This is a genomic window from Glutamicibacter sp. (assembly GCF_032154645.1).
GTDB lineage: Bacteria > Actinomycetota > Actinomycetes > Actinomycetales > Micrococcaceae > Glutamicibacter.
Window position 1 is genome coordinate 1 of the sequence record NZ_JALDXV010000005.1, and the last position, 56,446, is coordinate 56,446.

A 56,446-nucleotide genomic window follows, 5' to 3' on the forward strand; every position below is an offset into this window, starting at 1 on the left:
CCAGAAAACCTGCCGGCCAAGATCCAGCACTACATCAACGGTGAATTCGTCGACTCCATCGGCGGCGAAACCTTCGAGGTGCTCGACCCGGTAACCAACACCGCGTACACCACCGCAGCCGCAGGCCAGAAGGCAGACATCGACGCCGCCGTCGCCGCCGCCACCGAGGCCTTCAAGAACGGCCCTTGGCCCAAGATGAAGCCGCGCGAACGCGCCAACGTGCTGTACAAGATCGCCGACGCCGTTCTCGCCCAGCAGGACCGCCTGGCCGAAATGGAAACCTTCGACACCGGCCTGCCGATCACCCAGGCCAAGGGCCAGGCGCAGCGCGCCGCAGAGAACTTCCGCTTCTTCGCAGATTTGATCGTCGCCCAGCATGACACCGCGTTGAAGGTTCCGGGCACCCAGCTGAACTACGTGAACCGCAAGCCCATCGGCGTGGCAGGCCTGATCACCCCATGGAACACCCCGTTCATGCTCGAATCCTGGAAGCTCGCTCCTTCCATCGCCTCGGGCTGCACCGTGGTGCTCAAGCCGGCCGAGTTCACCCCGCTCTCCGCTTCGCTGTGGGCCACCATCTTTGAAGAGGCAGGCCTGCCCAAGGGCGTCTTCAACCTGGTCAACGGCATGGGCGAAGAAGCCGGCGACGCACTGGTCAAGCACCCGGGCGTTCCGCTGATCTCCTTCACCGGCGAATCCTCCACCGGCCAGCTGATCTTCCGCAACTGCGCGGAGAACCTCAAGGGCATGTCCATGGAGCTGGGCGGCAAGTCCCCCGCCATCGTGTTCGAGGATGCAGACTTCGACGCAGCCATCGACTCCACCCTGTTCGGCGTCTTCTCGCTGAACGGCGAGCGCTGCACCGCAGGCTCGCGCATCCTGGTCCAGCGCGGCATCTACGAGAAGTTCACGCAGGCCTACGCAGCCCGCGCAAAGAACATCAAGGTCGGTGATCCGCACGATCCAGCCACCCAGGTCGGCGCGCTCGTCCACCCAGAGCACTACGACAAGGTCATGAGCTACGTGGAGATCGGCAAGTCCGAAGGCCGTCTGCTGGCCGGCGGCGGCCGCCCGGAGAACCTGCCCGAGGGCCAGGAGAACGGCTCCTACGTCGCACCGACCGTGTTCGCCGACGTGGCACCGGATGCCCGCATCTTCCAAGAAGAGATCTTCGGCCCAGTCGTCGCCATCACCCCATTCGACACCGATGAGGAAGCATTGGAGCTGGCCAACAACACCAAGTACGGACTGGCAGCCTACGTATGGACCAACGATTTGAAGCGCGCCCACAACTTCGCGCAGAACGTCGAGGCCGGCATGGTGTGGCTCAACTCCCACAACGTGCGCGACCTGCGTTCACCGTTCGGCGGCGTCAAGGCTTCGGGTCTGGGCCACGAGGGCGGCTACCGCTCGATCGACTTCTACACCGACCAGCAGGCGGTGCACATCACCCTGGGCGATGTGCACACCCCGAAGTTCGGCGCCTAACCACTAATTTTCTGCTTTGCAAAGGAGCAATGTCATGAGCAACGAAATCCCTAAGCCATCGGTTCCAGCACCGGACATCCTGCGCTGCGCCTACGCCGAACTGGTAGTCACCGACCTGGAGCGCTCGCGCAAATTCTACGTGGACGTCCTGGGCCTGCATGTGTCCTACGAAGATAAGAACCAGATCTACCTGCGTTCCTTCGAAGAGTTCATCCACCACAACCTGGTGCTGACCAAGGGGCCGGTGGCGGCGCTGAAGGCCATGGCTTTCCGAGTGCGCTCTACCGAGGAAGTCGACAAGGCGGAGGCCTACTACAAGGAACTGGGCTGCCGCACCGAGCGCCGCAAGGAAGGCTTTGTCCGCGGCATCGGCGATTCGGTCCGCGTCGAAGATCCGCTGGGCTTCCCCTACGAGTTCTTCTTCGAGACCACCCACGTCGAGCGCCTGCACATGCGCTACGACCTGTACTCGGCCGGCGAGCTGGTTCGTCTAGACCACTTCAACCAGGTCACACCGGATGTACCGCGCGGCCGCAAGTACCTCGAAGACCTGGGCTTCCACGTTACCGAGGACATACAGGACGATGAAGGCACCACGTATGCAGCATGGATGCACCGCAAGGGCACCGTCCATGACACCGCGCTGACCGGCGGCAACGGCCCTCGCCTGCACCACGTCGCCTTCTCTACCCACGAGAAGCACAACATCATCCAGATCTGCGACAAGATGGGCGCGCTGCGCATCTCGGACCGCATCGAGCGCGGCCCGGGCCGCCACGGTGTGTCCAACGCGTTCTACCTGTACATCTTGGATCCGGACGACCACCGCATCGAGATCTACACCCAGGACTACTACACCGGTGATCCGGACAACCCGACCATCACCTGGAACGTGCACGACAACCAGCGCCGCGACTGGTGGGGCAACCCGGTTGTGCCCTCCTGGTACACCGAGGCATCCTTCGTGCTGGATCTGGACGGCAATGTCAAGGAAGTCATCGAGCGCACCGACGACTCGGAGCTTGAGGTCACCATTGGCGCCGACGGCTTCTCCTACACCCGTGCAGGCGACGAAGACGGTTCGTACCATGGCCAGGCTTCCAAGGGCTTCAAGCTGGGCAACCAGCTCTAAACCTTAGGGTCTCCAGCTAGGTCAAAAGCCCGGTGCGGCGGCGAAGTTTTTATCTCAACTTCACTTGCGGCACCGGGCTTAAGCGTCTGCAGAGTCGCTTGCTAGACGCTAGCGCTCAACGTATATTTCGCCAGCGGAATCCAGCAAAGAGCGCGGATATGCTCACGATTGCAAGCACCGCCAGATAGTATCCCGGGGCAACATCTTGCCCGGTACTCTGGATCAGGAATGAACAAATCATTGGGGTGAATCCTCCAAAGATCGCTACCGAGGCGTTGTAGCTGAAAGAAAGACCCGTTGCACGCGTGGCATCGCTGAATGCATCAGCCATGACTGACGGCAATGCCCCGTAGTACAGAGCCTTAAGCAACCCCAGAATCACCATGACGGTGGCGAGCACCGTAAAGGTTTTTGCAGCTGTCATCCAGAGGAACAGCGGTATGGTCACTAGCATGATTCCTAGCGCAGTAGGGATCATGATGCGAAGTCGACCGACGCGATCAGCCAAATGACCCACCAACGGTGTCGCGAAAGTAAGAATTACCCCGGTAATGATCAATGAAGTAAATGAAACTGCCGGGTCCATTCCCAATTGCTTGATGCCAAACGTCGGCATGTACTGAAGCACGAAATTCAAAGCAGTCGAAATAGCCAATGCGCCGCCAGCAATGAAAATCGATAATTTTTCGCGCGCAAATACTTCCCGCACCGGTTCTTTCCTAGTCCGTTGTGCCTCCTTCTGAACTGCGGACTCGGCGATCGGCATCTCTTCTACGTTTCTGCGGAGCCACCAACCGGCAGGCCCTACCAGGAGCCCAATAAAGAATGGAATACGCCAGCCAAAGTCATTCATTTGATCCGTAGTCAAGATGCTCGTCAAAGTAACCACCGTCAATGCAGCAAGCAACGAACCAAGTCCTTGACTGGCAAACTGAAAACTGCCCAGGAAACCCTTGCGTTGCTTGCCTTGAGCAAGCAAATAAGAAGTTGCAGCGCCGAACTCTCCGCCCGCAGAGAATCCTTGAACCAACCGTCCCAGTACCAGCCCAATGGGTGCCAAAAGTCCGATGGTGTCATAGGTAGGCAGCAGGGCAATGATCGCCGTGCCGAGCAGCATTAGCCGAATTGTGAGCACGAGGCCCTTTTTTAGTCCTTTACGATCTGCGTAGGATCCTAGGATCAATCCGCCCAGAGGACGGATCAGATAAGAAACGCCGAAGACCGCAAAAGCCTGGATAACCTCGATGGCTTGATTATCTGACGGGAAAAAGTTGTGGCCGATGTAGATTGCCAACAATGCATAAATCCCGATGTCATACCATTCCATGGCATTTCCGACGGTCGCTGCTGCGACGCCTCGGAACAGGGACTGCTTTTTGGCGCCAGATCCTTCCAGCGCATCTTGAGAATTTCCAGACAAAATTGTCGTGTGTTTCCGGGTCATGATCTGTCCTAGCGCTCAGATTTGGCGTACGTTGGCATGCTGGGAAGCTCCATGCAGGTTCCTAAGTCGTAGAAGAGTCCGCACATCATTTTTAGCCCTTCACGCAGCACCGGCTCTAAGGCATGCTCATCCGGCGCATGCTGTTTACATCCTGGATAAGAGTGGGGAATCCACAGCGTCGGCAGGTCCAAGGTTTGTTCGAAAACCTGATTAGGAAGTGACCCACCAATATTGGGCAGGACGACCGGGGAGTACCCAATAGTGTCGGTGATTGACGTGCTAGCCCACTGAACCCATGGATTATCCGGTTCGATGCGGCTAGCCGGGAAATATTGCCCCATGCGAAGCTGCACCATTGAGTAGCCTGCGTCATCCAAGGCTCCCCGTATTGCCGACTCGAACTTCTGTGGGTCTGTGCCGACGACGAATCTCAGCTGCAGATTGGCACGTGCCGTGCCAGGAATTGCATTGATGGGCTCGTCGATATTTGCAGCCTGCAGCGCCAGGACTTCCAATGAGTTCCACCCATAGAGTCGCTCTGCTGTGCTCAGCGAAGGATCCCCCCAAGATGGATCAATTATCGGGTCATTTACGTCGCCACCGACTTCAACCCGGGAAAGTGCCTGAAGCACGGACGATGGCAGCTTCTCCGGCAGTAGCTCCGGCACGCGAATCCGCCCGTCACCATCAACTAAGACACCGATGGCAGCAGCTAACGTGGTTGCAGGATTGCGCAGTACACCGCCCCAGTTTCCCGAGTGAAATCCACCGTTCCGCAACGGGACTGACAATTCAAAACTTGCTCCACCACGTGCGCCGAGGAAGATCGTCGGCACTTCGGCTCGTTGACGTGGACCATCTGAAGCGATGAAGACATCTGCCTGCAAAGATGCACGATGGGCTTTGGCGTATTCATCAAGCTGCGGCGAGCCGATTTCCTCACCTGCCTCGAAAAGGAAAGTGATGTTGAAACCCAATGACCGGCGCTGCTGCAAAACAAACTCAAGTGCCAGCAAATTAACCAAGTGCTGCCCCTTGTTATCGGCCGCCCCACGCCCGTACCAATGATCCCCCTGGGCCGTGAGCTCAAACGGCTGAAGTCCTAAGCTCCACTGTTCATCTTGACCGTCAACAACATCAGCATGGCCATAGCACAAGACCGTGGGTAAGTCATCATGCTCTATTCGTCGAGCCCGCAGAAATGAATTCCCGCTGCCATTCCAATTCAGGTCTAGATCGACGGTGAATCCAAGACTTTCGAGGCGATCGCGAAGGGTACTACCGAGGTATGAGTCCAGCGCAATGCTGCCCTCGGCAGTGCCACTGACAGTCGGATGCGCTACCAGTGTTGCTAGCTGCTCGAACAATCGTCCCGAAGTCGCGCATTCGTCTGCTTTTTCAAGTAGTTCATGCTTAGACATGGAAATTCTCCTCAAGATGTTTCGTGTACTCTAAATCACATTAGGAGTAGTTTTTATCCTGATCTAGTGCCGTTTTGTCGACGAGCTTTTACTTTGAGGAAAACCTCGGAACGGAGAAGTACGACGTGCAAACCTTACCCACGGCCCTGAAGTACTTTCATGAAGTGGCCACCACAGGTTCCATAACAGAGGCCGCGCGCGCGGAGCATGTAACGGCGTCTGCCATCAGCAGGCAGATTACTGCCCTCGAACGGCAAATCGGAAGTGCGGTCTTTCTCCGACATGCCCGTGGCATGGAGTTGACCGATGCGGGGGTGCTTCTCTTGGCTCATACCCGTCGAACCATCGCAGAAGGCGAACAATTGGCGCAGGATCTTTCAGCACTCGCTCTGGGCCCGGGGCAGACTATTGAGGTTGCCAGTTCAGAAGGCCTCGCGGCCTATGCGACATCTCGAGCGGTCGCCCTTTTCTGCGCTCAATACCCGCAGACCTCGGTACATCTACGGGTCCTCCCCTCTGCTGAGGCCGCGGTTCGAGTCGTTGAAGGCACTGCCGATCTAGCAACGGTATTCGCACTTGGACCACAACGGGATGTAAATGTGGAATTCTCCACGCCGGCACCCGCCTACGCTGTAGTTTCCGTAGATCACCCGTTGGCAACTCGACCGCGGGTGAGTCTAGACGAGGTGTGCGACTATCCATTGTGCATGCCGGCCAGGGGAATCACTCAGCGCGAACTCTTCGATATCGCCACGGCAATGGCGGGACTGAAACCTCGCATCGCATTATCCACCGACCATGTGAATCCAGCAGTCGAGTTCGCGCGTTCGGGGGTTGGCGTGACGTTGCTGAGCAAGCATTCACGCCGCCGGGATGTTGATGAGTCTCTGGTGTATTTATCGATTGAGCATCCAGTACTTTCCGAACGGACTGCTCAAGTCCTCACCATGCCGCGTCGGCGACGATCGGCACTCGTCAGCGCACTGATCGAGCTCATCATTGCACAGCTGGGCTCGGAGCAAGAGTAATCAACGCGGCAAACGTGCTCGCTGCCGATTCAGAAGTTCAGACTGACGCAATCAGTTCGTCATGCAGTTAGGCCACGCCCCTGGCTACTGGCGAACCACCCGAAGCCCAACTCCTGAATTCACCGCAGGAGAAGTAGTTCATAATTCTGCCGTGCCTTACGCCCGGCACCATGAACTACGACCCGACCCTCGCGGAGCATCGGGTAGCGTAGAAACTGGTTCGCAGCCACAGGAGGCACCATGAACACAGCATTGATTGATCTGGCAAAATCCATCGCCACCGCGGCTCACGAAGGGCAGGTGGACAAGCTCGGGGCCGCCTATATCGGACACCCGGCCCGCGTCGCCGCCCATGCCGAACGGTTAGGTGGCAGCGAACAGGCCATCGCGGCCGCCTGGTTGCACGATGTCATCGAGGACACACCTCTCACCTCGGCAGACCTGTTGGCCCGAGGCATCAGCTCCGACGTGGTGAATGCCGTCCTGCTGCTCAGCAAGACTTCAGGACAAGGCATGGAAGAATACTGCTCAGGCATCCGGGGCAATCCATTGGCCCTGCTGGTCAAGGAAGCCGACCTGGCAGACAATACAGACCCTGCACGCACCGCACTACTTGATCAATCCACCCGCGAACGCCTTGCCGAGAAGTATGCGGCCACCCGTCGGTTGCTCAATCTCAGCTAGGCGCGCACTTCCTAGTAGCTCCTAGTCAACCCTTGACATTGTCACCGGTTGGACAAGACTGGGGATATGGATGCTGCAGAACATGGAAAGTACGAGAATCGTGCCCATGCGGGTGCGGTTTTGGGAATGAATCTCGCCCTAGCGCTTCCGGCTGCCGACTATATAGTTCTCGGCCTGCTGCGAGGCGGCGTCCCCATCGCCGCAGGCGTCGCCCAAAGTCTGGGCTCAAAACTCGGCGTCCTAGCGGTGAAGAAACTTGGAGTGCCGAGCAATCAAGAATTGGCTTTCGGCGCGATTGCGAGGTACCGCGGTGAACTGAGCACCTATTTCAACCCGGATATCCACCGCCGCGCCATCCGCTATTTTGGCGCCGGCGAACTTGAGCGAGTCGAGCTAAACACCGGCGCGAAGCTTAAGGAACTGGCAAAGGTCTATGACGTCTATACCTCCGATCTGCAAGGCAGGGACGTGATCATCTGCGACGACGGGATCGCTACCGGGGCCACGATGTTCGCCGCGTTGGAACTGGTATCGAAGCACGAACCCGCGAGCATCACGGTGGCGCTACCGGTGGGTCCAGCAAATCTGGTTCCGAGCCTCAAGCAACAGTGCGACGAAGTATTCCTGCTCTGGCAGCCGCAGAACTTCACCTCTGTGGGTGCGCACTATGTTCATTTCGAACAGGTAAGCCAGGTGGAACTCAATAGGTACCTGCAGGATGCCGCCTAGGCATTCGATGGTATTTCGGTGTAATGCAGCAGAATAAAATTGTCCTATGACTGCAACGCTTGTCGCCAAGGATCTTTCTGGCGGGCACACCCACCGCACACTGTTCGCCGACTTGAATTTCACCGCGGCCCCCGGCGACGTCTACGGGGTGGTGGGGGCCAACGGAGCGGGAAAGACCACGTTGCTGCGTCTGCTGGCTAGTGCCGATCGGCCCTTGGCCGGTACGGTGTCCACCGCGCCGAATTCGGCGTTTATCGGGTGGATGCCTCAGGAACACGAACGCATCGAGGGCGAAAGCATCGGCGCCTATATCTCCCGCCGCACCGGCTGCACGGCCGCCACCTCCGCCATGGAAGCCACCGCAGAGGCACTGGCCTCCGGTGGGTCGGAGGCCGAGGACGCCTACGCCGTGGCTTTTGACCACTGGATGGCCTCAGGGGCCGTGGATCTTGAGGAACGCATCCCTGAGACTCTTGCAGAGTTGGGATTCACCCTGCCCGAAGAGACCCTGATGTCGCAGCTCAGCGGCGGCCAGGTAGCCAGGGTGGCGCTGGCAAGCTTGCTGCTGTCCCGCTTCGATGTGGTCCTGCTCGACGAACCGACCAATGATCTGGACCTTGACGGCCTCGAAAGGCTTGAACGTTTCGTCTCTTCGCTGCGTGCACCGGTCATCATGGTGTCTCATGACCGCGAGTTTTTGGCGCGCTGCACCACCGGAATCATCGAGCTCGACCTGGCGCAGAATCAGGTGGCAGTCTACGAGGGCGGCTACGATTCCTACCTGCAAGAGCGCACGGTCAACCGACGCCACGCCCGCGAGGCCTATGAACAGTTCAAGGACAAGAAGGAAGATCTGGAAGCCCGCGCGCGCACCCAGCGCGAATGGTCGTCGCAGGGCGTGCGGAATGCCATGCGCAAGGCGCCAGACAGCGACAAGCTCAAACGCCGCGCGAACAGCGAGTCGGCGCAGAAACAGGCTGCCAAGGTGCGGCAGATGGAATCGCGTATTGCCCGCCTCGACGAGGTGGCCGAACCTCGCAAGGAATGGGTGCTGCAGTTCTCGATTGCCGCGGCGCCGCGCGGTTCATCGGTGATGTGCACGCTCAACGATGCGGCGGTCACCCGCGGTGACTTCACCTTCGGCCCGGTCTCGGTGCAGGTGAACGCGGGCGACCGCATCGGCATCGTCGGGCCGAACGGGGCCGGCAAGTCGACGCTGCTGAATCTCTTGCTGGGATCCTTGGCCCCGGATTCGGGAAGCAGCGCCCTGGGCGCCTCGGTGCAGATCGGCCTGATCGACCAGCCGCGTACCCAGCTTCCGGCGCAGCTGGAGTTGGGCAGCGCCTTTGAGCTGGCGGTGCCCGAATATTCATCGGCCGAGGCCCGCACCCTGCTCGCCAAGTTCGGCTTGAAGGCCGCCCAGACCGGCTCACTGGTGGCGGATCTCTCCCCCGGCGAACGAACCCGCGCCTCCATGGCGCTGCTTCAGGCGCGCGGGGTGAACCTGCTGGTGCTCGATGAACCGACAAACCACCTCGACCTGCCGGCCATCGAACAATTGGAACAGGCGCTCGACGCCTATGAGGGTGCGCTGCTGCTGGTAACCCACGACCGCAGGATGCTGGACAACGTCAGGCTGGATGCCCGGTGGAATGTCCAGTCGGGACAGGTCAGCGTGCAGTACTCCTAGTCGCCCGCAGACTGTGTACGCTGCAGGGTGCCGATGACTTCGCCTTGGGAATCCTTGAGGGTCATGACGTCCTGGGCCACGGTTGCCGTGGCTGCACCGCTCAACCAAGTATCAACGCCTTCGCAGTACATTTTGGTGCTTGCCATGGCGCCGAAGTCAATGCCGGTATCGCTGTCCTTCCACTGGCCGCTCAGGCGGTTGCAGCCGTCGTTGCCGGTCAGCGTTCCGTCATCCCCGAGGTCCAGCCAGGGCTGTCCCTGCTCGTGGCTACCCCATGCGCCGCCCGGGTCCACAGGGGCGGGAGCGCTGGTTTGATCGGCAGGTTCGTCGGATGGTCCGCAGGCGCTCAGGCTCAATGCCGCCGCAGACAGCACCAGCAACGCGAAAAGTCGTTTCATGGCACCAGCCTAGGGCAGCATCTGGGCTGCGACCAGAGCTTTCAGCCGTTACTCGACTGCTGTCGCCGGCTGGGGTGCGGACAGTTCCTTGCCGTGTCCGTGGCGCCAATCGACGACGGCGATCCACAGCGTTGCCAGCACGAGCAGGATGATTGCAACGAAGGACAGCGACATGGCCGTGGCATAGCCGGCCAGGTGGTTGATTCCGAAGAACACCGCGGTAATGACGGCGATGCCCACCGCCGTGCCCACGCGCTGGGAGGTCTGCATCAGTCCTCCGGCGCTGCCCGAGTTCTGCACCGGCACCTCCATCAGGGTCAGTGCCTGGTTCGGGGAGATGATGAAGCCCTGGGCCATGCCGATGAATGCCAGCGTCAGCAGCAGCCACCAGATGCTCAGCACTCCCCGGTCTTCCAGTTCAACCACCGCAATGGTGCCCAGCAGCCCGAACAGTGCGCTGAGCGTACCTCCGATGACCAGGCGTCGACCTGCGCTCATCACGTACTTACCTGCAATGTTTGCGCTGAAGGCCGAGCACAGGGCGGCAGGCAGCGCTATCAGCCCCGCTTCCAGGGCCGTGAAGCCGTTGACTTCCTGCACATAGACGGCCACCAGCACCCATACGCTGGAGACGCCCATGAAGTACAGCCCCGCAATCACCGTTCCATTGGTGAAGCTTGGAATCTTGAACAGCGACAGTTCGACCATCGGTGAGGAACCGCGTTCCTTGTAGTGCTTTTCCCACAACACCCAGCACACCAGGCAGATCAGGGCGACGGCCAGCAACGACCAGAGCCAGGGTTGTTCCCTGCCCTGTACGAAGGGTAGGAGGAATGCGAAAATGCCGACCGCCAGCAGTATGGTGCCCACCGGATCCAGGTCTACCTTGCCTGCAGGTTTGGTGAACAGCGGCTTGGGCAGCCAGAAGAATGCCATGAGCACCGCGATCAGACCGATAGGCACATTGATCAGGAATGTCGCGCGCCACCCCGCATCCGGCCCAAGCCAGTTGATCAGCAGCCCGCCCATCACCGGCCCGATGGCCACCGAAAAGCCGACGATGGTTCCCAGAAAACCGTAGGCTCGCCCGCGGGCTGCCCCGCGGAAGTGCTGCTGGATCAGGCCCATCACCTGGGGGTTGAGCAGACCGGAGCCGATGCCCATGACGAATCGGGCGATGTTCAGTGTCAACGGACCCCCGGCAAAACCTGCCAGCACGGAGGCGCCGGTGAAGATCACGACGCCGGCGATGAACATCAGGCCGCGTCCGAATAGGTCGCCCGAACGACCTGCTGCCACCAGCACCACGCCGAAGGTCAAAGCGTAGCCGGCCAGCACCCACTGCATATCCGCCTCGCTGGCGTGCAGCGAGGATTGGATGGAAGGAAGCACCACATTCACGATGCTCACCGAAACCAGCGACATGAACATGACCGCCAGCAGCACGCCCAGGAGCTTGTTACGGGCCGCACCCGAAAGTTCTTCGTTTCTCTCAACGGTGGATGGCTGAGCGGTTGCCGAAGGAAGGGATTGCTCAGGTGGCGGCGGCTTGGATGACATGGACAACCTTAGAACGGCGGGTGACTAGGAGTTGCCCGGTCGTCGGCAGGGCGCCACCGGGCGTACTTCGTACAGCAACAACCGAGTGCAGGATATTCCCGCACGCGCCTTTCACCGCTATCAGTCACTGAGCGGTCGCTGGTCGAGCATCGCCTGGATCGAAATGATGCGCAGCTCGATGAGTTCTTCGAACAGCTCGTCGTTGCTCTGCACCGGGAGCGAGAGTGCCTCTCGCGCCAGCGGCGCATCGATCTGCGGATAGCGGTCGAGCCATTGTTCCGGCACAGCACGCGAGACATAGGTGCGCCCAATGGTTGGGTTGCGGTCGAAATAGTAGTCGACCTGCAGCACAAATCCGAATGCCTCGCGTTCCAACGAACGGCTCAGCGCCAGCGCCTGCTCCAGGCTCAGGCCGAGGGCGGTGTAGAAGGCAAGAAGGCGCTCCATCAGTTCGGTGCGCAGCGGCCCGCTGTCGACGTCGACCTGGTCCTCTACCGGCACCAGTGCTGCCAGTGGATAGGCGCGATACATTCTGCGGGACTCATGGTAGATCTCCCGCACCGATGACTTCCAGTTGGCAGGATCGAGGTCTAGGAAGGGGCTTTGTTCGACGAAGAGCGCAACCACCATGCTGACCACTTCGCGCCGGTCGCTCACGTAGTTGTACAGTGCGCGCGGCGTGACATCGACGGCGGCTGCCAGGCGATGCATGGTCAGTGCTGCATAACCTTCCGCTCCGGCGATTTCCAGTGCCGCGGCGGCGATGCGCTCCTTGCTCAGCGGGGCATATGCGGAATCCTTGCGCGGTCTGCCGCGCCCGCGCTTGGCAGGGGTATTCTGCTGAGGATCTTGGTCCTCAGCCAATTGCTCGCTCATGTCAGGAGCATATCTGCGGCAACTGTGTTTAATCTATATTGCGATAAATTATTTAGAGCAGGGCCAGCAGATTCCGGGCCCGTTCGTGCCACATTCCGGCTGCCAGGGCCAGGTGTCCGACGGCGAAGGACATGGAACCGGCAAGCCACGGCCAAACCAATGGAGCCTGGTACATGCTCTCCAGCGAGGCCACGCACCCGGCGATCATCACCAACACTCCGGCGGAAATCAGCCCAATATTAGCCCAGCGCCACCTGAAAGGCAGCAGCACAGCCAGCACCACGAGGAGTGCCGCCGGTGCGACGACCAGCCACGGTTCGCCGCTGAAGCTGCGAAGGCCCAACAGCGTCGTTGCAGCCACCGCTCCGATGAGCACCACAGCGGCGCTGATCAGCCAGCCAGGCCCCGGGCTTGCCATGGACCCGCGCATCATCAGCAGCGGCGTGAACACCTGCGCCCACAGCAGCACTGCCAGCGGGATGAAGAACGCTCCCAACGAGTTCACCCCGATGAGGCTGACAGCGGTGGTGGCCAGGGCACCCAGTAATTGAATGATCAGACCGAGCGTCCCGCGCAGCACCAGGGGCAGCAGGCTAAAGACCACTGGAATCAAGGCGAACAACAGGATGTACGACCCCATGTTCAGTTCAAGCTGGGTCAGTGTTCCCTGCCATGACCCTTCGACGTAGCCTGTGATGCGCGGTTCCACCAGTGTCATGGACGAGGGACTGAGCACGATCAACGCCGCGGTGAGCACCGCCAGGGCGAAGATCGGCCAGGCGAGAATACGGCTCAGGAACTGCCGTCCGCTGCTGACCTTCAGTTCCTGCGGCTCGGTGCGGGCGAAACCGGCGGCGAGCGCCTGCGGTTCGCCGAGCAGCCGATACAGGTCGGACTTGCGCCGGCCCTTGCCAGGAAGTTTCAGGATCTGCTCGCGGGTGTGATCCAGGATTTCCTGGCGTTCTGCATCCGTCAGAAAGCTCAGTTCACGCCGCAGCTGCTCCAGGTAGTTGCGGGCGGCTCGTGGCAGGTACGACTTCATCCCTTCAGCTTACGTGGACTTCAATCACCGGGCCGGTTCTGGTGCCCCGCGCCGCGCCACGGTTGTACCGCTTACTTTCCTGCGCCCGCGGTCAGACCGCCGACAATGTACTTCTGCAGGAACAGGAACAGTGCCATCACCGGCAGCGCTGCAAGAACCGCCCCCGCGGCGAACACCGACCAGTTTGAGGTGAATTCCTCCGATACATAGGAGTAGAGTCCCACCGCAAGGGTCTGCTTCTCCGGAGACACCAGAACCACCGAGGCAATGACGAAGTCCGAGGTACTGGCGATGAATGACAGCAGCCCTACCACCGCGAGGATGGGCGCCACTAGGCGCAGCACGATGGTGAAGAAGATCCGTGCGTGGCCTGCCCCGTCGATCTTCGCCGCTTCGTCGATTTCCACGGGGATCGTGTTGAAGAAGCCGTACATCAGGTAGGTGTTCACCCCCAGCGCTCCCCCGAGGTACACCATGATCAACGCGATTTGGTTGTCGATCCCAAATAGCGGGAACACCTCGCCGAGGCTGGTCAGAAGGATGAAGATCGCCACCACTGCCAGCAGCTGAGGGAAGATCTGTACCACCAGCAGGCTGACCAGACCAAAGCGGCGGCCGGTGAACCTCATGCGGGAGAAGCTGTAGGCTGCCAGCGCGCCCATGAAGACCGAGGCGGCTGCCGTGGTCAATCCTATAAACAAGGTGTTGCCGAACCATGCGGCGAAGGGGCGCTGCTGGTTGGTGAAGAGGTCCCGGTAGCTCTCAAATCCAATGCTGGTGAAGAATCCATTGGATGACAGCAGCGTGCCGTTGGGATTCAGCGAGGCTGACAGCACGTAGACCAGTGGAAATGCTGCGTAGATGCACAATGCGACGCCTACAAGGTGGCGCCACCCTGTTGCGGCAAACCACCTGCCGAAGTTGCGTCGTGGTGTCTGATGCGCGGTGCTGGTGCTCATTAGTTCAGCTCCTCTAGTGCCTTGGTCTGCTTGAAGCTGATGACCGCAATCAACGCAACGAGCACGAAAATAATGATCGAGAAGGCGCTGGCCAGTCCGTAGTCGCGCTGCGAGCCAATGAAGGCCACCTTGTAAACCATCGAGATCAGGATGTCGGTCGCTCCCACGTTCAGTCCGGCATCTTCCAGGCGCGGCCCTCCCTCCGTGAGCATGTAGATCACGTTGAAATTGTTGAAATTGAACGCGAAGGAGCTGATCAGCAACGGAGTAACCGATACCAGCAGCAACGGCAGCTTGATCAGACGGAAAATTTGGAAGGGTTTCGCTCCATCGATCTTTGCAGCTTCTGCCAGCTCATCGGGGATTGCCTGCAGCGCACCGGTACAGACCAAAAACATATAGGGGAATCCAAGCCACAGGTTCACCCACAGCACCGAGAATTTGGCCAGCCAGGGATCCGTCAGCCAGGGAATCTGTGCCCCGCCGAGGAGCACCTGGTTAATGAATCCGAAGTCTCGATTGAGCATTCCCGCCCAGACCAGGCCGCCCAAGAATGCGGGGAAAGCATAGGGAAGAATGGAGATGACCCGATAGATCTTCTTGCCTTTCATGCGCAGGTCGTTGAAAACGATGGCCAAAAACAGCCCGAGGAAGAAGGTAGTTGCCACCGAGAGAAAGGCAAAAACAAAGGTCCACAGCGTCACCGTCGCGAGCGACGAACGGATCGAACTATCGGTAAAGGCGCGGACAAAATTATCGAAGCCGACGTTGATTGACCACCCGGGCATCAGCTGAGCACCATCGGCGGAGGTATATGCGCCGACTCCGGTATCCGAGTAGACCACACCGGTCTTCGAATCGGTCATGGTGTCGGTGCTTTGGTCGTAAACCAGGGTGGAGACGTATTGGTAGGCGGTGCGCCCGTCGGATGTGCGCAGCGAGCCCTGCGAGGGATCCTGACTGATCGGCACATAGAGTGATGTGACTTCCTGCTGGCGGTTGAGCAGGTCGGCGAACTGCAGCTGGGTGTACTCAGAGAGTTCAGCATCGCTGATCGGAGCCAGTGGTGTGTCGCTGTCACCGATCATCTGGGCGCCATCGTGTTCGACCAACAGCGAGAGGTCTTCATGGCGTTCAAGCACGGTGACCGGATAACCAGGAGAATCGGGGACGCGCTCCTGATTGGACTGCAGCAGCGCCATCACCGCATCGTCCTTGGTGGAGTTGTGTCCCGAACCATAATTGGTAAAGGCAATGTATCCGGTGTAGCCAATCACGAAGACCTGAAAGATCAACAGGAAGATCGTGCCAGGCAGTAAGTACTTTGCGGGCAGCCAGCCTCGTTTGAAATACACCACGTTGACCGCCACGGCGATGACAGCGATGACCGCTGCAATGGCCCAGGCCTTCTGGCCGAGGGCGGTGAACACCGCAAACAGCGCGGTTGCATCCACCACCGCAATGATGATGATCTTTGCCAACATGGCACCCACTGAGGTGGAGGAGGCCCGGGCGAAGCGCTGTGCGGTGCGCGAGAGCTCTGGCGGCTTGCGTTCTTGCGTCATTGTCATCGGAGAGATGTTCCTGGATTGATGATCGGGGCAACGTCCGTGGTCGTTGCCCCGAGGTGCGGAGTCGGGCTCAGATTACTTGGAAATCGCGGTCTGGATGTCGTCGGTCATCTGCTTCCACCGCTTGACCGGGTCCGCCTTGCCGCTGATGATTTCGGCTTCTGCAATGCCCCAGTCTTCCCAGACAGCCGCCATTTCTGGGATGTTTGGCATGGGGACTCCCTTTTCGCCGACGGCGCCGAATGCGGCGATGACTTCGTCGGACTTTGCAGCTTCATAGGCCTGCTTATTGGCAGGCGGGCGGTTTCCCACCTCATATAGTTTGCTTTGAACATCGGCGGTGCCGATGTAGTTGGTCAGAAATTCTGTGGCAGCCAAGAGATTCTCGGTTTTTGACGAAACGAAGAACCCCTGGACGGAAACGAAAGGCTGAGCTTCCTTGCCTCCGGCGCGTGGAATTGGGTCGATGGCGAGGTCGATCTTTGCCTTCTTCACGGCGTCTACGTTCCATGGTCCGGTCAGCAGGAACGGCGAGTCGCCGGAGATGAACTTTTCTTTGGCGATGTCTGCATCGATCGAGGTCTTCAGCGTGCCCGCCTTGCCCTGTTCAGCGAGCCATGTGGCGAACTCTTGGCCGCCTTCATTGCCGATCTGCAGGTCTTGCGCGTTGTAGGCTCCGGTGTCATCGGTGCCGAAGACCGGCGCTCCAAAGGAAGTCTGGAATGGGTAGAGGTGGAATGGATCTCCGACCTCGGAAACTTGAACGAGGAATGGGAACTGCGTTCCTGCCGCCTTGCCTTCGGCGATCATGTCGTCAAAGGTTGCCGGCGCCTTATCCGCCAGCTTCTTGTTGCGCAGCAGGGCGAGGTTTTCGGTGGCATAGGGAACACCGTAGGTTTTACCCTCGTAGCTCATCGCGTTGACCGCGACATCCTGGAAATCTGCTGCCTTGTCGCCCAGTTCCACCGGTTGGACGACGCCGTTATTCACCAGATTGCCCAACCAGTCGTGGGCTCCGATGGTGATGTCCGGCCCCTTGCCCGTCGGAACCTGTTTGAGGAAGTCCTCCTGGATCTTGGAAAAGTCCTTGATGACGAGTTTGACGTCGACGCCCGACTGCTTTTCGAAATCTGCGGCTGCTTCCTTGAGTACAGGTTCACGGTTGGCATCCACCCAGACGGTGAGCGATCCGGCGTTGGCCGCGGGTGCTGACTGCTCGGCTGTCGGCGAGGTCGCAGGAGCCGCCGACCCGCCGGATCCACAGGCGGTCAATGACAGTGCCGCAACGGCTGTCATAGCTGTGCCCCAAAGCAGGGAACGCTTCTTCACCTTCATGGGATGTCCTTTCGTGACAACTTTGTCTTCAAGACCAGACGAGGGAAAATACTGCACCTCGTCGGGTCGGGATTGTTCAGGCTGTGAGTGAAAGCTTGTTGTAAGCGTTTCCAGAGTGGCATAGATCATGAAAATTGACAAGAACTTCCAAAAACTCGCTTTATCTGGGCGCTCGCATAAGACTCCACTTTTGGCGAGTCCATCAAAACCTCATAGGAATGAAAGCGTTTACAACGTTCGTTATTTCATTTATCGTTACCGTCATGACTCAAATGCGTTTGCTGACAGACCCCACCGGCTCGCACACCGAGAAGGAATGGTGGCGTACTTCGGTGATCTACCAGATCTACCCTCGCTCCTTTGCCGATGCCGACGGCGACGGCATGGGCGACCTGCCTGGCATCACCCAACGGCTGGACTCGCTGGCCGCCCTAGGTGTTGACGCCATCTGGCTCTCCCCCTTCTTCGCCTCTCCACAGAAGGACGCCGGCTACGATGTTTCGAACTACTGCGATGTTGATCCCTTGTTCGGCACCTTGAAAGACTACGACCGCTTGGTAGTTCGGGCCCATGATCTGGGACTGCGCGTGATCGTGGACCTTGTTCCCAACCACTGCTCGGATCAGCACCCATGGTTCCAGCAAGCACTTGCCGCGGCCCCTGGGTCGCCTGAACGTGATCGTTTCATCTTCCGCGACGCACCTGAATCCGGCTATCCCAACAATTGGGAGTCGGTCTTCGGCGGTCCCATGTGGACGCAGACCACCAATCCCGACGGCACCCCGGGACAGATGTACCTGCATATCTTTGATTCCTCCCAACCCGATTTCAATTGGAACAACCGGGAGGTCAGGAACATGTTCCGCGATGTCCTGCGATTTTGGCTGGACCGCGGAACGGACGGTTTCCGCGTTGATGTTGCCCACGGTCTGATCAAGGCCGAGGGGCTGCCTGACTTCACCCCCGACCCCACAGCAGCGTCCATGGGCGGCACCGAGGAACTCGCCCCATGGTGGGGCCAGGACGGGGTTCACGAGATCTACCGCGACTGGAGAACCGTCCTCGACGAGTACGACGGGGCACGGGTGCTCTGCGCCGAGGCATGGGTCAATCCCTTGTCCCTGATGGCTCAGTGGGTCCGCAGCGACGAAATGCATCAGGCGTTCAACTTCCCGTACCTATCCTGCGGCTTCGACGCGACGCAGATCCGCAGCACCATAGATGCCTCGCTGCATGAATTCGGTGCGGTGGGTGCACCAAGCACCTGGGTGCTGTCAAACCACGACGTGGTCCGCCATGCCACCCGCCTTGCGCTGACCGAAGATAATCCCCAGGGCGAAGGCATTGGACCCAACACCCCGAATCTTCCCGACCCGGCCGTCGGACTGCGCCGCGCACGAGCCGCGACTACGTTGATGCTTGCCCTGCCAGGGGGTGCCTATATCTATCAGGGCGAGGAGCTGGGGTTGCCGGAAGTAGCCGAGCTCCCCGATGATTCCCGGCAAGATCCAACCTGGTTCCGCACCCAGGGCGAACGCTATGGGCGCGACGGGTGCCGTGTCCCAATCCCTTGGAAAGCCGACGCTCCGGCAGCAGGCTTCTCCCCCGCAGGCCGCTCCTGGCTGCCGCAGCCGGAGTATTGGGCGAGCTTTGCCCGGGACCTGCAGGCCAAGGACGATGCTTCCACCCTGAGCCTCTACACCAGGCTGCTGCACCTGCGCCGCAGCCATCAGCTGGGTGCCGGCAGCCTCGTCTGGCAGGATTCGTCCGATGAACAGGTGCTGATTTTCAGCAATTCATCGGTCACCGTGGTGGCGAACTTCGCCGAAGCTCCGCGCGAGCTTCCGCAGCAGCTGCAGCATAGGACGCAGCTTGCATCCAGTGCATTGCAGGACTCGACGGCAACCATCGCCGCCGAGTCAACCATCTGGTTTGCCCACTAGGAGAAGCACAGCGAACAGGTAGTCTGGAGCAGGGGCTGAGGTAGAGAAACACCCAGTCAGGCCCCCGCTTCGGCAATCCCTGCGCCGCAGCAATCGTTGAAAGGATCATTGTGGCCGGAATTAAAGACGTCGCCGATGCCGCCGGCGTTTCGGTAGCAACGGTTTCCCGCGCCCTCTCGGGCCGAGGAAATGTCTCTGCTGCCGCAATGCAAGCGGTGCAGAAGGCAGCTGCGCAGTTGGGCTATGTGGTTTCGGCCAGCGCTTCGGGCCTCGCCTCGGGACGCACGCGGAATATCGGTGTGCTGGTGCCGGTGATCAACCACTGGTTCTATGCCAGCGTTCTGGAGGGCATCTGCACCGCGCTGATGCGCGAGGGTTATGACACGACGCTGTACCAGTTGAGCAAGGACCAGCAGCAGCGCCACCAGATCTTCTCGGACTTTCTGCAACGCCAGCGGGTGGATGCGGTCATCGCCATCAATGTAGAACTCAACGAGGACGAGTTGGTGGCGCTGCATGCACTGAATAAGCCGCTGGTAGGGGTAGGCGGCCCGCTGCCAGAGGTCCCGACACTGCACGTGGACGACGAGGCGGTCTCGGCTTTGGCCACCGAACACCTGTTGTCGCTGGGGCACACCAGCATCGGCTTCATCGGCGGCTCCTTGGAAACGAACGTCGATTTTCAGGTGCCATCGCACCGCCGCATCGGCTACGAGCGCGCCTTGCAGCAGGCGGGCATCGGGGTAGATCCCGGGCTGATCGTGGGCGCAGATTTCAGCATGGCCCAAGGCTATGAGGTGGCAAAACAGCTTTTGGGCAACCCTGCCACCAGACCCACCGCAGTCTTTGCCGTCAGCGATGAGATGGCCATCGGCGCCATCCTTGCAGCCAGGGATCTTGGCCTGAGTGTTCCCCACGATCTTTCGGTGGTGGGCGTGGACGATCACGAGCTGGCCCCGCTGTTCTCCCTCACCACCATCCAGCAACTGCCGCACGAGCAGGGTGAAATGGCGGTGGCGATACTGATGCGCGCGATTCGCGGCGAGGAGGCTGCAAGGGCTCATCGGGCGGAGCATCGGCTGATTGTGCGCGGTTCCACCACTCGACCGCCGCAGTAGCAACCGGGTTTAACGAGCACGGCCGGATGAGACAGCGATGGCTGCTTCTCATCCGGCCGTGCCGTTTGGCTGGGTTCCACCCTATGCCTGGTGTGCGTGCGACTGCTGGTCTTCCACCTCGTCCAGGTGCAGGCTGCGGCCCCGCGTTTCTCCGACCCACAACACCGCGGCGGTGGAGATGATGGTCAGCACCATGATGTAGATGGCGATGGAGATCGACGCCCCGGTGGACTGGAGCAGAATCTCTGCGACGGTGGCCGCGAATGCGCCGCCGAGGATCGCGCCGATGGCGTAGCCGATCGAGATGCCCGAGTAGCGGATGCGTGCCGGGAACATTTCCGCATACATCGCCGACTGCGGCCCGTAGGACAGGCCAAGTCCAATGGTCAGCACAAAGATGCCCAGCGCATACAGGTAGATGTTGCCGGTGTCCACGAGCATGAACATCGGGATCATCCACACGAAGACCAAAGCGTAGCCCCAGACGAAGGTGGCGCGGCGGCCGATCTTGTCCGAGAGCCAGCCTCCGACCAGGGTGAAGATCAGCCAGCCGAAGGAACCGATGGTCGTCGCCAACAGAACCGGCGCCACCGGCATCTTCAGCACCTTGGTGGTGTAGGAGATGAAGAACGCAATGACCAGGTAGCCAGCAGCATTGTTGGCGATGAAGATCAGCGCCGCCTGCACTACTTGCTTGAGGTTGCTGCGCATCAGCTCCTTCAGCGGCGTGTGCTCGGCAGCCTTGCGCAGTGCCATCTCCTTGAAGATCGGTGATTCTTCCACCGCACGGCGGATCATGTAGCCGACCAGGATCAGCACTACGGAGAGCAGGAATGGAATGCGCCAGCCCCAGGCCATGAACTGTTCAGGGGTCATGGCGATGCGCAGGATGTAGAGCAGACCAGTGGCCAGGATCATGCCGATGGGCACACCGATCTGCGGGTAGGCGCCGAAGTAGCCGCGGCGGTTATCCGGAGCGTGCTCCACTGCCATCAGCGCCGCGCCGCCCCATTCGCCGCCGGCGGAGAAGCCCTGAATCACGCGCAGCAGAACCAGCAGGATCGGAGCCCAGATGCCCGCCGTGGCATAGGTCGGCAGAACGCCGATCAACGCGGTGGCCGCCCCCATCAGGATCAACGTCAGCACCAGGATGCGCTTGCGCCCGTAGCGGTCGCCCAGGTGACCGGCGATGATAGCGCCCAGCGGGCGGAAGAAGAATGAAATGCCGATCATGGCGAAGGAAAGGATCTGCGCCAGGCCCGGGTTCGACTCGCCCAGCGGCGCCAAAAACAGCGGCGTCAACAGGGTCGCGGTCAGCTGCGCGAAGATGAAGAAGTCATACCACTCGATGGTGGTTCCCACCAGGGTGCCGGCAAGAACTCGGCGCTCCTCCTGGCTTCGGGAAACTGTATTAGACATTGAGATGTCCCCTTGATGCGAGTTAAGTTACCGACCGTTCGGACGGTTAGACATGTCAATACTAGGCGACAAGTGAGTCGCATCACAATACCGGGACTGTAACACTTCGATCTCGCGTCGGAGTATCAACTCAATCACCGCAAGTCAGCGAAATGTTCGCGGGAGAACGGCAGGATCTGTTCTAATAGTGAACTACAAAGGATCAGGTTTCTTCATTCACTGAAATCATCAGGCATCCGGGCTGCACCCGGGTCCGCCCCGAGCTAGAAGATCTAAATTATGCCAACGTCGCAAACCCTTTCCCGCGGAATTCAGGTACTTGAAATAGTCGCGGCAGCACCGTCAGCACTCTCCATAGCCGATGTGGCCGCGAAACTCGAAGTCCACCGCTCCATCGCCTACCGCATCATCCGCACCCTGGAACAGCATCGACTGCTCAGCCGCGACGAGGCGGGCCACATCCGCCCCGCCTCGGGACTGACGGTCTTGGCGCGTTCGGTGCAGCGCGACCTGCAGAATGCCGCCGCGCCCGAATTGGCGTCGCTGGCCAACCACTTGTCGATGACGGTATTTCTGGCCGTATGGGAGCACGATGTCTGCACCACGCTGCAATCTGCCCAGCCGCGACAGGCCGAAAACGTGATGGAGCATCGGGCAGGATCGGTACACAGCATGGCGCTGGGTGCCGACAGCATCGCCATCCAGTCCCTGTTCACTAAGGAACAATGGCGTGCGCAGGAAACGAACATCGAATACCGCCCGCAGGCGCGCGAGGCGCGGATCGATGGATTCGCTTCCACGCAGAATGAGGTCCGCCCCGGAGCCAGCTGCCTTGCCGTACCGATTTTCAGCCAACACAGCGCGCCCGCAACGCTGGCAGCGCTGTACCCTTCGGCTCTGGTTCCCGATCGAGATGGCATCGTTCGGGCGTTGAAGGAAGCCGCCCTGAACATCACCGAGGCGCTGGAAGAACTGTCCTAGGGAAACCGCAGGCAAGACAGTAGGGCTGACTCATCCCGCCTGGGGTGCGTCAGCCCTACTGTTGTAGATCTAGTGTGTGAAAGCCTGCTTATCTCACCCGCGCAAGGGAGGCCGAGCGAGCGACGATCACCTTCATCAGGAGCGCCGAGAGCAGAATCACCGCCGAAGCACCGGTGGCGACCCAGAAGGACCCGAGGTAACCCATCGATTCCGCCAGCAGTCCGGCCAAACCGTTGCCGATGGCGGTTCCCACCACAATTCCAGCGGAGAGCATGGTCATGACCGTTGACAGGCGTTGCGGCGGAGCCACCTCCCCGCCCAGGGTCATCACCGTAACGATCACCGGTCCGACGCCGAAGCCGGCAACGAACAGGGCTGCCAGCATCCACCCTGTGGTGTCTGCCAAATGCATTCCAAAGCTGAGGATCGTCAGCACCGCACCGCAGGTAATCCAGCGGCTGATTTGTGTGAAGCCCTGAGGCCACGCCGCCACGGATATCGCTGCAATGGCACTGGAAAGGCCCATGGCCCCGTAGAGCAGGCCTCCCTGATTTGAATCTCCCTGGGCACCGGCGAAGGCGAGTGTGCCCGCCGCGGTGGAGCCGAAGACCGTACCCAGGGCAATCATGCTGAGCACCAGGGCGGCGATGGCACCAATTTGCCCCCTGGTGATTTTGACCTTGGAATTTTGGTGAGTTACGGCGCTGGGCTTCACGGCATTGCCTGTGGGATGCATCGCGAAGAGCGGTACCAAGATGATGGTCAGGATCGCAGCAATATACAGCGGGAGCACGGGTGCAAGCAGCGACGCAAGCAGGCCCACCGCTACCGGGCCGAAGACGAACCCGAGTTCATCCAGCATTGATTCGAGGCTCAACGCGGCCGAAAGCGTCTTGGGCTTCTGCTTTTGCTGGCGCGAGATGGCGATCCAGCGCACACGCGACATCGGTCCTACCTGTGGCCCGGTAGCGCCGGCGGCAAGACAGAGACCGATCAGTACGCCGACCGACAGATCCGGTCCGGAATTGCCGAAGATGCTCAGCGCGATCAGCAGCATGGTGTGCAGGATCGCGGCGGTGATCAGCACGGGCCGCTGCCCTAAGCGGTCAGCAAGGTAGCCAAGGCTGGGGCCGCCCACGGCGGAACCCAGTCCCACCATGGCCGCGGCAAGGCCGCCCAAGGCATAGGAACCGGTGCTGGCGGTAATCAGGGTCATCGACCCGATGGTCAGCATCGCCAGTGGAAGGCGGGCTAGAAATGTCAGGGGAATGAATGGTGCGCCGACCATAGGGATCAACGCCGGGTAACCGGATTTCACGGCAGGTTCCTTTGCATCATCACGGTGCAAGGTATGTTGAGTCAACAATTCTCCAACACGAAACGTGCGCCGTCCCACACCCCTCGACGCACAAATTGCCCATACATGCCGAATGGCACTAACTTCAAGATAGCTAGTGCCATTGGCAGTGTCCAGTCATAGCGCAATCAATGGCTTAAGCTCACGTTGAATGCTCGAACCGTTCTGGGTTTTCACCACGCTGACCCTGTTGGTAATGCGCTGTTTCATTTCCGCTACATGCGACACCAAGCCGATCGTACGCCCGCCGGCCCGTAGATTTTCCAAGGCAGTCATCACCTGTTCAAGCGTCTCGGCATCCAAGGATCCAAAGCCCTCGTCCACGAAGAGCGTCTGCATGTCGACCGCACCTGAATGATGGGAAATCACATCTGCCAGCCCCAGGGCCAGGGACAGGGACGCCATGAAAGTTTCTCCGCCTGAAAGTGTCTGGGTTTCGCGGTACCTTCCGGTCCATGCATCAAGTACCGTGAGCCCCAGACCGGATTTGGAATTGCCTTGCTTTGAATCGTCGTGGTGCAACGAGTAGCGGTCCCCCGACATCACCTTGAGCCGTTCGGTAGCCGCCACGGCGACTTCTTCCAGCCGGGCCGCCAGCACATAGGTGCTCAGTGTCATCTTGTACAGGTTCTCGCCACCGCCGCGGATCACTTCGGCCAGGGCGCGTAGCCGTCGGTAGGCCTCGATCTTCGGTCCGGCTTCGGCGCGCTGATTTTCAAGCTGCCTCACCGAACTGTTGTGGCGTTGAAGCTGCGATTGGGCCTGCACCTGTAGCCTGCGGGCTCGATCATAACCGGCGTCGGCGGCGCTCAAACTGTCGGACGCCTGCCCCAGGTCTTCTTCGCTTGGTGTCCCTACCCCTTGAGCTGCCAGGTCCACACCGCGCTGGTAATCAGTTGACGAACGCAAGGAGGCGATGGCGCCGGCCCGTTCGATGTCCTCCTGCACTAAGGCCCGCAGTTCGCTGCGTGCCTCATCGGCCAAGACCGCCTCCGCAAAAGCGGCGGCGTCTGCAAATCCTGCGTTCATCCGCTCATCATCCCACCGCTCCTGCGCTTCGAGGGCGCTCTTGGCGGCTTCACGGTAGCGATGCAGGGCGCGGTGGCCAAGGGTGAATGACGCTGCACGTTCTTGAAGCGAGGCAACCTTCTTGTCCAGGCTTTCGTGTTCGCCGCACAGTGCCTGCAACTTCTGGTCGAGCTCTTCCAGTTTGGCTTCCAAGGTCTTTACAGCTGTATCTGCGGCGGCAACTTCAATAACCAGCTGCGCGTGGGCTGAGGATTCCTTTTCCACCACCGTGCGCAGGTGATCAATTTTCTTGTTCAACGCTGTCACAGCCGCTGAATGATGCTCAGCGGTCTTGAGCTTTTCGGCCACCGTCTCCAGCTGTACCTGCAGTTCTTCAACGCTTCCGCCTGCCGCGGCCTGGCTGGCGGCTTCCAGCTTGGTCGCCGCTGCCTCGCGCTGATTGCCCACCTGGGTCAACAAGGCACGCTCCCTGGTGACGGTAGAGTTCAGCTGCTCAATCTGTTCGTCGTCGATCAGCTGCGCCTCGGCATCGGCCCGGGCCGGGGACGGGTGCTCGGTGGCGCCGCAGACCATGCAAGCAGAACCGACTTCCAACGCGGCGGCTAGGCGCAAGGCGCTCTGTTCCAACTGGGTGCGCTGCAGGGCCAACAGGGCTTTTTCGGCTTCGACTACCGTCAGAGCTTGCGCTGCATAGAGCTGTTCCGCCTTGGCGACTGTACCTTCGAGTTTGTCGCGGTTCTTCGCCTGCTCCAACTGTGTCTGGACATTCAGCTGACCGGTTTTCAGTTCTTGGACGGTGGCATCTGCCCGTTGCTGGTCCGTGTCCCCTGTTTCGAGCGACGAGCGCTCTTCTCGCAGTTTCGCCAGCTTGTCCTGCGCACTGTTCTCCCGCTCGGCTTTAACCTTCAGGTCGGTTGTAGCCGCTTCAAGGTCCTTGGCCAGCTGTGCCCGGCCTTGTTCCTCCTGCAGTGCCGACGTGGCAATGGTCAGTTCGGCTTCGTGGTCTTTGACTAACTGTGCCAGCTTCGACAAGGAGCCCTCGGAGTTCACCAGTCCAAAGTCTTGTTCTTCTTTCAACCGGACCTGCGCTGCAGTGAATTCCTGCTCGGCAGCTTCGAGTAATTCTTCGGCAGACTTCAGTTGAGCGAGGTAGGCACGTACCGAGGCAGCCTTGGCATCTTTCTCCAGGCGGGCCGCCGCGTCCACCGCGCCAGGGTGCCTTTGCTCATGCAGCTCTTCCTTGACCTTCAGCTGCGTCAGCAGGTCGAAGACCCGCACCCTTTCCTCAAGCTGCTTAACCAACTCCCTGGCTGTATTCAAGGTGTTCTTGGCATTCTCCGCAACTCCGGTATAACGCTGAACACACACCCCGAGGCGCTGCTCGTAGGCGGAAAACTCTTCTTCCACGCCCAGGATCGAATCGGAAGCTTCAACCGACTGCGTGACATCAACCTGTTCGTGTTCGGCCAGAAAACCGGTGGCATCATGGCGAATCACATTTTCGCTGGCGGACAGTTCGGCTTCCAACGACTCGGTGAGCTTGCGTTCAGCGCTCAACCTTGCGGCGAATTCCTCTTCAATGGCTGCATAGTCGCTGGTGTCAAAGAGGTTGGCAAGCAGATCCTCGCGGTCTTTGGCTTTGGCCCGCAGGAAGTCGGCAAAACCGCCCTGCGGAAGCATCACTACCTTGGTGAATTGGTCACGATCCAGCCCCAGCAGGCCGCCAAGGATCTGCCCCACTTCGTCGTTGCGGGTGGAAAGCTCTTCCCAGGCGCCACCAACCCATTCACGCAGGTGGCTGGCGGCCTTCTGCTCGGTGGTCTTGTTCTTGCCCCGTTTTGACGGACGCATCCATGCCGGCGAGCGGGTGACCTCAAAACGGCGGTCGCCAATGCTCAGCTCGCAGATCACCTGCGGCTCGGCGCCGGGGGCAGCATGGTCCGAACGAATCTGACGGCTGCCGGTGCGGTTGCCGGGCAGCGAACCATACAGGGCGTAGCAAATGGCATCCAAGATGCTTGACTTGCCAGCACCGGTGGGGCCGTCGAGCAGGAACAGCCCGGCCTCAGCCAACTCATCGAAGTTGATGACTTCGGTACGGGCAAAGGGTCCGAAGGCCTGGATCTGCAGCTGATGAATTCTCACTGGCTCACCTTTGCTTCGCGGGTGGACAGGATTACCGAACGAACCAATTCTTTTTCTGCTTCATCGGCGGCGCGTTCTCGTACGTGTTCGACGAAATCGTCGACCAGTTCCTCGGTGCTGGAGGCCTTAGCCAGACGCTGGGCGTAGCTGCTGGGCTGGTCCTTGGCATCGACACCCTGCGGGTCGAAGTTCAACACCACCGTGTCGGGAAAGCGTTCACGCAGGCGGTTCATCGCATCCGCTGGACGTTCCTTGTCCGTCAGGGTGATCTGGCACCAGGCGTCGACCGCATACTCAAGTTCCGGGTCCGCGAGCAAGGCTTCGAGTTCTCCGCGCAGGATCACCAAGTGCTTCGGCTCCGAGAGTTGCACCTCTTCAATTTCGCCCAGGCCCTCGACGGTGGTGTTGATGATCCACACGCCCTTGATCTGCTTGGCTTCCGAGAAAGAATAGGCCAGGGGTGAGCCGGAGTAGCGCACGTGCTCTCGCACCTTCTGCCGACCGTGCAGGTGGCCCAGTGCGGTGTAGTCGAAGTGCTCAAAGAGTTCGACGGGAACCACATCCAGATTGCCGGTGCTCAACTCACGTTCCGAGTCGCTGCCTACACCGCCAGCGGCGAAAAGGTGCGCCATGGACACCGACACCACCTCAGTTCCCGAGCTGCGGCGCTCCTCCAGGTCCTTGTCGATGCGTGCAATCGCCGCCTTCACCACCGATTCGTGGGTAGCCTTCTCGACTCCCAGCTGGTCCATGACCATGCGCGGTTCAAGATAGGGAATGCCATAGATTGCCACACGGTGATCTGCTGCTTCCAGAATGACCGGGGCGATCATCCGATCAAGGTCCGCATAGATATGCAGTCCGGCGGCGTCCAACAGTTCGGCGCCGAAACTCAGTCGCGAGGCCGAGTCGTGGTTTCCGCTGGTCATCACGATCTTCGCCCCGGTGGCCGCCAATTCTCGCAGGGCCCAGTTGCACAGCTTCACCGCGTCCACGTGAGGCAGTGCCCGATCGTAGATGTCACCGGAGATCAGCACCGCATCGATCTGGCGTTCACGGGTGATCTCGATAATCTCACTGAGCACGGTGCGTTGGGCATCAAGCAGGGAAGCGCCGTGGAAGGTGCGTCCCAAATGCCAATCCGAGGTGTGTAGCAATCGCATATTTTCAACCTTATGCAATCACACGGACACAAAGGACATTAGACTGAAACATGTGAATGAAACCGGTGATATTGCACTTCTGCCAGAGAACTACTCCGACAAGGTATTCGCCATTCTGCTCGGCCTTGCCGACGGCGCAACCCACGCCCGTGATGACATAGATCCAGGGGCCACCGAAATCCTCCCGCTCTATCTTGCCGACGGCCTGCTCGAAGCCCTGGAATGGGCCAACGACGGTGTGGCAAGCGACGAGGCTGCCTGCATGTGGCTGGCCGCTTTGCGTAGCTACCGAAAGCTGACCAAAGCGTTCCCGGCCGGGGCCCCGGAGCCGCTGAACCGATGGATCGACGACGAGTTCGCGCATGTGGAGATCTTCGAAGAAATCCATAAGGGTGATCCTAAAAACATTGAAGGCCTCGACAGCCTGGACATGGGACAGGTGGGCCGCCCAACCGGCGTCGGTGCCGACTCCAGCGGCGTTCTGCCCCGCGCGGCGATCGCTGCGCTACTCGGCCGCGTTCCGGTGAGTACCACCGAAGCGCTCGCCCGCTCCGCCGCCTACCTCACCCATGATGCCAAGGCGGCGGCCGCCTGCATTGCGGCGGCAAAAATCATCCGCTCAGCCATGGAGGACGGTGAAGAGGCAGCCTCGTCGTGGCCGGCACTGCTCGAACCGCTCGAAGGCGAGGCCGCCGAAGCACTGAAGAACGTCGTTGAGCGGGTGAGCGCAGGATTGGGCCAGTCCCCTGCCGACGCTTACAACAGCTACTTCGCCGAGGAGGAAGACTCCGAATCGGAAGAATCTGATATTGCGGCGGCCCCGGCGGAAAACACCGGAGAACCAGCCGACCGCGATCCCGAAGTGGACGCCTACGCGGTAGCCCTGCTAGCGGCGCTTCATGGTTCCGACGCGATCGGCGAGCGCCCTGCAACCGCCCTGGATGACATCATCTCGGAGCTGCACGACCGGTGGATGGCACTGCTGGTCTAAATTCGCTGACATCCCAAGAACTATGTCAAGAGGCGCCGACCATCGTGGTCGGCGCCTCTTGGATGTTCTGCGGCAGTTCAAACGGTGACGGCTTGTGGTTTTGTTCGTAGACCCGGCGCGAAGCTCAAGAATGCTGTAGCCATTCCCGCGAGGGCCAGCCAGGTGGCCGATTCAAAGACGGTTTGTTGGACAACATGGCAGACGCTGGTTGAGGCGTTGGCCCCTAGGGCTCCGGCTGCCATCCCGCAGGTTGTTCCATTCAGCGACAACGGCATGAACAATGTAGTGACTGCCAAGCCGGTGAGTATGACGGCGCTGGCCGCGATGAACACTCCACAGCGGGCCAAGTGCGTGTACCTGACCAGAAAAGTCAGCAGGCACGCGACAAACAGGATTCCAGCAATAGCCATCACAAAGCTCGCTGGCGGTTCGGCTAGAAGAGTCATCATGCGCGGTGCCTTAGTTGGGGGTCAAGACAATCCCAACCTAACAGCAAGTAGCCGCAACAGGCCGGTATTGGGCGCATCGTTTCGCAATGTTCACCTTAGGCGGTGAGCGAGAATCCTCCAACAAGCTGCATAAATTCTCCCTCGGAGATGATCGTAACCTTCTGGCCCTTCTCACGCAGACGCAAAACGTGCTTTGCCTTGTTGGTCAATCGCCCGTTGGCCAGATCCTGAGGAATGAATCCGTCGCCGACGACCAATGCCGTCGTGGCCCGGGTGACACGCGACGCGGTGAGCGCCCCGTGCTGTGCGGCGAGCATCTTCGCCTGCGGACGAGGCATGCCGAGATTACCGGTAAATACCAACACCTGGCCGAAGAGCGGGTGGCTCGGATCTGCGTCGAGGTTTGGTTCCGGATTCGGTCCTTCTTGGGGCCAGTTGCCAAAGGCGTCCTGTGCTGGAAGCTTATGGCCTGCGGCACGCCAACCCTGGGCGTCCTTGGTTGCCCGCGACAGTTCGTCCCCTGGCTTCCAGGCTCGGGTCAGGCCCAGTCCCACCTTGTAATGATCGGCCGCCTGAAGCACCGTGCTGGAGCCTGCGCGTTCGGCCATGTCGATCATCGCCCAGGCGCAGGCGGTCGAATCCGCCAATGCCTCGTGATGGTTTTCAATGGGGTGTCCCGCCTCTTCGGCGACGAAGGGCAGTGAGTAGCTGGGAAGGTCATAGGCCTTGCGCGCAAGTTTTACCGTACACAGGTGGGCGATTTCGTTGATGGCGCGTTCGCTGGCTTCGCTGGCAGCCCGAATCACACCGGAGTCGAAAGCCGAATTGTGGGCAACCAGGACGTCCGAGCCGACGAAACCCATCAAGTCGTCCAAGCGATCGTTGACTCGTGGCGAGTCCGCAACCATGTCGGGGGTGATGTGGTGGATTGAGACGTTGCGGGGATCGAAATGGTCGAAGCCGACCGGTGGTTTCATTAACCATTGATCGGTTTCCACGATCCGTCCAGAGCGGACCTTGACGAGGCCGACCGAACAGGCCGAGCCGATAAATCCGTTTGCCGTCTCAAAATCTACTGCAGTGAAGTCCAATGCCACGCACACGAGTATACTTCCATAGCCTGTCAATCGGCCGGATCTGCACTCTTGGGCACTATGGCCCATGGCCTCCCGCATCCTTCGCGGGCGGTAGTTCTACGGCCGAAATTCCGGAGCTGACCTGTCGGTAATTCCCTGACATCCAGCTACCTCCGCCCCCTGTCGAGAACCTCGAGCATGGCCAACCACACATCGAGAAATGGTATTCCACCTCCAAACCTGCCGTAAAATTGAGTCGTTTGCGCACTTTTGGCAAACCGTTTCACCGCAGCTGAAAGGCCCTCATGTCAACACAAACACCGGCGAGTCAACCCACGGAACAGAGTGATAAGTACGCACGCAAGGCAGTTTTTGCCGCCGCGATCGGCTATGGGTTGGACGGTTTCGATCTGCTGATCCTGTCTTTCGCACTCTCGGGAATTACCGCCAGTTTTGGTCTGACAAATCCGCAGGCGGGTTCATTGGCCACGTTGACCCTGCTGGGTGCGGTGCTTGGCGGCTTCGTTTTCGGCGTCATGGCCGACCGTTTCGGCCGGGTTAAGATCCTCACCTATTCGGTGTTGATTTTTGCGGTGTTCACGGGCCTGTCGGCCGTGGCAACCGGCTACTGGGATATGGCCGCGTATCGATTCATCGCGGGCATCGGCATCGGTGGCGAATTCGGCATCGGGATGACGCTGGCGGCGGAAGCAGTTCCGGCCCGTTGGCGTGCCAGGGCAACAAGCTGGGTAGGCATTGGATTCCAGTGCGGTGTGCTGGCGGCGGCGTTGATTTCTGCCCCGGTTATTGCGGCATTCGGTTGGCGTGCGTTGTTCGTCATCGGTGCGATTCCTGCCGTGTTTGCCATGTTCGTGCGCAAGGGTGTTGAAGAGCCCGAGAAATTCACGCGCGCTGCGCAGCGTCCCTCGCTTCGTGAATCGCTGGCACCCTTGGTCAATACCCCTTCGGCTCGTCGTATTTCATTGGCCATGGTGATCCTGACCAGCGTCCAAAACTTCGGTTACTTCGGCATCATGACCTGGCTGCCAACTTACCTGGCGAAGCAATACGGGATGACGCTGACCGGCTCCAGCTTGTGGACCGCCGTCACGGTGGCGGGCATGATGGTTGGCATTATCGCCTTTGGACAGGTAGCCGATCGAGTCTCCCGACGCGCGGCATTCTGGATCTTCCAGATTGGTGCAGCGGTATCGGTGCTCGCTTATTCTCAGATCACCAACCACGCGCTGTTGATGGCGGCCGGCTTCGTGATGGGCGCCTTCGCCAACGGCACGCTGGGCGGATACGGTGCGCTGCTTGCGGAGCTGTATCCGACTCATGCCCGAGCTACCGCACAGAATGTCCTGTTCAACATCGGCCGTGGAGTCGGCGGATTCGCACCGTTGGTCATTGCGCTGTTGGCCCAGTCGTACGGTTTCCCCGCCGCCTTGGCCATGCTTCCCCTGATCTACATAGTCGGGTTCCTTGCAATGTTCTTGATTCCTGAACGCCGTGGGGCAGAATTGCACTAAGAGTTCGAGCGACAAAAATGTGGGAGCTGTTCATCTGAACCGCTCCCACATTTTTGTCTGCCGGCAGGCTCAAGTACCTATCCCGCTGTAGTTCCAACCCGCCATTGCCACAAGATTAGGCCGTTGTTTTGCGCAGGGTCAGATAGGAAGATCCAGCAAGGAGTACTGCGAGGCATGCGCCCAGCCCGGTGGCTCCGGCGGCCGTCCACGCCGCAAGCCAGCGTCCTACTTCCAGCCACGAATCGCTTAAGGTGATCAGGGCAACCGCACCCAGCAAGAGCAGTCCCAGTCCGATGCTGAACACCAGCACTCCGGTGGTTCTCCACCGCATGTACAGCGTTGCGGCAAAGAATCCGATCATAAACAGTACGAGCATGAGCATGAAGTAGAACAGGATTTGAATCAGCCAGTTGTTGCCTGCAATCCATTGCAATGCGAAGAATCTTCCGTCGACTCCCCACCCTCCGGTGGCAACTTCCAGTAGACCCATGAGGTAGTAGAACACCGAGAGGATCAGTGCACAGCCGGCGAAGAGTGCCACGGTTCCCAGATAGAAGCTTCGTCGTGACACGCTCATTGCCATGGCGAAGGGGAAGGTTAATGTCAGCGCTTGAATTCCCAGGGCCAGAAAGTACCACATGGGCGCTTGGGCTCCTCCGCCGTAGAGGATTCCTTCGGCACCGCCGCGACGAACCAGATACCAAATCGCCAAGGTGAAGAGGAACGAGCCGGCTAGGATAATCAGCGGTATGCCGACAAAGGTCCATTTGTTGATCAACTGCATGCGTGCAACCTTGATGATGCGGCTCATTTGATGGCCTGCCTCTCGGAAGTTCCTGCCTCGTCCGGATTTGAATTCAGCGTGCTTCGGACCACGAGCTGTTGAAGCGATACCGGGCTGAGTTCCAGTCCCAGGTTTTGGGCCCGTTCGCGTTGTTCAGCGGTAAGTCGTGCACGGACGGAGATGCTGGCCAGGGAACCCAAGGCATCGCGGTGGATCACCGGGTATCCTGCAATGAACTCTTCGACTTTCTGCGCCCCGCCGGTAACTGTCACGGCCGCCCCCTGTAGTTCTTCAGCCTCTGAATCGATAATGATCCTGCCTTGATCAATTACGATCACGTGTTCCAGCAGGTTGGCGACCTCATCGATGAGGTGGCTTGAAAGCACGATGGTGCGCGGATAATTGGCGAAGTCTTCAATAAGGCGGTCATAGAAGATCTGTCGCGCCACGGCGTCCAAACCAAGATACGGCTCATCGAAGAACGTGATTTCTGCCCGCGAGGCGATGCCAATGATCACGCCCACCGCTGAAAGCTGACCGCGCGACAACTTCTTGATTCGACGTTTGACCGGCAGATTAAAGGCTTGGATGAGTTCCTGTGCCAATTGTTCATCCCAGTTGTCAAAAAACATCGACGCTGCCTTGAAGGCTTGAAATACCTTGAAGTCATCGGGATACTTTTGAGATTCGCGGATGAAGCAGACCCGGGACAACGTCGCATCGTGCTCGAACGGAGCATGTCCAAAGATCTCTGCTTCGCCGCTGCTTGGATAATTTTGTCCTGTCAGGATGGACATTAAGGTGGTCTTTCCGGCCCCGTTGCGGCCGAGTAATCCGTAGATTCGGTTTGCTGGAAGGCTGAGATTGACGTTGTCTAATGCCCGGACATCTTTATAGGTTTTGCTTAATGCCCGGGTGAGGATTGCTGGTATTTCACTCATGGCTTGTCCCTGATGTTGTTTGCTGTTCGCCGGCGCCGCAGCGCTACTGGGGCGAGTTATTTTTGATCATGTCAATCAGTTCATCGAGTTCGATTCCAAGCTTCGCGGCTTCGGTTTTCAAGGGTGTGATGAACTGATTTGAAAAATGTTCACGCCGCTGACGCCGCAATTTTTGCGGTGCACCTTGTGCGACAAACATTCCTATTCCCCGTTTCTTGTACAGCAGCCCTTCATCGACCAATCGGTTGATGCCCTTGGCCGCGGTGGCTGGGTTGATGCGATAGAAGGCTGCAAATTCATTCGTAGATGGAACTTGCGCTTCTTCGGCAAGAGTGCCGGAAATGATGTCATTCTCGATCAGTTCGGCAATCTGGATGAAGATCGGTTTGGAATCATCGATCACAGCGACTCCTTTCCATGCTTCATCTTTTATGTCTTCACCAACCAATTAGTTCATTGGTTAGTTACTCATGTAACTAACCATAGAACCACGGCGCCATCGATGCAACCCTTAGCGCGCATAGAGATTCAAAGCACTTTTAAACCATTCGCATACAACGAAGGCCAAACGGAGCGATATTCCGCGGAATTCCGTCACTTTCCGCTCACAGAATTCACCCTTAGGCCACCGTAGAAATCGCCTTCCGACGTGCGCCTTAGACCGTTCAAAACCTTGCCAAAGTCATCACACAGACGTAGATACAAACCTTTAATCGACCCCCTGCACCGATGAACCTTTCAAGGAATTTCCCGATGAACATTTTGCTTTTTGCCGCCGTTGACCTGTTGGCCATCTGTGTGCTCACCACCTGCCTCTATCTGCCCCGGCATCGAAGACGAGACCTCGTAGTTTCATACTTCGGCATCAATGTCGGGGTCTTCGCAGTCGCAACCGCATTGTCTTCCAGCACGGTGGGCGTCGGATTGGGCATGGGGCTCTTCGGGGTGTTGTCAATCATCCGGTTGCGCTCCACCGAATTGGAACAGCACGAAATCGCCTACTACTTCTCGGCGCTGGCCATCGGCCTGATCTCCGGCATGGGGCCAACGCCCGCATGGATTCCGATCGCCCTGATCGCCTTGATCCTTGTTGTCATGTTGTTGGTTGATAACGCCAAGGTGCTCCCCCGGTACCGTCATCAGGAAGTGGTCCTGGACCGGACGTTCACCACGGAGCAGCAGCTGGAGTCCTACCTCAGCACCGTCCTTGGTGGAGCGAAAATTCATCAATACAGCGTTCAGCTATTGGATCTGGTCAATGACAAGACGGTCGTCCGGGCCCGATTCTCCACACCAGATGTCCCAGTTGCAGACTCAACCGCTGGGCTTCAGGGCCTCACCGATGCATCCATACCGCGTACGATTGCCGACCACGAAGTCATCGCGCAGGAGACACGATGAACTGGGCGGCAGATCAGCCGGGCATCAGCCTGGAAGAACTCAATGAGACCGCGGCGTTGCAAACCCGCACCGACCGCAAATACATCCTGTCCATCACGCAAGCACAACTGCTGCTGCCGCTGCTCGCAACTGGATCAAGAGTACTGAGCATCAATGAACAGCGTTCCTTCAGTTACGCCTCGGTGTACTTCGACACACCTCGGCTGGACAGCTACCACCTGGCCGCCCACCCGCGGAGACGAAGGTTCAAGATTCGAACCCGCAGCTACATGGATTCGAAGGACTGCTATCTCGAAGTCAAGACCGAAGGGGCCCGGGCTCAAACGGTGAAGGAACGCGTTGAGCATGACTTCCTGTCCCGACATGCGTTAAATGCGGAAGCGTCCGAATATATCGCAACAACGCTCGCCCACGACCTGGGCTCCTGCCCGATCAACGTTGCAGAACTCAGTCCGGTCATCGAATCTTCCTACGACCGCACCACGCTATATCTTGCCGAAACAAACAGCCGCGTCACCATCGACGAGAAACTTCTGTGGAATGACCCGCGCTCCGGAATGCAGCTGAGGTGCAACGAGGTCATTGTCGAAACCAAATCCGCACTGAATGCCGGACCTGCGGACAAGCTGCTATGGCGCCATGGAATCCGCCCTTCGCGAATATCCAAATTCGCCACTGGGCTGAGCCTGATACATGAACATCTGCCATCCAACCGCTGGCACCACAGCACCAAACACAAAATCACCACCCAACTAATCCCCCAGCCCTAGGAGCTAAAACCATGCCCCGCATCGACCCAACATCGGCGCCAAACCCCAAACAGCATGCGCGCAAGCCACGGCGGCTGACCGTGATGGTTGCCTCGCTTTCGGTTGCCTCCCTAGCACTGGCAGGCTGCACCGCCGCGTCCACAGCTTCGAGTTCCAGCGATATTGTGAACTCAAAGGTCAGCACCCAAACAGCAGCCTTTTTCAACAGCGACCAAGTCCATGAAATCAGCGTTGACGTCGACGACGATGCGGTGCAGAAGGCGCTCAAGGCCTACGAAGACGACCAGTCCAAGGAATGGGTCAGCGCCGATGTCACGATCGACGGGAAGAAATTCTCCAACGTCGGCCTGCGTCTGAAGGGCAACTCGACCCTGCGGCAAGCCGACACCAGTTCAAATCCGGCCGACCTGCCGTGGCAGATTCGCCTGGACAAGTTCGTTGACAATCAAAGCTACTCAGGACGAACTCAATTCGTGGTGCGCACCAATACATCGGAAACTTCGCTCAACGAAGCCGTAGCCCTGGAACTGCTCGGCGAGGCAGGCCTTGCCACCGAACACGCGGCAGCAACCAAGTTCAGTCTCAATGGTTCGGATGCTCAGCTGCGGCTGGTCATCGACAATCCCTCGGACGAACTATACAGCGAGGAAACTTTCAATGGCGACGGCATCACCTACAAGGCCGATTCCACGGGCGACTATTCCTACCGCGGGGACAACGGCAGCGACTATGAATCCGCCTTCAGCGTAGAAGCCGGCAAGGACGACCTGACCCCCGTGGCCAAATTCTTGAACTTCGTCAACAATTCTTCGGATCAGGATTTCGCATCGAAGCTAAGTGAGAACCTCGACATCGACCAGTTTGCCACCTATCTGGCAATGCAGGATTTGGTGTCAAACAGCGATGACATCGACGGACCTGGCAACAATTCTTACCTGCGCTACGACAATGACAGCGGCACGATGACCGTCGTAGCCTGGGATCAGAATCTCTCCTTCGGCGGCATGGGCGGCATGGGCGGCGGGCAAGCGCCCGGCGGCGGACAAGCTCCGGGAGGCGAACGGGAATTCAACGCCGAAACAATGCTCAAGCGCTTCCTCCCGGATGGCACGAACCTCACCGATGCCAAGAGCCAAATTCTTGACGGTAAACTTCCCGAAGGTGCAGCACTGCCCGAAGGAATGACCCTCAATGACGGCTCCAAATTGCTGGACGTGCTCAAGTCCCTCGCCCAAGGCAAGATGCCCTCCGGAATCAGCATGCAGGGAATGCAGCCTCCAACCGGGGATCGTCCTCAGATGCCCGACGGCCAGAATCCGGACGACGCACAGAACGACCAGCAGCAGGAGCAGGGTCAGGATGACACCGCTCAGGGAAATACCCAGGCAGGCGGCGGGCGGGGATTCGGATCCAAGTCGAATGCGCTGGTGACCCGCTTCCTGGCCAACGATGATTTCAATGCCAAGGTTGAGCAGGCCAAGAGCGATCTGAAGGCGAAGCTCTACGATTCGGGCAAGGCGCAACAGATTCTGGACAAATGGAGTGCGCTGCTGACCGAACAGGCCTCGGACCTTGTCGACGCCGACACCATCAGCAGCGACGCGGCGAAGATCAAGGCGTTCTTCACCGGCGAGGCCAGCGCGACTCAGCCTGGCGCAGGTTCCGCCGCCCAGCCTCGTTCAACCAGGGACGATGATTCCGCCCAATCCTAAGACCGGTGGCAGAGAGCCAAGGCTCCGCGGTTCGATGCGAACCGCGGAGCCTTGGCTCTCTGCTTTCTTGGCCGGCCGCGCTAAGCGTCGGACAGCGCCTTGGTGACCTCGTCGATGATCGATGGCAGCAGGGCCGCAAAGGCACGGGCGCGGTGCGAGGTGGCGTTCTTTTCCTCCGGCGAATGCTCCGCCATGGTCTTGCCGGATCCAGCCGGTTCAAAGATTGGATCGTAGCCAAAGCCGTGCTCGCCGGCGCGCTGCGTGCGCAGCTTGCCCTCTACCTTCCCCAGCTCGACGTGTTCGGCTCCCCCGGGCGTCGCCAGGGCGGCGGCGCAGACGAACTGTGCTCCGCGGTGTTCCTCGGCGATATCACCCAGCTGCGCCAGCAGCAGGTCGATGTTGCCTTCGTCGTTGCCGTGCACGCCGGACCAGCGCGCGGAGAAGATGCCAGGTGCTCCGCCGAGCACGTCAACGCTCAGCCCCGAGTCGTCGGCCAGGGCAATCAGCCCGGTGGAGGCCGCCACCTCGCGGGCCTTCTTCAGCGCGTTGCCGGAAAAGGTAACCTGATCTTCAACTGGGTCGGTGGCGCCAGCGGTGGCGGCGTCGATCACCTGGGTGTCGACGTCCAGTCCCGGCACCTGGCCGCGCAGCAGCTCGCGCAGTTCGCGCAGCTTGCCCGCATTGTGCGAGGCGAGGACCACTACCGGTGCGCTCATTTGGCGGCCCGCAGCGTCTCGCGCTGGATCTGTGCCAGTTCGGTGGTGCCCACCAGAGCCAGGTCGAGCAGCGCGTCGAGTTCGGCACGCTTGAAGGGAACCCCCTCGGCGGTGCCCTGCACCTCGACGAAGTCGCCCGAGCCCGTCACCACAACGTTCATGTCGGTCTCGGCGCGTGAATCTTCCTCGTAAGGCAGGTCAAGCATCGGGGTGCCGTCGATGATGCCCACGGAAATCGCCGCCACCGAGTCGGAGAGCACCTTGGCATTCTGCTTCAAGATGCCCTGCGAGCGGGCCCACTCAATGGCTTCCGCCAGGGCTACATAGGCTCCGGTGATCGCCGCGGTGCGGGTGCCGCCGTCGGCCTGCAACACGTCGCAGTCAAGCACGATGGTGTTCTCGCCCAGTTCCTTGGTGTCCACCACTGCTCGCAGGGAACGACCGATCAGGCGGGAGATCTCGTGGGTGCGGCCCGAGAGCTTGCCCTTGACCGATTCACGGGAATTGCGGGTGTTGGTGGCCCGTGGAAGCATGGCGTACTCGGCGGTGACCCAACCGGTGCCTTCGCCCTTGAGCCAGCGCGGCACGCCCTCGGTGAAGGATGCCGTGCACAGCACGCGGGTATTGCCGAATTCAATCAGCGCAGACCCCTCTGCCTGGGCGGACCAGCCGCGGGTGATGGTAATGTCTCGAAGTTGCGCGGCGCCTCGGCCGTCGGCACGTAAAGTCATACCTCCATCCTATCCACTGGCAGGCGGCACTTCGCCAACCGGTCGCTAGGTGCCGGGGTGGATCACCACACAGCATTTTCCCGGCCGCGGGCTCAGCTCGGCCTGCCCGGCGGCGCATTGGCAGCCCCGCAGCACCCCCTCGATCAACTGGTGGTTCATCGAGCACACCAGCTGCGTCTGATGCTGGGCCACCATGTGGAAGGGGCAGTTTTCCATGCAGATGCTGCCATCGGCCTCCTGTACCGGTTCATAGCCCAGTACACCGAGCAGCTGGAGCAGATCCTTGGCTCCGGCACCCAGGCTTTCACCTTCCTGGCGCGCCGCGGCAAGCAGCGCCTTTTGGACGATGCCCGAGTCATCCGAGGCGGCGGCCGTCGCCAGCAGGCTGGAGAGCAGCCGGTAGTTGCGCGGCGGAACGCTCAGCGCAATTTCCTGTTGGGCCAGTTCGTATAGCTTGGCAGGACGTCCGGCCCCGGGGCCGGTCTTGCCCTGGATCCTGGCATAGGTGGTGGCCAGCAGGCCCGCCTCGGTGAGCTTGTCCAGGTGGTAGGCGGCCAGCGTACGGCTGGTGCCGGCGGCTTTGGCCGCCTCGTCGCGGCCTACGGGCTGCTCGCTGCGTGAAACGAAGTCGAAAAGGCGTCGTCGCACCGGGTCGCCCAGCGATTTGATGACCGCATCGGAGGCTGCATGCTGGTTCTTCGTCATGGCATAAATTCTATCAACAATGGATCTTGACAAAAAGGTTTCCGAGGAGAATTCTAAGACTTACCAATATTAGTTTTAGAAGGTGGTGATCATGAATGCTGCATTCAGTGAAAGGTCTTCGGCTTCACTGACTCAGGCAAGCATCGGTGCACGGGTCCGCAGCGACCCGTCGTTCAGCGCATTTTGGATTCTGCGCCTCGGATTCGTCGTCCTTCCCCTGCTGATGGGCGTCGACAAATTCACAAATGTGATGACCTACTGGCCCGCGTACCTCTCGGACTGGGTTGTCGGCCTCCTGCCGTTTTCGGCACAGACAGCGATGTACATCGTCGGTGTGGTGGAAATCATCGCAGCCATCGGCATCGCAGTTAAACCACGTTATTCAAGCTACGTAGTGGCCCTCTGGCTGCTGGGCATCGTGGTCAATCTGCTGCTGCTCGGCGGCGTGCTGGACATCGCACTGCGCGATGTAGGCCTGTTCGTCGCAGCTCTGGCGCTGACCCGCTTAGCCGCTCAATACGACGCCCCCTGGGGTGCAAAACACGCTCAAGGTGGACGTAAATGAATAATTTCACGCAGCTCGATGAACAGATCGATCTGGACGACGCACTCGCCCCGGCAGACCTGGGTCTGCCCAGGGCAGGTGCCCTCGCCCGGCGCTGCCCCAACGATGGACCTTGACGCCGCCGAACGCGCGGCGGGCGAATTCCTTGCCGCCCTGGGCATGGATCTGAACGCGGTCCACCTGCAGCGCTCCCCCGCACGGATGGCACAGGCCTGGGCGCAGATGCTGACCCCGCGGGAGTTCAACCTCACGACCTTCCCCAACGAGGAAGAATACGACCAGCTGGTCATGGTGCGCGACATCCCGGTTCGCTCCCTGTGCGAGCACCACCTGCTGCCCTTTACCGGCAGGGCCTGCGTCGGCTACCTTCCCGGCGAGCGCATCGTCGGCCTGTCCAAGCTTGCACGCATCGTCGAGCACTTCTCCTGCCGTCCGCAGACCCAGGAACGGCTCACCGGGCAGATCGCGAGCTGGCTGCAGCAGGAGCTGAACCCCCGCGCGGTGGGCGTGGTCATTGCCGCCGAGCACTCGTGCATGACACTGCGCGGGGTCAACACCCCGGGCACCAGCACCGTCACCTCAGCCCTGCTCGGCCACCTGCGCCGCAGCCCCAGCGCACGACAGGAATTCCTGTCGTTCTCGGGGCTCATGAACTAACCGGTCATCTTGCACAACATTCGAAAGGAACCTGCGATGGGACAGCAGCATGTGGCAATCGTCGGCGGCGGACTGGCAGGCGCCAAGAGCGCCGAAGAGCTCCGCAACAAGGGCTTTAAGGGAGCCATCAGCATCTTCGCCGCCGAAGACCACCTCCCCTATGAACGCCCACCCTTCTCCAAGGACTACCTGCAGTCGAAAAGCAAATTTACCGACGCGCTGGTGCACGACGCCGCCTGGTATCGAGAGCAGCACATCACGGTGCTCCAGAACACCCGCGTTACCTCCATCGATCCCGCCGCCAAGACGCTGCACACCGACGCCGGGGACAGCGTCGACTGGGATCAACTCATCCTCGCCACCGGATCGGTACCCCGGAAGCTGCCGTTGCCGGGGACCGATGCGACAAATGTCTTCTACCTACGCACCGTGGAAGACTCCACCAATATCCGCCGCCATTTCGGCAGCGGCAAGAACCTCGTGGTCATCGGCGGCGGTTGGATCGGGCTGGAAGTTGCGTCCGCGGCGCGTGCAGCCGATACCAGCGTGACGATCCTGGAGGGTGCCGCGGCTCCCCTGCTGAACGTACTCGGCCCGCAGAATGCCGCGGTCTTCGCCGGACTGCATGCGGCCCATGGCGTCGATTTGCGCACCGGGGTGAAGATCACCGAGCTGGCGACCAAGGGTTCCCAGGCCGTTGGAGTCACGCTCGCCGACGGCGAGGTGGTACCGGCGGATGCGGTACTCATCGGCATCGGGGTGGCCCCGGAGGTAGAACTCGCCGCCGCGGCGGGGCTTGAGGTGGAGAACGGAGTTCTGGTGGACGCGGCGCTGCGGACCAGCAACCCTGATATCTACGCCGTGGGTGATATTGCCAATCATGCGCACCCGGTACTTGGGCACCGCGTGCGGGTGGAGCACTGGGCCACCGCGCTGAACCAGCCCGCCGCCGTCGCAGCTAGCATCACCGGCAGCGCCACCGAATACACCGAGCTGCCGTATTTCTTCAGCGATCAATACGACTTAGGGATGGAGTACATCGGGCACGCCCCGAACGGCTCCTATGACAAGATCATCGTGCGGGGCACCACCGATGATCTTGAATTCCTGGCCTTCTGGGTCAGCTCGGATAACAGGGTGCTGGCGGGCATGAACGTGAATATCTGGGATGTCGTCGACGAGGTGAAGGCGCTGATCCTGTCCAACCGGAGCGTGGATCTTGCCAGGCTTGCCGACCCGACGGTTCCCCTGGGCGAAGTCTAAGTTCTAGATTCCCTGCCCGGTAGCGCCGCGACCGGCACCCAGATACTGCGAGGGGTGCGGGCCGCGGCGGGCGTGCAGGGGTTCTGTCTAGCTGTTTGCCGCGGCGGATTCCTTGTTCTTGGTGTGGGCCGCAGGCACCAGTTGGTCGAAGACCCAGGCAAAAACGAAAGTGTAGATCAGGAAGAAGAGCAGCAGCCCTGCTTCCAGAACCAGCGCCTCAAGGACGGTGACCTGCAGGATTAGTGCAAGCAGCGGAACCAGGATCAGCACCAGACCGCCCTCGAATCCCAGGGCGTGGGCCACACGGCGTGCCAGCGTGCGCGAAGCCGAGTCTTGGCGGCGCTCCCAGGCTTCAAAAAGCAGGTTGAACACATAGTTCCAGACCAGGGCGGTGCCGGAAGAAACGATCGCCACCATGGAAGAGTGGGAGCCAGAGTAGCCCAGCGCCCAGAGGCCGATGGTGGTCGCGGTGACGGCGATCAGCTCGTAGGACAGGACATAGATCACACGACGAAGCGTTGCGGACACGATTTTCTCTCCTTGCGGTGTACCACAGGAAGTCCTTGTCACAGGGTTCGCGTCCATGGTCGTTGTTGGTTAATCCCAAGGTAGCACGCCGAAATGTTCGTGGCATCTACTGGTAATCAAGCTCACCAGCAACGGAATCATGCAAAGATGTGCAGATGAGTCACATCGTCGTCCCCGAAGCGCAGCACATCGACCTCACCGCATGGCCCCGCGCCGAACACTTTCAGCATTTCCTCAAGGCCTCCCCGTGCACGTACTCCATGACGGTGGAGGTCGACGTGACCGATCTGGTCTACGCCCTGCATGAGTCACGGTTCAAGACCTACCCAACGCAGATTTGGGTGCTGGCCACCGCCGTCAATCGGCTCCCCGAGGCCCGGCTGACCCTCCTCGAGGACCAGGTGCCGGCCATTTGGCCCCTGGTCCATCCGGTCATCACGATCTTCAACCCGGCCACGGAAGGTTTTTGCGCGGTTCCTGCGGAATACAGCCACGATTTTGAGCAGTTCCACGACCGCGTCGTGCAGCTGCTGGACACGCACCAACACAGTACGAAGTTCTTCCCGCTGGGCGAACCTCCGGCCAACTCCTTCGACATTTCATCGATCCCGTGGAGCTCGTTCACCGGCTTCAACCTCAACATCGCCAAAGACCAGGAGCACCTGGCACCGATCATCACCCTGGGTAAATACGTCGAACGGGCGGGCCGCGTCTACCTGCCGTTGGCGCTTCAGGTGCACCACGCCGCCATGGACGGGTTCCACAGCGCACGGCTGATCAACGACTTCACCGACCTCTGCGCCGACCTGAGCTGGCTTAACCCCCGCGGGTAGGCGCCAACTCCATGGCGCCGACCCGCGGGAATGCTTGGTGGGGAACTACTTCTTGCGCTTGAGCAGCGGGAACTTGCGGGTCTTCTCGTACTTGACCACCGGCAGCGAGCCGGTGCGCGTCTTGAGGTAGTCGGTGCCCTTGTCGCCCTTGAACAGATCCGGGTCCTTGCCATCCTTGAGGCTGCCGGAGTACACGCCGTAGGTGACCCCTGAAACCGCCACGGCGATGCCGCGGTCATAGGTTTCCTTGGCCTCGTCGACGACCTTGTTGATGTCGGTCCACACCGGAATGTGCGTGAGCAGCATGCGTTCTGCCTGCGCGGCGCTGGCCATTTCGCCGGCGCGCTTGCCTGTCAGGTGCACCCCGTCGATATGATCGTCGCGGCCTTCCTCGAAGGCAGCCTCGCAGAGGAACATATCCGCCTTGTGAGCCGCCTGTACCAATCCGTCGCAGGAGTCAGTATCACCCGAGTAGGTCAACACACTGGTCAGGATCTCGCCGTCCGGCCCCGGCTCGCGGGCCTCCACGCGCAGTGCGTAGGCCTCCTCGATCGGGTGACGCACCGGGTACGGGGTGATGGTGAACGGGCCGAGATTAACCGGCTTCAGCGCCTCCCACACCTTGAAGTTGTAGTCCTGGTGCATGGTGTCGCCCTCGGGCAGGCCGTAGGCGGTTTCGATGCGGTTGGCGGTATCCTCCGGGCCGTGCACGAGCATCTTTTCCCTGCCCCAGCCATTGGGATCCCAGCGGATGGCCACATGCAGGCCGCAGAGGTCCATGCAGTGGTCTGGGTGCAGATGGGAAATCATGATCCCATCGATGTCCTTCAGGTCCGTGTAGCGCTGCAGCACGCCGAGTGCTCCGGAACCGAGATCCAGCAGGATTTTCCAGTCCCGGGTGCCATCAAAGGCGGACACCAGGTAGCAGGACGCGGGCGATCCCGGCCCAGGGAAAGACCCGGTGCATCCAATGATGGTCAGCTTCATTCGGTACTCGCTTTCGACGCGGCAATCATCTGCGGGGTCACCCGCGCGATGGCTCCGGTCGGATAGTGGGCGGCCACATGGTCCACGTGGCGCACCGCTGATACCTCGGGGCCAAGGAAACGACGAGCCAGTACCCCAAAACTATCAGCGTTGCCCGTAGCAAGGAATTCGTGACGCGCCGCAACCCCGTCATCGCGCACCAGCGAGTGCCGGGTCAAGGCGCGGAAGGTGTCCTTGGCGGTCTCCTCGGCGGAGGACACCAGGGTCACCGAGTCCCCCATGACATAGGAGATCACGCCGGTGAGCAGCGGGTAGTGCGTGCAGCCAAGGATCAGCGTGTCGACCCCTGCCGCCTGCAGCGGCGCCAGATACTCTTCCGCGACGCCCAGCAGCTCCGCCCCGGCGGTGACGCCAGACTCCACAAACTCGACGAAGCGCGGGCAGGCCACGGAGGTGACCTCCAGGTTCGGGGCCGCGGCGAAGGCGTCTTCATAGGCGCGCGAGCCAACGGTGGCCTGGGTGCCAATGATGCCGATCTTGCCGTTCTTGGTGCCTGCCACCGCACGGCGCACCGCCGGCTGGATGACCTCCACCACCGGGATGCCGTAGCGTGCGGTGTAGCGTTCGCGGGCATCGCGCAGCACCGCGGCGGAGGCCGAGTTGCAGGCGATCACCAGCACCTTGACCCCCGCATCGACCAGTTCGTCCATCACTCCCAGCGCATTGGCGCGCACCTGGGCGATGGGCAGCGGCCCATAGGGCGAGTTTTTGGTGTCCCCCACATAGATCAGCGACTCGCCGGGGAGCTGGTCGATGATGGCGCGGGCAACGGTCAACCCGCCCACCCCAGAGTCGAAGATGCCGATCGGCGTGTTGGCCTCCGGCACCGAAACCTGTCCGGTGGCAAAAAATGAATTCACTTATGTCCTAGTTCTCGGCGTCCATCAGCGCATACATCAACGTGTCCTGCACCCAGGACACCAGGTTGTACACCAGCGCCAGGTATTCATCCGGCGTGGTCACATCCTTGGCGTCGACCATCTGTGCGATCCGTTCGGAATCTGCCTCGTCGCGGATGTTCAGGCGCTCGGACAGCACCAGGCGCACATCGTTCAGCGCCTGGGCAAAACGCTGGGCGCCGGCCGGATCAAGCACGATTTTATCGCTTTCCAGCAGGAACTGCGCCTCGCGCAGGCGGCCGAGCTTGTCGGCGATCAGGTCAGACTCGGTCAGCCGGCGGTGTTCGTCGGCAACCTGCCGGTCTTCGCTGGCATCGGGCAGCAGCCGGGCCAGTGCGGCGTCCCTGATCGGCGGCAGGGCCAGATCCGCGGGGCGGATGCCGGTCAGCGCGTAGAGCGGGTCTACGTCCTCGGGCAGCCGGTGCACCTGCGCGCGTTCTTCGAGCATGTGGATGATGTCGCCGAAGAGTTCGCGCAGCAGCTTGCGTTCGGCCGAATGCAGCGTTCCGGTGATGCCGCGCGAACCGTACTTAAAGGCCTTGGCCATGCCTAGGCCTCCTGGGTCATGGTGGCCTGCAGGCCGAAGCCGTGCATTGCCTGAACATCCGACTCGATGGCTTCCCGCGCACCGCTGCGCACCGTGCAGAAACCGTCGTTGTGCACCTGCATCATCAGCTTGTCGGCCTTCTGCGGGCTGAAGCCAAAGTAGGAACGGAAAACATAGGAGACATAGCTCATCAAGTTCACCGGGTCGTTCCACACGATCAGGCGCCACGCCTTCTCTTCAGTCGCGCGGATCTGCGGGGAGGATAAAACATCGGGCATTGCGGTCATGCCTCCATTTTACGCCCGCCGCCTGTGCGCCACGCGGAGCAGTGAAATCACCAAAGCACCGCGACCCGTTATACAGTGAATTCCGGCTCCCCTGCATTCAGGCAGGGTGCGGGCCCAGGAGCACCACTTCGATCCAGGAGCGTTCATGCGCAGCAGCTTCTTCACCGACCACTATGAGCTGACCATGTTGCAGGCGGCCTTGGCCTCCGGCGCGGCCCACCGCCGCAGCGTCTTCGAGGCCTTCTCCCGCCGCCTGCCCGACGGGCGCCGCTACGGCGTGGTCGCAGGCACCGGGCGGATGCTCGAAGGACTGGCCGACTTCCACTTCGGCGACGACGAGCTGCGCTTCCTGAGCGACAACAAGGTGGTGAACGCCGAAACCCTGAAGTACCTGGAGCACTTCAAATTCACCGGCAGCATCACCGGCTATGCCGAGGGCGAGCTGTACTTCCCGAACTCGCCGCTGCTCATGGTGGAATCCAGCTTCGCCGAGGCCTGCGTGATCGAAACCTACCTGCTCTCGATCCTCAACCACGATTCGGCCATCGCCTCCGCCGCCTCGCGCATGATCGCCTCCGCCGCCAACCGCCCGTGCATCGAGATGGGCTCGCGCCGCACCCACGAGGAATCCGCCGTGGCCGCCGCCCGCGCCGCGGTCATCGCAGGCTTCACCGCCACCTCCAACCTGGAGGCGGGAGCCCGCTACGGGTTGAAGACCCTGGGCACCTCCGCGCACTCCTTCACCCTGCTGCACGATTCCGAACGCGCCGCCTTCGAGGCGCAGGTCGCTTCCCTGGGCCGGGGCACCACGCTGCTGGTGGACACCTACGATGTTGAAACCGGCGTGCGCACCGCCGTGGATGTGGCAGGACCTCAGCTGGGCGGCGTGCGCCTTGACTCCGGCGACCTGGTCCAGCAGGCCGGCTGGGTCCGCAAACTGCTGGACGACCTAGGCAACTGGAACACCAAGATCACCGTGACCTCGGACCTCGACGAATACGCGATCGCCGCCCTAGCCAGCGCCCCGGTGGACGCCTACGGCGTGGGCACCGCCCTGGTCACCGGCTCCGGACACCCCACCGCTTCCATGGTTTACAAGCTGGTCTCCCGTCAGGACGACGCCGGTCAATGGGTTTCGGTGGCCAAGGCCGCCGCGAACAAGGCAAGCGTCGGGGGACGAAAGTTCGCGGTGCGCCAGCTCAACGACCGCGGCCGTGCGGTGGCGGAGGTCGTCTCCACCAGCGAGTACAGCACCGGCGAGCCCGAGCGCGACCTGATGGTGCCGCTGGTCGTCGACGGCGAGGTGGACGCCTCGTTCATCGGCGCGGCCGGCGTGGCCAGGGCGGTGGCCCGCCACCACGACTCCATCCAGGAGATGCCCGGAGAGGCCCGCAAGCTGCAGCGCGGCGAGCCTGTGATCCCTACCATCATGGTGCACAGTTAGCCTGCTCCCACGGATCTCACAGCCCGCAGCGCTACGCTTTTTGCCACGAACTACCCGCCGTACGACCCCACGGAGACTGCCATGACCCGAGCCCTATTGATCATCGATGTGCAACCGGACTTCTGCGAGGGCGGCGCATTGGCGGTGGCCGGCGGCAACACCGTGGCCGCCGGGATCGCAGCCGACGTGGCCGAACGGCGCGAGGCCTACCAGGCGGTCGTCACCACCCAGGACTGGCACATCGAGCCGGGGGCGCATTTCTCTGCCACCCCCGACTACGTGGATTCCTGGCCGGTGCACTGTGTTGCGGGAACCGCCGGGGCCGCACTGCACCCGCAGCTGGCAGGGCTGAACGTCGACGCGCACTTTGCCAAGGGCCGTTTTGCCGCAGCCTACTCGGGATTCGAGGCGCGGCTGCTGGACCCAGCGGCCGACGCCGCCGACGAGTCCGGCGCCCTGCTGGGCGACTGGCTCAAGGGCCGCGGGATTACGGCGGTGGATGTGGTGGGCCTCGCCGCCGACCACTGCGTGCGGGCCACCGCCCTGGATGCTGCGGCTCAGGGCTTCGCCACCACGGTGATCAGCCCGTTCACCGCTGCAGTCACCCCGCAGAATATGCCGGCGGTCAACGACGAACTGCGCGCGGCGGGGGTCACCGTCCTCACCCTCGGGTAGCGCGCCAACGACGCCGGCGGGCGGTCATTGCGGCAAGGTCCACACATAGGGCGCTGAATCCCAGGGTCTGCACCCGCTGTACCATGCCCGGCAGCAGCTTGTCGGAGGCCAGCGTGGCAACCCCGGTCAGCAGCAGACCCACCACGGCAGGGGCCGCGATCCTGCGCACCACGCCCGCCGCCGGGTGCTGGGGCGGCAGGCTGCGGGCCATCCGCCAGTGCACCAGGCAGATCCCCGCGGCGGCACTGCCGGCAATCGTGGTGGTCACATAGTGCGCGGTGTGGCTGGCGCTGGGGGTCCACTGCCCCGCGGGGTGCCCCGGCCGCAGCGAAGCATGCGAGATCGGGTAATCCAGCGGGCTCAGTGCGTCGGCGATGGTTGCCGCGCCGAACACCCCCAGGCACAGCGGCAGCAGTTTCCCCTCCCGCGCGCCAAGCAGCGCACCGGAGGCGGCGAACAGGCCGCCGGCGCACAAATCCCCGGTCTGAAAGATCCTGCGGTAGCTGCGATCCCTGGCAGCAAGTTCTGACAATAATGTGGTGGTGGGGTTCAACGGCCACTTCAGCAGCGCCTCCGCCGCCATGCCCGAAGAATACACCACGGCCCCGGCGCCCAGGGCGGCGCGGCCCGCCGCGGCCCGAGCCCCGTCAAAGTTGTTCTTGTTCATGCTCCGCCCCCTGGGGACAGTGTATCTGTCGGTGCGCCGCCTGCTACCGCCGCCAATGCCTCAGACCCCGAACGCAGCGCCAAAAACACCCCTGCACCCAGGGCGCACACGATGGCGGCAAACTTATAAACTTCCCAGCCCGGCCGCGCCGCGTCGGAAAACAGGATCATTCCTGCGATGCCCGGCACCAGCACCTCAACCACCGAGTAGAGCCCCGTCATGCTCCCCACCGCCCCCTGTTCCAGGGCCCTGGTATATGAAACCATGGCCACGACCCCGCTGCCGAGGATGATCCACGGCAGCGGCTGCGTCAACAGCCGCAGCGAAAACTCCGAAAGCTCAAGGCCGCGCGCCGCCAGTGCTGCGATGCTCGCCGAAAGCCCTGCAATGAGCGCGAAGAGCACCGGCGCATGCCGTCGGTAACCCCCGGCGAGCGCCGCCACCAGCAGCACCAGCAGCACACCGAGCCAGCCAGCCAGAAAGCCTGGCGCGCTGCCCGCCGGCTGCTCGCCGGTGGACAGGGCGATCACCACCAGCCCGAGTACCAGTACACCCATGGACCACAGCGCCGCTGCGCCCAACCGGGTCTTGAAGACCAAGCGCGAAAGCAGCACCGTCACCACCAGAGATCCTGCCAGCAGCGACTACACCGTGAACACGGTGAGGAATTGCATTGCATACAGCGACGCCGCCCAGGCCAGCAGGTCCAACACGAGGCCCAACAGGAACATCGGTTGGGTGAAGACTCCGGCTCCCGAGGCGCGCCGGGCCGCCACGGCTTCAAATACCGAGGCGGCGCCGTAGCCCACGCTCGCCGCAACGCCCGCCGCCAGTGCCAGCAGCATCAGCGTTCCGTCCTGCCTTCGCCGCGGGCCGCGAAGCGTTCGATGCCGGGCAGTTCCGCGTAGCCCTCCGCCTGGGCGATGCGCAGGCCCTGGGCAAGCCACAGGTCAACGGTGCCCACCGCCGCATAGCGCGGGGCCCAGCGTGGATCGTACTTCGCGTTGAACCTGTACAGCGACGCCACCTGCGCGTGCTTGGATGCCTGCTTGGCCACGAGCTTCTCAAGGCGCGAGGCCTTGGCGCTGGGGTCCACCGCATCGCGCAGCACTGCGAAGTTCAGCCCCAGTCCGCCCCTGCCCTGGCCTGCCATCATCAGGATGGTCTCGATGATGATGAAGTCGGTCAGCCCGCCGGGCAGGTCCTCGGCGGTGGACCGGCGCATCACATCCAGCGACCAGCCGTCGAGCGCGGGAGCCGGCACCCATTGGATGAATGCCTGCGGCGCATCGTCGGCGTCGAAGGCGATGGACAGCAGCAGCTCGGTGTCCAACGGATCGAACAGCCGCGAGAGCGTCATCGAGAATCCGCGTTCGGCCTCCCCCTGGCGGCTCTGGGTGCTCAGTTCCAGCAGCTGCTCGCGTAGCCGGGCAGGTACCTGCGGGGCCATGAGATGTTCGATCCGGTAGCCCGCACGCAGCAGCCGCGCGTGGGACTGGCGCAGGGACTTTGACTTCTTGCCGGCCAGGGTGAATCCGCCGGACTCAACGATCGCCTCGTCGCCCAGGTAGATCGGGCGCAGGCCGCTGGCTTCATAGGTTTCAAGCCACTGCGCGGCGGCGCCCATCACGCTGACCGACAGCCCCTGCCTTTCGGCGAAGAGCATGAATTCGGCCCAGACTTCCTCGCGCTCGGCTTCGGGTCCGATGGGATCCGGGGAGACCAGCGCGACCGAACCGCGCACCGCATAGGCGACCATCGAATGGTGCAGGAAGAACCAGTCCTTGTCATCGCGCAGCGCAAAGTAGTCAAGGGTTCCCCCGCCGTGCGCCGCGAAGACCGCGCGGGCCCGTTCCCTGGCGGCGCGGTGTTCACGCGTGCCGCTGCGCCGCGGGTGCAGCCCGTCCCAAAAGAGCCAGGCGATCACGCCGAGCAGGCAGAAGACCAGGGCGATCAACGCCGCAACGTGGGGGTGGGCGGCCGGTTCGTGCAGTTCCGAATCCAAGGTTCCGAACACCTCGGCGAGCCCGTCGCCGAAGCTTTGCCCGGTGCGCCTCACATGCCGCACCAGCACGCCCGCGGCGATCAGCGTGGCGGTGGACATCACCACCAGGGCCACCACCAGGACCCTGCGGGTGAAGGCCCTGCCAGGCCGCACGGGAAACGCGCGGTGCTCACAGGCGAGCCAGATCAGCGCCCCGGCGCTGAGCACCGCGACCACAAGATCCGATACCTTGCCCAGGTGCAGCACCGTGTTCAGCCCCAGCAGCCCCAGGGAGCCCGCCCAGGCAACCCGGTTGCCCGCGCGCAGATATTTAGCAAGGACCAGCAGCCCAAAGGCCCCGAAGATCACGTAGACCCGGGAGATCTGAATCAAAAACTCGGGCAGCAGCGCCGGAACCAAGGTCTGCAGCGGGCGGAAGAACGGTTCGACGAGGCTGAGCACCGCCAGCGCGATGGCTAGATAGGCGGCCGCCGCCCGCGCCTTGTCGCGCCGGCGAACCTGGGCTACCGCAGATAAATGTGCACTGGTCATAGCAGGATTATCCCACCAGGTTGCCAGCGAGCGGCGCTATTTGCGCCCGACGAACCAGTCCTGCAGCTTCTCGATGCGCGCCTGCAGCTGGTCGGCGGTGGCCTGGGGCACCGCGGGCCCCCCGCAGACGTTGCGCAGCTTGGTGTGGATCTGCGCGTGCGGGGTGCCGGTGCGCGCCGACCAGGCGGACACGTTCTTTGACAGCTTGGTGCGCAGATCCATCATGCGCCGATGGTCGGAAACCGGGGCCGGTTTGGTTCCGCCGCCGCTGATCTGCCGGCTCTGCTGGGCCCGCAGCAGCTCGGAGACCTGCTCGGTGTCCAACAGCCCCGGGATCCCCAGGAAGCCCAGCTCCTCGTCGCTGCCCAGCTCCGCTCCGGTGCCGAATTCGCCGCCGTCGAACAGGACGCGGTCGAAGGAGGCCTGGGAGTTCAGCGCCTCGAACTTGCTGCGGGTCAGCTCGTCGCTGGCCTTGTCTTCCTTGTTCGCCGCCTCCAGCAGGTCGTCTTCCAGCCCTTGATCCGCGTCCGAGCCCTCGCGGTCTAGGGCGTGGTCGCGTTCCACTTCCATCTCGTTGGCCAGCGCCATGAGCACCGGCACCGAGGGCAGGAACACGCTGGCCACCTCGCCGCGCTTGCGGCTTCGCACAAAGCGGCCGACGGCCTGGGCGAAGAACAGCGGGGTGGAGGTGGAGGTGGCGTACACGCCCACGCACAGCCGCGGCACGTCGACGCCTTCGGACACCATGCGCACGGCGACCATCCAGCGCGCATCGGAGGCGGAGAATTCGTCGATCTTCTCCGAGGCCTTGGGGTCGTCGGAGAGGATCGTGGTGACCTTTTCCCCGCAGATGGCTTCCAGCTGGGCCGCGTAGCCGCGGGCGTCCTCATGGTCGGTGGCGATCACCAGTCCACCGGCGTCCTTCACGGTGCGGCGCACCTCCGACAGACGGCGGTCAGCTGCCTGCAGCACCGAAGGGATCCAGTCGCCGTGCGGGTCCAGCGCGGTGCGCCAGGCGTGGGCGGTGACGTCCTTGGTGAAGCCGGCGCCGAGGTTAGCTTCCATCTCCTCGCCCGCGGCGGTGCGCCAGCGCATCGCCCCGGAGTAGGCCATGAACAGCACCGGGCGCACCACGTGGTCTGCCAGGGCATTGCCGTAGCCGTAGGTGTAGTCGGCCTTGGAGCGGCGGATGCCGTCGCCCTCATCGATGTACTGCACGAACGGAATCGGGGCCGAGTCGGAGCGGAAGGGCGTACCGGTCAGCGCCAGGCGCCGGGTGGCAGGCTCGAAGGCCTCGCGGATGCCGTCGCCCCAGCTGAGCGCGTCGCCCGCGTGGTGGACCTCGTCCATGATCACCAGGGTGCGAGCGTTCTCGGTTTTCGCGCGGTGCACCGCTGGCTTGAGCGCCACCTGGGCGTAGGTGACGACGACGCCCAGGTAGTGCGAGCCATGACGGCCGTCGGAATTCTTGTAGTTCGGGTCAAGCGATATGCCCACGCGCGCCGCGGCGTCGGCCCACTGCTTCTTCAGGTGGTCGGTGGGGGCGACGACGATCATGCGGTTGATCTTGCCCGAATCGATCAGCACCTTGGCCAGGCGCAGCGCGAAGGTGGTCTTACCTGCGCCGGGGGTCGCCACGGCCATGTAGTCGCGCGGCTCGGTCTCGAAGTACTTGGCCAGCGCCTCGGCCTGCCAGGCGCGAAGCTTCGGCCCGGTGCCCCAGGCCGCACGCTCCGGATAGGCTACCGGCAGTTTGTCTTCCAGTGGAAGCTTGTCACCAAAGTCAAATAGTGTCTCGGTCATTTACCCTTTTCCCGGCCGCGTGCATGTGTCTGAGGTAGTGCGCAATTCAGCGCGCGCACTAGCCCATCAAGGATTCGTAGATTTCCTTGCACTCCGGGCACACCGGGAATTTCTGCGGGTCGCGGCCCGGGGTCCACACCTTGCCGCACAGGGCGATCACCGGCTCGCCGGACAGCGCCGACTCCATGATCTTTTCCTTGCGCACGTAGTGGGCAAAGCGCTCGTGGTCGCCGGCCTCAATGTTCTCGCGGACCTCGGTCCGTTCGATCGTTGCAGTGCCGCCGCGGGTTTCTTCTGACTGTTCCACCATGCCATCAAGTCTAGTACGTGGCACCGCGCAATGGGTGAAATACACGTGGGAGCTTCTCCACATCCGCGTTCTCCACACCCCGCGGCCAATCACTCCCGGCTGCTTGATCGCGGGAGAACACTGGACTCATGAGCACGCACCACGCGGCGGGCCTGCGCCCCGCCATCATCACCCTGCAGCAGCACCTTGCCGCCGGCAAATTCCTGGGCGACGACGCCGTCCCCACGGGGGCCGACCTGCGCGCGCTCTTCACCGACGCCCTGCAGCTGGTGGCAGGGCTGCGGCTGAACCTCAGCACCACCGACGACCCGCGTTTGGCGCTCCTGCTGGCCTCCGCCGCCCAAGAATTGTCACATGAGGCGACCCGCATGGAACTGACTGCCGCCGACCGCGCCTGCGCCACGGCGGCGCATTCCTTGGCCCAGGAAGAGCTGGAGTCGCTACGCTGCTCGCCCGCCGACACCAGCGTCGAGCCTGCTCGCGCCCGCGGACGCAACAGCTATAAAAACCCCGCCGAACTGCTCGCGGCATGGACCGGCAACAGCTACGGCATGATGCACCGGGCGGTGCTGGACGCCCAGGACCTGATCGGCCGTCGCTCCCCCTCCGGCGCCCCGCTGCCCGCCCGCTTCACCCATCTCGCAGCAAAGTTCGCAGACCCCGAGGTCAACCCTGCCACCGTCAGGCTGATCAGCGCCAAGCTGGCCAAGGCCGAGCCCAAGGACCGGACATTTGACGGCATACGCACCGAACCAACCCTGCGCCATGCCGACGGCAAGACGGTGGAAGAGCACGCGGCGCGGGCGCTGGAAGAAGAGTTCACCCAGGCGGCCGCGCTGAAGGCGGTAGGCAACCTGATCACGGAGGCCACCACCGGGAACGACCGGGGCGACCCACCGCCGCGCATCCGCCGCGGCCTGTTCCCGTTGCCGATCACCAGCCCCTATGAGCGCCGCTACCTGCTCTGCGTGTCCACTCTGGAGGGCGAACTGATCGACTCATTTCGCGCCCATGCCAGCAACCCGCGCACCCAGGCCGGCCAGGCTGCGCGCAAAAATCCCGACTCCGCCCGGCCCGCTGCCGGCGGCTCCCCGGATCAACCTTCCTCGGATGCTCCGGGCGACGTGCTCGGCAACTCGATCCTCGACCTGCTGCCCGAGGGGCAGAACACCCGCTGGGAGGACGACGAGCAGTTCGTCGACGAGGCCGCACCGGTCGAACGCGCCGTCAATGCCCTGCTTGACCTGCTGCAATTCGAGTACTTCGACGACTGCAGCTACTCAGATACCGACGGGGCCGCCCCATCGGGTCAAGACCCGCTCTTCGGCTGGCAAGATCCCGCACACAAGCCCGATGGGCCTCCCGCGCCGCCTGCCGGTCCACCTGCCGATCCGGGAAGGCACCGGCGCCGACTGCGTCCGCAATTAATCGTGCATCTGATGGTCGAGGACCTGCGGAATATCGCCTCGTCCCGCGCCGAAACCCAGAACGGCACCGTGCTTGCGCCGTCAGCCCTGCGCCGCATGCTCTGCGATGCTGACGTGATCCCGGCGGTCTTCAACTCCAAGGGGTCGCTGCTCGACTATGGCCGGGCGGTGCGGCTGGTGCCCGAGGCGCTCCAAAAGGCGGTGCTTGCACGGGACAGGTACTGCATCGTTCCCGGCTGCACCGCCCCGGTGGAGCAGCTGCAATTCCACCACATCAAGCCCTTCAGCCACGGCGGGAAAACCTGCGCACAGAACACCGTGCCCGGCTGCGGCACCCACCATATGGAGATGGACCTGGGCTTGATTCAGGTCCAGTGGGAACAGGGCCTGCCCTGGGTACTGCTCCCCAAGGACCGCGACCCGCAGCAGCTGCTGCGCCGCAACTACTGCCCTGACGGAATCCCCAAGCAGCTCAAACCGCGCAAGCAACGCTGAGTACCGGCACGCCAAAGGGGCCGTCTGCCACAACAGACGGCCCCCTCGCAGTGATCCTCAGCGGTTGAGCAATACCGCTTGGAACAACTCCGGCTCGCGCTTCTCAAACCACTTGCCGCCCAGCACGATGCCGGAGATCAACA

At 61.5% G+C, this 56,446-nt stretch carries 53 protein-coding genes and 1 pseudogene (1 of these 54 cut by a window edge); 21 read left to right on the forward strand and 33 right to left on the reverse strand.

Annotated features, from left to right (window positions below; all coding sequences use genetic code 11):
• Positions 1 to 1,488 (forward strand): 5-carboxymethyl-2-hydroxymuconate semialdehyde dehydrogenase (hpaE, locus tag RUH64_RS05975; RefSeq protein ID WP_313812082.1); only part of this gene is annotated, 1,488 nt, incomplete at its 5' end.
• A 34-nt stretch (positions 1,489 to 1,522) separates the two neighbouring features.
• On the forward strand, positions 1,523 to 2,620 hold the full coding sequence (gene hpaD, locus RUH64_RS05980) for a 3,4-dihydroxyphenylacetate 2,3-dioxygenase (RefSeq protein WP_313812084.1): 1,098 nt from the start codon (positions 1,523 to 1,525) through the stop codon (positions 2,618 to 2,620).
• A gap of 115 nt (positions 2,621 to 2,735) precedes the next feature.
• Here the strand turns inward: hpaD and RUH64_RS05985 are convergent, their stop codons facing one another.
• Positions 2,736 to 4,064: an MFS transporter gene (locus RUH64_RS05985; protein ID WP_313812086.1), complete on the reverse strand. Its 1,329-nt coding sequence runs from the start codon at positions 4,062 to 4,064 to the stop codon at positions 2,736 to 2,738.
• 8 nt (positions 4,065 to 4,072) lie between these two features.
• Positions 4,073 to 5,485, reverse strand: coding sequence for a M20 family metallopeptidase (locus RUH64_RS05990; RefSeq protein ID WP_313812088.1), 1,413 nt, complete (start codon positions 5,483 to 5,485; stop codon positions 4,073 to 4,075).
• Positions 5,486 to 5,610: 125 nt separating this feature from the next.
• Between RUH64_RS05990 and RUH64_RS05995 the strand changes: the two genes are divergently transcribed.
• The 4 genes from RUH64_RS05995 to RUH64_RS06010 all read left to right on the forward strand — a co-directional run bounded on the left by RUH64_RS05995 (position 5,611) and on the right by RUH64_RS06010 (position 9,616).
• Positions 5,611 to 6,513, forward strand: coding sequence for a LysR family transcriptional regulator (locus RUH64_RS05995; RefSeq protein ID WP_313812090.1), 903 nt, complete (start codon positions 5,611 to 5,613; stop codon positions 6,511 to 6,513).
• Between the two features lie 240 nt (positions 6,514 to 6,753).
• Entirely contained in the window at positions 6,754 to 7,197 is a 444-nt protein-coding gene (locus tag RUH64_RS06000; RefSeq protein ID WP_313812092.1) for an HD domain-containing protein, read from the forward strand.
• Between the two features lie 66 nt (positions 7,198 to 7,263).
• The gene (locus tag RUH64_RS06005) at positions 7,264 to 7,926 is read left to right on the forward strand and encodes a phosphoribosyltransferase family protein (protein ID WP_313812094.1); all 663 of its coding nucleotides are present in this window, start codon (positions 7,264 to 7,266) and stop codon (positions 7,924 to 7,926) included.
• Positions 7,927 to 7,972: 46 nt separating this feature from the next.
• The gene (locus RUH64_RS06010) at positions 7,973 to 9,616 is read left to right on the forward strand and encodes an ABC-F family ATP-binding cassette domain-containing protein (protein ID WP_313812096.1); all 1,644 of its coding nucleotides are present in this window, start codon (positions 7,973 to 7,975) and stop codon (positions 9,614 to 9,616) included.
• Here the strand turns inward: RUH64_RS06010 and RUH64_RS06015 are convergent.
• From RUH64_RS06015 to RUH64_RS06045, 7 genes are all read right to left on the reverse strand, one after another.
• Positions 9,613 to 10,014 carry an META domain-containing protein gene (locus RUH64_RS06015; protein ID WP_313812098.1) on the reverse strand — a complete coding sequence of 134 codons (402 nt, stop codon included), beginning with the start codon at positions 10,012 to 10,014 and terminating at the stop codon, positions 9,613 to 9,615. The two genes, RUH64_RS06010 and RUH64_RS06015, sit on opposite strands and share 4 nt — an antisense overlap.
• 48 nt (positions 10,015 to 10,062) lie before the next feature.
• Complete coding sequence (locus RUH64_RS06020) at positions 10,063 to 11,574, reverse strand: MFS transporter (RefSeq protein WP_313812100.1); 1,512 nt, start codon at positions 11,572 to 11,574, stop codon at positions 10,063 to 10,065.
• Positions 11,575 to 11,694: 120 nt separating this feature from the next.
• Positions 11,695 to 12,450 (reverse strand): TetR family transcriptional regulator, encoded by a 756-nt coding sequence (locus tag RUH64_RS06025; RefSeq protein WP_313812102.1) that lies wholly within the window; start codon positions 12,448 to 12,450, stop codon positions 11,695 to 11,697.
• Positions 12,451 to 12,502: 52 nt separating this feature from the next.
• Complete coding sequence (locus tag RUH64_RS06030; protein WP_313812104.1) at positions 12,503 to 13,492, reverse strand: HAAS signaling domain-containing protein; 990 nt, start codon at positions 13,490 to 13,492, stop codon at positions 12,503 to 12,505.
• 71 nt (positions 13,493 to 13,563) lie between these two features.
• A complete protein-coding gene (locus RUH64_RS06035; RefSeq protein ID WP_313812106.1) occupies positions 13,564 to 14,451 on the reverse strand; it encodes a sugar ABC transporter permease in 888 nt (295 codons plus the stop codon).
• Positions 14,451 to 16,022 (reverse strand): ABC transporter permease subunit, encoded by a 1,572-nt coding sequence (locus RUH64_RS06040; protein WP_313812108.1) that lies wholly within the window; start codon positions 16,020 to 16,022, stop codon positions 14,451 to 14,453. The genes RUH64_RS06035 and RUH64_RS06040 overlap by 1 nt, the downstream gene beginning before the upstream one ends.
• A gap of 75 nt (positions 16,023 to 16,097) precedes the next feature.
• Complete coding sequence (locus tag RUH64_RS06045) at positions 16,098 to 17,357, reverse strand: maltose ABC transporter substrate-binding protein (protein WP_313812110.1); 1,260 nt, start codon at positions 17,355 to 17,357, stop codon at positions 16,098 to 16,100.
• Between the two features lie 263 nt (positions 17,358 to 17,620).
• Between RUH64_RS06045 and RUH64_RS06050 the strand changes: the two genes are divergently transcribed.
• Together RUH64_RS06050 and RUH64_RS06055 are read left to right on the forward strand one after the other, a co-directional pair.
• Positions 17,621 to 19,300 (forward strand): glycoside hydrolase family 13 protein, encoded by a 1,680-nt coding sequence (locus RUH64_RS06050; protein ID WP_313812112.1) that lies wholly within the window; start codon positions 17,621 to 17,623, stop codon positions 19,298 to 19,300.
• A gap of 110 nt (positions 19,301 to 19,410) precedes the next feature.
• Positions 19,411 to 20,418, forward strand: coding sequence for a LacI family DNA-binding transcriptional regulator (locus RUH64_RS06055; RefSeq protein WP_313812114.1), 1,008 nt, complete (start codon positions 19,411 to 19,413; stop codon positions 20,416 to 20,418).
• Positions 20,419 to 20,499: 81 nt separating this feature from the next.
• Here RUH64_RS06055 and RUH64_RS06060 read toward each other — a convergent pair whose 3' ends face one another.
• On the reverse strand, positions 20,500 to 21,837 hold the full coding sequence (locus RUH64_RS06060; RefSeq protein WP_313812116.1) for an MFS transporter: 1,338 nt from the start codon (positions 21,835 to 21,837) through the stop codon (positions 20,500 to 20,502).
• 279 nt (positions 21,838 to 22,116) lie between these two features.
• Between RUH64_RS06060 and RUH64_RS06065 the strand changes: the two genes are divergently transcribed.
• Positions 22,117 to 22,818 (forward strand): helix-turn-helix domain-containing protein, encoded by a 702-nt coding sequence (locus RUH64_RS06065; RefSeq protein ID WP_313812118.1) that lies wholly within the window; start codon positions 22,117 to 22,119, stop codon positions 22,816 to 22,818.
• 88 nt (positions 22,819 to 22,906) lie between these two features.
• Here RUH64_RS06065 and RUH64_RS06070 read toward each other — a convergent pair whose 3' ends face one another.
• From RUH64_RS06070 to RUH64_RS06080, 3 genes are all read right to left on the reverse strand, one after another.
• A complete protein-coding gene (locus tag RUH64_RS06070; RefSeq protein WP_313812120.1) occupies positions 22,907 to 24,136 on the reverse strand; it encodes an MFS transporter in 1,230 nt (409 codons plus the stop codon).
• Between the two features lie 156 nt (positions 24,137 to 24,292).
• Entirely contained in the window at positions 24,293 to 27,349 is a 3,057-nt protein-coding gene (locus RUH64_RS06075) for an SMC family ATPase (RefSeq protein ID WP_313812122.1), read from the reverse strand.
• Entirely contained in the window at positions 27,346 to 28,512 is a 1,167-nt protein-coding gene (locus tag RUH64_RS06080) for an exonuclease SbcCD subunit D (RefSeq protein WP_313812123.1), read from the reverse strand. The genes RUH64_RS06075 and RUH64_RS06080 overlap by 4 nt, the downstream gene beginning before the upstream one ends.
• Before the next feature lie 52 nt (positions 28,513 to 28,564).
• Here RUH64_RS06080 and RUH64_RS06085 point away from each other — a divergent pair, with 52 nt between their 5' ends.
• Positions 28,565 to 29,503: an ADP-ribosylglycohydrolase family protein gene (locus RUH64_RS06085; RefSeq protein WP_313812124.1), complete on the forward strand. Its 939-nt coding sequence runs from the start codon at positions 28,565 to 28,567 to the stop codon at positions 29,501 to 29,503.
• Between the two features lie 77 nt (positions 29,504 to 29,580).
• Here RUH64_RS06085 and RUH64_RS06090 read toward each other — a convergent pair whose 3' ends face one another.
• Positions 29,581 to 29,952, reverse strand: a complete 372-nt coding sequence (locus RUH64_RS06090) for a hypothetical protein (RefSeq protein ID WP_313812126.1) — start codon at positions 29,950 to 29,952, stop codon at positions 29,581 to 29,583.
• A 95-nt stretch (positions 29,953 to 30,047) separates the two neighbouring features.
• Positions 30,048 to 31,049, reverse strand: coding sequence for an exonuclease domain-containing protein (locus tag RUH64_RS06095; protein WP_313812128.1), 1,002 nt, complete (start codon positions 31,047 to 31,049; stop codon positions 30,048 to 30,050).
• Positions 31,050 to 31,333: 284 nt separating this feature from the next.
• Between RUH64_RS06095 and RUH64_RS06100 the strand changes: the two genes are divergently transcribed.
• A complete protein-coding gene (locus tag RUH64_RS06100; protein ID WP_313812129.1) occupies positions 31,334 to 32,560 on the forward strand; it encodes an MFS transporter in 1,227 nt (408 codons plus the stop codon).
• Positions 32,561 to 32,675: 115 nt separating this feature from the next.
• Here the strand turns inward: RUH64_RS06100 and RUH64_RS06105 are convergent, their stop codons facing one another.
• From RUH64_RS06105 to RUH64_RS06115, 3 genes are read right to left on the reverse strand one after another with little or no spacing between them, the layout of a single operon-like run.
• Positions 32,676 to 33,371, reverse strand: coding sequence for a hypothetical protein (locus RUH64_RS06105; RefSeq protein ID WP_313812130.1), 696 nt, complete (start codon positions 33,369 to 33,371; stop codon positions 32,676 to 32,678).
• Positions 33,368 to 34,285, reverse strand: a complete 918-nt coding sequence (locus RUH64_RS06110; RefSeq protein ID WP_313812132.1) for an ABC transporter ATP-binding protein — start codon at positions 34,283 to 34,285, stop codon at positions 33,368 to 33,370. Before RUH64_RS06110 ends, RUH64_RS06105 begins: the two co-directional genes overlap by 4 nt.
• Positions 34,286 to 34,328: 43 nt before the next feature.
• Entirely contained in the window at positions 34,329 to 34,688 is a 360-nt protein-coding gene (locus RUH64_RS06115; protein WP_313812134.1) for a GntR family transcriptional regulator, read from the reverse strand.
• A 350-nt stretch (positions 34,689 to 35,038) separates the two neighbouring features.
• Between RUH64_RS06115 and RUH64_RS06120 the strand changes: the two genes are divergently transcribed.
• The 3 genes from RUH64_RS06120 to RUH64_RS06130 are packed head-to-tail and all read left to right on the forward strand — an operon-like array spanning position 35,039 to position 38,168.
• Positions 35,039 to 35,686, forward strand: coding sequence for a DUF4956 domain-containing protein (locus RUH64_RS06120; RefSeq protein ID WP_313812136.1), 648 nt, complete (start codon positions 35,039 to 35,041; stop codon positions 35,684 to 35,686).
• Positions 35,683 to 36,456: a polyphosphate polymerase domain-containing protein gene (locus RUH64_RS06125; RefSeq protein ID WP_313812137.1), complete on the forward strand. Its 774-nt coding sequence runs from the start codon at positions 35,683 to 35,685 to the stop codon at positions 36,454 to 36,456. Before RUH64_RS06120 ends, RUH64_RS06125 begins: the two co-directional genes overlap by 4 nt.
• Before the next feature lie 11 nt (positions 36,457 to 36,467).
• A complete protein-coding gene (locus RUH64_RS06130; protein WP_313812138.1) occupies positions 36,468 to 38,168 on the forward strand; it encodes a CotH kinase family protein in 1,701 nt (566 codons plus the stop codon).
• 80 nt (positions 38,169 to 38,248) lie between these two features.
• Here RUH64_RS06130 and rdgB read toward each other — a convergent pair whose 3' ends face one another.
• Genes rdgB through RUH64_RS06145 form a run of 3 tightly spaced genes read right to left on the reverse strand, consistent with a single transcriptional unit; the run spans position 38,249 to position 40,320 of the window.
• Positions 38,249 to 38,884 (reverse strand): RdgB/HAM1 family non-canonical purine NTP pyrophosphatase, encoded by a 636-nt coding sequence (gene rdgB / locus RUH64_RS06135; protein ID WP_313812140.1) that lies wholly within the window; start codon positions 38,882 to 38,884, stop codon positions 38,249 to 38,251.
• Positions 38,881 to 39,615 (reverse strand): ribonuclease PH, encoded by a 735-nt coding sequence (gene rph / locus RUH64_RS06140; RefSeq protein WP_313812141.1) that lies wholly within the window; start codon positions 39,613 to 39,615, stop codon positions 38,881 to 38,883. The genes rdgB and rph overlap by 4 nt, the downstream gene beginning before the upstream one ends.
• A 45-nt stretch (positions 39,616 to 39,660) precedes the next feature.
• Positions 39,661 to 40,320: a helix-turn-helix domain-containing protein gene (locus RUH64_RS06145; RefSeq protein ID WP_313812143.1), complete on the reverse strand. Its 660-nt coding sequence runs from the start codon at positions 40,318 to 40,320 to the stop codon at positions 39,661 to 39,663.
• Between the two features lie 91 nt (positions 40,321 to 40,411).
• Between RUH64_RS06145 and RUH64_RS06150 the strand changes: the two genes are divergently transcribed.
• The 3 genes from RUH64_RS06150 (at position 40,412) to RUH64_RS06160 (ending at position 42,805) form a co-directional block, all read left to right on the forward strand.
• Entirely contained in the window at positions 40,412 to 40,885 is a 474-nt protein-coding gene (locus RUH64_RS06150) for a hypothetical protein (protein WP_313812144.1), read from the forward strand.
• Positions 40,886 to 40,990: 105 nt separating this feature from the next.
• Complete coding sequence (gene folE, locus RUH64_RS06155; protein ID WP_313812145.1) at positions 40,991 to 41,542, forward strand: GTP cyclohydrolase I; 552 nt, start codon at positions 40,991 to 40,993, stop codon at positions 41,540 to 41,542.
• Positions 41,543 to 41,578: 36 nt separating this feature from the next.
• Positions 41,579 to 42,805, forward strand: a complete 1,227-nt coding sequence (locus tag RUH64_RS06160; protein WP_313812146.1) for an FAD-dependent oxidoreductase — start codon at positions 41,579 to 41,581, stop codon at positions 42,803 to 42,805.
• 87 nt (positions 42,806 to 42,892) lie between these two features.
• Here RUH64_RS06160 and RUH64_RS06165 read toward each other — a convergent pair whose 3' ends face one another.
• Positions 42,893 to 43,333: a PACE efflux transporter gene (locus tag RUH64_RS06165; RefSeq protein WP_313812147.1), complete on the reverse strand. Its 441-nt coding sequence runs from the start codon at positions 43,331 to 43,333 to the stop codon at positions 42,893 to 42,895.
• A 155-nt stretch (positions 43,334 to 43,488) separates the two neighbouring features.
• Here RUH64_RS06165 and RUH64_RS06170 point away from each other — a divergent pair, with 155 nt between their 5' ends.
• Positions 43,489 to 44,166 (forward strand): CatA-like O-acetyltransferase, encoded by a 678-nt coding sequence (locus RUH64_RS06170; RefSeq protein WP_313812149.1) that lies wholly within the window; start codon positions 43,489 to 43,491, stop codon positions 44,164 to 44,166.
• A gap of 192 nt (positions 44,167 to 44,358) precedes the next feature.
• On the opposite strand, the pseudogene RUH64_RS06175 reads toward RUH64_RS06170, so the two are convergent.
• The 4 genes and pseudogenes from RUH64_RS06175 to clpS form a co-directional block, all read right to left on the reverse strand.
• Positions 44,359 to 45,153: pseudogene (locus RUH64_RS06175) on the reverse strand (MBL fold metallo-hydrolase); the annotation flags it as partial.
• Positions 45,150 to 46,073, reverse strand: coding sequence for a glutamate racemase (gene murI, locus RUH64_RS06180; RefSeq protein WP_313812150.1), 924 nt, complete (start codon positions 46,071 to 46,073; stop codon positions 45,150 to 45,152). The gene murI and the pseudogene RUH64_RS06175, both read right to left, overlap by 4 nt.
• Before the next feature lie 7 nt (positions 46,074 to 46,080).
• Positions 46,081 to 46,659 carry a DUF2017 domain-containing protein gene (locus RUH64_RS06185; RefSeq protein ID WP_313812151.1) on the reverse strand — a complete coding sequence of 193 codons (579 nt, stop codon included), beginning with the start codon at positions 46,657 to 46,659 and terminating at the stop codon, positions 46,081 to 46,083.
• Positions 46,660 to 46,661: 2 nt separating this feature from the next.
• The gene (clpS, locus tag RUH64_RS06190; protein ID WP_313812152.1) at positions 46,662 to 46,946 is read right to left on the reverse strand and encodes an ATP-dependent Clp protease adapter ClpS; all 285 of its coding nucleotides are present in this window, start codon (positions 46,944 to 46,946) and stop codon (positions 46,662 to 46,664) included.
• 145 nt (positions 46,947 to 47,091) lie between these two features.
• On the opposite strand from clpS, the gene RUH64_RS06195 reads away from it, so the two are divergent.
• Positions 47,092 to 48,390, forward strand: a complete 1,299-nt coding sequence (locus RUH64_RS06195) for a nicotinate phosphoribosyltransferase (RefSeq protein WP_313812154.1) — start codon at positions 47,092 to 47,094, stop codon at positions 48,388 to 48,390.
• Between the two features lie 81 nt (positions 48,391 to 48,471).
• Positions 48,472 to 49,065, forward strand: coding sequence for an isochorismatase family protein (locus tag RUH64_RS06200; protein WP_313812156.1), 594 nt, complete (start codon positions 48,472 to 48,474; stop codon positions 49,063 to 49,065).
• Here RUH64_RS06200 and RUH64_RS06205 read toward each other — a convergent pair.
• The 6 genes from RUH64_RS06205 to RUH64_RS06230 are packed head-to-tail and all read right to left on the reverse strand — an operon-like array spanning position 49,052 to position 54,381.
• Entirely contained in the window at positions 49,052 to 49,732 is a 681-nt protein-coding gene (locus tag RUH64_RS06205) for a DUF998 domain-containing protein (RefSeq protein WP_313812158.1), read from the reverse strand. The genes RUH64_RS06200 and RUH64_RS06205 overlap by 14 nt on opposite strands.
• Entirely contained in the window at positions 49,729 to 50,352 is a 624-nt protein-coding gene (locus RUH64_RS06210) for a hypothetical protein (protein WP_313812159.1), read from the reverse strand. The genes RUH64_RS06205 and RUH64_RS06210 overlap by 4 nt, the downstream gene beginning before the upstream one ends.
• 24 nt (positions 50,353 to 50,376) lie before the next feature.
• Entirely contained in the window at positions 50,377 to 50,577 is a 201-nt protein-coding gene (locus RUH64_RS06215) for a hypothetical protein (RefSeq protein WP_313812160.1), read from the reverse strand.
• Positions 50,577 to 52,268, reverse strand: coding sequence for a phosphatidylglycerol lysyltransferase domain-containing protein (locus tag RUH64_RS06220; RefSeq protein ID WP_313812161.1), 1,692 nt, complete (start codon positions 52,266 to 52,268; stop codon positions 50,577 to 50,579). The genes RUH64_RS06215 and RUH64_RS06220 overlap by 1 nt, the downstream gene beginning before the upstream one ends.
• Positions 52,269 to 52,304: 36 nt before the next feature.
• Complete coding sequence (locus RUH64_RS06225) at positions 52,305 to 54,071, reverse strand: DEAD/DEAH box helicase (RefSeq protein WP_313812162.1); 1,767 nt, start codon at positions 54,069 to 54,071, stop codon at positions 52,305 to 52,307.
• 58 nt (positions 54,072 to 54,129) lie between these two features.
• The gene (locus tag RUH64_RS06230; RefSeq protein WP_141362899.1) at positions 54,130 to 54,381 is read right to left on the reverse strand and encodes a DUF3039 domain-containing protein; all 252 of its coding nucleotides are present in this window, start codon (positions 54,379 to 54,381) and stop codon (positions 54,130 to 54,132) included.
• Positions 54,382 to 54,509: 128 nt separating this feature from the next.
• Between RUH64_RS06230 and RUH64_RS06235 the strand changes: the two genes are divergently transcribed.
• A complete protein-coding gene (locus tag RUH64_RS06235; RefSeq protein WP_313812163.1) occupies positions 54,510 to 56,303 on the forward strand; it encodes an HNH endonuclease signature motif containing protein in 1,794 nt (597 codons plus the stop codon).
• Between the two features lie 57 nt (positions 56,304 to 56,360).
• On the opposite strand, the gene RUH64_RS06240 is transcribed toward RUH64_RS06235, so the two are convergent.
• Positions 56,361 to 56,446: the 3' portion of a transporter gene (locus tag RUH64_RS06240; protein ID WP_313812164.1), read on the reverse strand. 1,480 nt of this gene lie beyond the right edge of the window; the window shows 86 of its 1,566 coding nt (coding positions 1,481–1,566); its start codon lies beyond the right edge, outside the window; the stop codon is at positions 56,361 to 56,363.

Excerpts from the sequence above, each read along its gene's own strand:
- RUH64_RS06170 (WP_313812149.1), top strand. The coding sequence starts at position 43,489 with ATGAGTCACATCGTCGTCCCCGAAGCGCAGCACATCGACCTCACCGCA.
- RUH64_RS06120 (WP_313812136.1), top strand. The coding sequence starts at position 35,039 with ATGAACATTTTGCTTTTTGCCGCCGTTGACCTGTTGGCCATCTGTGTG.
- RUH64_RS06200 (WP_313812156.1), top strand. The coding sequence starts at position 48,472 with ATGACCCGAGCCCTATTGATCATCGATGTGCAACCGGACTTCTGCGAG.
- RUH64_RS06060 (WP_313812116.1), bottom strand. The coding sequence starts at position 21,837 with ATGTCTAATACAGTTTCCCGAAGCCAGGAGGAGCGCCGAGTTCTTGCC.
- RUH64_RS06160 (WP_313812146.1), top strand. The coding sequence starts at position 41,579 with ATGGGACAGCAGCATGTGGCAATCGTCGGCGGCGGACTGGCAGGCGCC.
- RUH64_RS06150 (WP_313812144.1), top strand. The coding sequence starts at position 40,412 with ATGAATGCTGCATTCAGTGAAAGGTCTTCGGCTTCACTGACTCAGGCA.
- RUH64_RS06205 (WP_313812158.1), bottom strand. The coding sequence starts at position 49,732 with ATGAACAAGAACAACTTTGACGGGGCTCGGGCCGCGGCGGGCCGCGCC.
- RUH64_RS06030 (WP_313812104.1), bottom strand. The coding sequence starts at position 13,492 with ATGAAGTCGTACCTGCCACGAGCCGCCCGCAACTACCTGGAGCAGCTG.
- RUH64_RS06065 (WP_313812118.1), top strand. The coding sequence starts at position 22,117 with ATGCCAACGTCGCAAACCCTTTCCCGCGGAATTCAGGTACTTGAAATA.
- RUH64_RS06080 (WP_313812123.1), bottom strand. The coding sequence starts at position 28,512 with ATGCGATTGCTACACACCTCGGATTGGCATTTGGGACGCACCTTCCAC.
- RUH64_RS06100 (WP_313812129.1), top strand. The coding sequence starts at position 31,334 with ATGTCAACACAAACACCGGCGAGTCAACCCACGGAACAGAGTGATAAG.
- RUH64_RS06015 (WP_313812098.1), bottom strand. The coding sequence starts at position 10,014 with ATGAAACGACTTTTCGCGTTGCTGGTGCTGTCTGCGGCGGCATTGAGC.
- RUH64_RS06010 (WP_313812096.1), top strand. The coding sequence starts at position 7,973 with ATGACTGCAACGCTTGTCGCCAAGGATCTTTCTGGCGGGCACACCCAC.
- RUH64_RS06040 (WP_313812108.1), bottom strand. The coding sequence starts at position 16,022 with ATGACAATGACGCAAGAACGCAAGCCGCCAGAGCTCTCGCGCACCGCA.
- RUH64_RS06235 (WP_313812163.1), top strand. The coding sequence starts at position 54,510 with ATGAGCACGCACCACGCGGCGGGCCTGCGCCCCGCCATCATCACCCTG.
- clpS (WP_313812152.1), bottom strand. The coding sequence starts at position 46,946 with ATGACCGCAATGCCCGATGTTTTATCCTCCCCGCAGATCCGCGCGACT.
- RUH64_RS06185 (WP_313812151.1), bottom strand. The coding sequence starts at position 46,659 with ATGGCCAAGGCCTTTAAGTACGGTTCGCGCGGCATCACCGGAACGCTG.
- RUH64_RS06130 (WP_313812138.1), top strand. The coding sequence starts at position 36,468 with ATGCCCCGCATCGACCCAACATCGGCGCCAAACCCCAAACAGCATGCG.
- RUH64_RS06125 (WP_313812137.1), top strand. The coding sequence starts at position 35,683 with ATGAACTGGGCGGCAGATCAGCCGGGCATCAGCCTGGAAGAACTCAAT.
- RUH64_RS06225 (WP_313812162.1), bottom strand. The coding sequence starts at position 54,071 with ATGACCGAGACACTATTTGACTTTGGTGACAAGCTTCCACTGGAAGAC.
- RUH64_RS06020 (WP_313812100.1), bottom strand. The coding sequence starts at position 11,574 with ATGTCATCCAAGCCGCCGCCACCTGAGCAATCCCTTCCTTCGGCAACC.
- RUH64_RS06000 (WP_313812092.1), top strand. The coding sequence starts at position 6,754 with ATGAACACAGCATTGATTGATCTGGCAAAATCCATCGCCACCGCGGCT.
- RUH64_RS06230 (WP_141362899.1), bottom strand. The coding sequence starts at position 54,381 with ATGGTGGAACAGTCAGAAGAAACCCGCGGCGGCACTGCAACGATCGAA.
- rph (WP_313812141.1), bottom strand. The coding sequence starts at position 39,615 with ATGACTTTACGTGCCGACGGCCGAGGCGCCGCGCAACTTCGAGACATT.
- folE (WP_313812145.1), top strand. The coding sequence starts at position 40,991 with ATGGACCTTGACGCCGCCGAACGCGCGGCGGGCGAATTCCTTGCCGCC.
- hpaD (WP_313812084.1), top strand. The coding sequence starts at position 1,523 with ATGAGCAACGAAATCCCTAAGCCATCGGTTCCAGCACCGGACATCCTG.
- RUH64_RS06050 (WP_313812112.1), top strand. The coding sequence starts at position 17,621 with ATGACTCAAATGCGTTTGCTGACAGACCCCACCGGCTCGCACACCGAG.
- RUH64_RS06090 (WP_313812126.1), bottom strand. The coding sequence starts at position 29,952 with ATGATGACTCTTCTAGCCGAACCGCCAGCGAGCTTTGTGATGGCTATT.
- RUH64_RS06215 (WP_313812160.1), bottom strand. The coding sequence starts at position 50,577 with ATGCTGCTGGCACTGGCGGCGGGCGTTGCGGCGAGCGTGGGCTACGGC.
- RUH64_RS05990 (WP_313812088.1), bottom strand. The coding sequence starts at position 5,485 with ATGTCTAAGCATGAACTACTTGAAAAAGCAGACGAATGCGCGACTTCG.
- RUH64_RS06005 (WP_313812094.1), top strand. The coding sequence starts at position 7,264 with ATGGATGCTGCAGAACATGGAAAGTACGAGAATCGTGCCCATGCGGGT.
- RUH64_RS06220 (WP_313812161.1), bottom strand. The coding sequence starts at position 52,268 with ATGACCAGTGCACATTTATCTGCGGTAGCCCAGGTTCGCCGGCGCGAC.
- RUH64_RS06025 (WP_313812102.1), bottom strand. The coding sequence starts at position 12,450 with ATGAGCGAGCAATTGGCTGAGGACCAAGATCCTCAGCAGAATACCCCT.
- RUH64_RS05985 (WP_313812086.1), bottom strand. The coding sequence starts at position 4,064 with ATGACCCGGAAACACACGACAATTTTGTCTGGAAATTCTCAAGATGCG.
- RUH64_RS06195 (WP_313812154.1), top strand. The coding sequence starts at position 47,092 with ATGCGCAGCAGCTTCTTCACCGACCACTATGAGCTGACCATGTTGCAG.
- RUH64_RS06110 (WP_313812132.1), bottom strand. The coding sequence starts at position 34,285 with ATGAGTGAAATACCAGCAATCCTCACCCGGGCATTAAGCAAAACCTAT.
- RUH64_RS06105 (WP_313812130.1), bottom strand. The coding sequence starts at position 33,371 with ATGAGCCGCATCATCAAGGTTGCACGCATGCAGTTGATCAACAAATGG.
- rdgB (WP_313812140.1), bottom strand. The coding sequence starts at position 38,884 with ATGAGCGCACCGGTAGTGGTCCTCGCCTCGCACAATGCGGGCAAGCTG.
- RUH64_RS06145 (WP_313812143.1), bottom strand. The coding sequence starts at position 40,320 with ATGACGAAGAACCAGCATGCAGCCTCCGATGCGGTCATCAAATCGCTG.
- RUH64_RS06035 (WP_313812106.1), bottom strand. The coding sequence starts at position 14,451 with ATGAGCACCAGCACCGCGCATCAGACACCACGACGCAACTTCGGCAGG.
- RUH64_RS06045 (WP_313812110.1), bottom strand. The coding sequence starts at position 17,357 with ATGAAGGTGAAGAAGCGTTCCCTGCTTTGGGGCACAGCTATGACAGCC.